We start from the raw sequence: 54,001 nt of genomic DNA on the forward strand, positions 1-54,001 counted from the left end.
CCGCGCCGTGGCGGTCAAGGCGCCGGGTTTCGGTGACCGGCGCAAGGAGATGCTCCAGGACATCGCCATCCTCACCGGCGGCCTGGTGATTTCCAGCGAACTGGGCATTCGCCTCGAACAGGTCGAATTGAGTCAGCTCGGCCGCGCCCGGCGAGTGGTGGTCGACAAGGAGAGCACCACCCTGATCGGCGGGGCCGGCGAACGCGAGGCGATCGAGCGGCGCCTGCAGCAGATCCGCAAGCAGATCGAGATGGCCAGCAGCGATTACGACAAGGAGAAACTCCAGGAGCGCCTGGCCAAGCTCTCCGGTGGGGTGGCGGTGATCCGCGTGGGGGCGCCCACCGAGGCGGAAATGAAAACCCGCAAGGATGCCCTCGATGACGCCATTTCGGCGACCAAGGCGGCGATTGCCGAGGGCATAGTGCCCGGTGGCGGCCTGGCGTTATTGCGTGCGGTGCCGCTGCTCGCCGTCGAGGAAGCGAAAAGCGAGGGTGACGAGCGCACCGGGCTGCAGATCCTGCGCCGTGCCCTGGAGGCGCCGGCGCGCATCATCGCCGAGAACTCGGCGGTGGATGCCGGGGTGGTGGTGGCGCGCATGCTCGCGGAAAAGGCCAATGTCGGCTTCGACGCCGCGACCAACAGCTACGTCGACATGTACCAGGCCGGCATCATCGATCCGACCAAGGTGGTGCGGGTAGCCCTGGAAAACGCCGTGTCGGTGGCCAGTGTGCTGTTGTTGACCGAGGCGACCATGACCGAAATTCCTGAGAAGGAAAGCCCGGCGGAACCGCCATTTCCGGCCTGAACCGGCGCTATCCGTGTGATCCTGGCCAGACCAGCGCAAAGCTGCTCTCGCTGGTGGGGCGCACCGTGCAGGCGAATTGCGCCGACTCGCGTTGCAGGGTGTCCTGCAACCATTGGCGGTCCGCACCCTTGGCCCGGTGGATACTCAACTGACGCTGACAGGTGGGCAACATTTCCAGCGCCAGCAGGCGGCCGTCGCTGGCCAGATCGGCAAAATACAGCAGGCCCAGATGGCTGCGGTAGGCCGCATGGCCATCGATGCCTTCATAGTCATTCAGCAGATCGCCGCAGCCATAGAGAATCAGACGCTGACGGTAGACTTCCAGGCCCTTGATATGGTGCGAGGAGTGGCCGTGTACCAGGTCTACGCCGGCCTCGTCGATCAAGCCATGGGCGAAGCGCTGCTGCTCCGGCGCCACGGCGAAACCCCAGTTGCCGCCCCAGTGCAGGGAGACCAGTACCCGGTCGCCGGGCTGCTTGAACGTCCGAATATGCTGGGCGATGCGCTGCACGCTACGCGGCGAGAGGTCGTCGAGGCGTGCGACCCCGGGGCGCTGCGCGCTGGCCGCCCAATCCGGCGGCACCCCGCAGTCGCCGGTGGCGTAGGCGAATACCAGCAGACGCCCGTCGTCGGCCAGCGGGACTATCGCAGGCGTCAGGGCGGCGTTGCGATCCAGGCCGGCGCCGACATGCCGCAGGCCATGGCCATCGAGGCTGGCCAGGGTCTCGGCCAGGCCGGCTTCGCCCCAGTCCAGCACATGATTGTTGGCCAGCACGCAGCAGTCGATCCCGGCCACTTCGAGTACTGGCAGATTGGCTGGATTCATCCGGTAGTTGATGCCTTTGGGCAGCGGCCAGCCGTTGCGGGTCACTGCGGTTTCCAGGTTGACCAGGCGCACGTCAGGCCGGCGTTGCCTGAGCGCCTCCAGCGCCATGCCCCAGACATAGGCGAAATCCACCGGCCGGGCGATCGCACCGTTGCGCCGTTCGGCCAGGCGCACATAGTCGCCGGCATCCTTGACATAAGCCTCATACAGGCGCGGATCGCCGGGGTGCGGCAGGATCTGGTCGATGCCGCGGGCACACATCAGATCACCCGTGAGAAACAGCCGCGCCGCTACGGGATTGCCAGGCATACGGGCCTCCGGTTCCGAGAACTCTTGTCAGCGTGAGCTGAGCGTTTTGCCCGGACCTTGATCTGGATCAGGCTGCAGCCATCTGGGCGGGTGGCACAGTGCGAGCATCTGCCCAGGCGCACTGCTATTAGCAAGGGAGATCGAGCCATGTCGCGCGAACTACCACGCCTCGCCAACCCTGGGGCACTGCTCACCGACCTCTATCAGTTGACCATGCTGCAGGCCTATTTCGAGCGCGACATGCTCGAGACCGCGGTGTTCGAATTCTTCGCCCGCAAACTGCCGGCCGGTCGTAACTTCTACCTGGCCGCCGGCCTGGAACAGGCGCTGGATTACCTCGAGCAACTACGCTTCAGCCAGGCCGAACTGGATTGGCTGGGCGGGCAGGGGTTGTTCAAGCCGGCCTTTCTCGACTACCTGGCCCTGTTGCGCTTCAGTGGCGATGTGCATGCCATGGCCGAAGGCACGCCGTTCTTCGCCAATCAGCCGATCCTGCGTATCACCGCACCGCTGCCCCAGGCGCAGCTGGTGGAGACGCGCCTGATCAACCTGCTGCATTTCCAGAGCCTGATCGCGAGCAAGGCCGCGCGCGTGGTGTTGGCGGCGCCGGGCAAGCGCCTGGTGGATTTCGGCCTGCGCCGCTGCCACGGCGCCGAGGCGGGGGTCTATGCGGCCAGGGCCAGTTACCTGGCCGGTTTCGATGCCAGCGCCACGGTACTGGCGGGCGCGCAATTCGGCATCCCGCTGGCCGGGACCATGGCCCACTCGTTTATCCAGGCGCACAGCGACGAAGTCGCGGCCTTCGAGCATTTCGCCCACAGCCTGCCGGACACCGTGGTGCTGCTGATCGATACCTACGACACCGAGGCCGCGGCGCAGAAGGTGGTCGAGCTGGCGCCACGCCTGGCCGCTGCCGGCATTCGCATCCAGGGCGTGCGCCTCGACAGCGGCGACCTCGGCGCGCATGCGCGCAAGGTGCGCGTGATCCTCGACCGTGGCGGCCTGAGCGCCGTCACCATCTTCGCCAGCGGCAATATCGACGAGTACCTGATCCAGCGCCTGCGGCAGGAGGGGGCGCCGATCGATGGCTTCGGTGTCGGCACTCACCTGGGCACCTCGAGCGATGTGCCGGCGCTGGACTGTGCCTACAAACTGCAGGAATACGCCGGTACCCCGCGGCGCAAGCGCTCCGAGGGCAAGGCCACCTGGCCCGGGCGCAAACAGCTGTACCGCCGTTACGACGCCGAGGGTCGCTGCTGCGGCGACACCCTGACCCTGGCCGACGATTGCGCCGAAGGCTTGCCGCTGATCCAGCCGGTGATGCGTCAGGGCCGGCGCCTGCAGCCATCGCCGCCGTTGGCCCAGGTGCGGGCCTACACCCGCCAGCAACTCGAGCGCCTGCCGCTGGCGCTGCGCAGCCTGGAGCCGGCGCCGGACTATCCGCTGGAGATCGCCCCGGCCCTGCGCGCGCTGGCCGATAGCGCCGATCGCCTGAGCGGGATGCCTTGACCTGATTTTATGGGCCATGACGTTTTTTGTAGGAGATCCCCCGTCGTCCAGGCGCCTTGCTGTCGCGCAGCAAACTGGGGGCAATTGCGTCTATCGGCTTGTGGGTACCTGTAGGAGCGGGCCATGCCCGCGATGTGTTTCGCGGGCATGGAACTGGGCGTCCCCCCAGCTCCTACAGGTCTTTGTGCAGATTAAATTTCTATATATAAAACAATTAGTTATTTCTTGTTTAATGAGGCCGGCCGGGAGGCGTTCACGCCGCGTCCGCGCGAATCTCCACCCCGGCCGCACGCATCGCCCTCAGCGCCTTGTCCAGCGAACCCTGGGTGTCGAGGCCGCGACAGGCGTCCAGCAGCACCACGACCTCGAACCCTTCACGGCGACCGTCCAGCGCCGAGTAGTGCACGCAATAATCGGTCGCCAAACCCGCGAGGAACAACCGGCGCAGCCCGCGTTCGCGCAGGTAGCCGGCCAGGCCGGTGGGGGTGCGGCGGTCGTTCTCGTAGAACGCCGAGTAGGAGTCGACCTCGGGCCGATAGCCCTTGCGCAGGATCAGCTCGGCATGGGCGATGGCCAGTTCGGGGTGCAACTCGGCGCCGCGGCTGCCCTGCACGCAATGGTCCGGCCAGAGGGTCTGGGCGCCGTAGGGCAACTGGATGGTGTCGAACGGGCGATGGCCGGGATGCTGGCTGGCGAAGCTGCTGTGACCCGGTGGGTGCCAGTCCTGGGTCAGCAGCACATGGGCGAAGGCGCTTGCCAGGCGGTTGACCTTGGCCACCACCTCGTCGCCCCCCGGGACGGCCAGGGCACCGCCGGCACAGAAGTCATTCTGCACATCGACCACCAGCAGCAGATCCTGGACGCCGGGATTGAGTCGGCTTGTCATCGCGCTTCCTCCCTGGTTTTCAGGCCATATTGCTCGGCCAGGATGGCCGCCAGTGCCGCGCTGCTGTCGATGATCTGCAGCCGCCGGGCCGCCAGCTCGGGGGGCAGGCGAAACGGCGGAACGCTGTCGCAGATGACGATGGACTCCAGCAAGGGACTGTCGAGCAGCGCGCTGCCGCCGGTGAACAGGCCGTGCACCGCGGCGGCGAAGATCCGCCTGGCACCGGCGACCTGACAGGCCTGGGCGGCGCGCAGCAGGGTGCCCCCGGTACTGATCAGGTCATCGACGATGACCGTGGTCTTGCCCTGAACCTCGCCGACCAGCAGGGCGCCGGTGACCACATCGTTGCTGCGGAATTTCTCCATGTAGGCGCTGCCCACCGGCCGCCCAATGCGCCGTTGCAGGGCCTGGCGGAATTGCTCGGCGCGCTTGGCTCCGCCGGCATCGGGGGACACCGCCACCACCTCCTCGTCGGCGCGCAGGCGCTCGGCGAAGTGCTCGGCGAACAGTTCGGCGCCCTGCAGGTGCCGGGTGGGGATGCGGAAGGCGTTGTCGAAGGCGGCGTCGTTATGCACCTCCAGGGTCAGCAGGCGGTCGACGCCACAGGCTTCGAACAGGCTGGCGACATAGCGGCTGATGATCGGGTCCTGGGGCTGGGTGCGGCGCTCCTTGCGCGCATAACAGAGGTAGGGCGCGACCACCTGCACCTGGCGGGCGCCAGCGTCCTTCAACGCGCCGCAGAAGAACAGCAGCCGGCAGAGCTTGTCGTTGACGCTGTGCTCGGCATCGCCGTAGAGCGAGTGGAACACCAGCACCCGACGACCGTCGACCGCTTGCAGGGGCCGGCTCTTGTGCTCGCCATCCTCGAACGGGCGTTCTTCATGGGCCGCCAGCGGGCAACCGAGGCGCCGCGCCACGCGGGCGGCATAGTCCTGGCTGCCGTGCAGGGCGAACAGCAGGGGAGACTCTCTAGCCATGGCCGTGTGCTCCTCAAGGTCTTCTAATTTCAGCATTGTCCCTGTGGGCGGCGCGTCAAGCGTTGACCGTCGCCGCGCAGATAGGCCTTGGCCTGCTGCAGCAGCGCCTGCGCCTGCGCGGCTTTTGCCGCCCGCGTCTGCGCCTCGGGCAGGCGTACGGCGCTGCAGGCCAGGGTGAAACAGCGGGTGGCCGCGCGCAGCGAGAGAAACAGCGGCAACGGCCGGCAGTCCTCGACCAGGGCACTGTGCGCCAGGTAGCTGTGCAACAGCCTGTCGGCATGTCCGCCAAGGCCATGCTGGCGCAGATCCATAAGCACGAACGCGAGGTCGTAGAGCACGTCGATGCAGGCGATCTGCTCGCTGAATTCGATGCCGTCGAACAGGGTCGGTCGTCCCTCGTACAGGCAGATATTGGCCAGGCGCAGATCGCCGTGGCAGCGCCGCACCCGGCCCTCGCGCCGACGTTGCTCCAGCAGTCCGGCGAGTTCGTCGAGGGCGGCCCGTGAGGCATGGTGCAGGGCGTGCACGGCGACCGGGTCGAGCAGCGTCAGGTAGTGGCACAGCTCGCGGTGATTGTCCTCGATGGCCTGGCGGATGCCGGCCGCGCCGCCGAAGGCCTGGGTCAGTTCGGCGCTGGCATGGAAACGGGCGATCTCCGCGCCCAGACGATCCATCAGGTCCAGGGTCAGGCGCCCGTCCAGCGCCATGCGCTCGAACAGCGCATCCTGGGCAAAGCGCTGCATCACCACCACCCAGTCGAGCACCTGGCCGCCGCCATTGAAGCTCAGGCTGCCGTCGGCGGCGCGGTTGACCGAACGCACTTCCAGGTAGAGTTCCGGTGCGGTGCGCCGGTTGAGGCGCAGTTCGGCCTGGCAGGCCCGTTCACGGCTGTCCAGGCTGAGAAAGTCGAGGGCGGCGTAGGCGATGGCGCGCTTGAGTTTGTAGGCGCGCTGGCCGTGCAGAAAGATCAACGAGCCATGGGTCTCGATCAGCTCCACCAGGTTACCGGGCGCACCGTAGCTCTCGGCACGGGAGAGAAAAGCGATGACTTCCTGCTGCACGTTCATCGGCACCTCGAGGTGATCGACCCAGCGCCGCGGCGCAATGCAACAAGCCACAAGCGCTATGTCAATCGGGCAAACGCCCCTGAATCAGGTCAACAGCATGCGCGCCCTGGCTGGCGGTCGATATTGATATCGATCAAGCCTCCGATTCGCCAGCGCACTGGCTTGATGTAAATCAACACGCACGCCAGGCCCGCGGCGCAGCGTGTAAGGCATCCGCTGGTTGCGCTATGCCGTGCCCGCGGCAACGCACAGAACCAGCCTCACGGAGGTGCCCCATGGGTCAATATCAACGCCTGTTCCTCATCGCCGACCGCGACATGCGCCATTCGCCGGGCCTGCAGCGCGCCGCCGCACTGGCCTCCGCCAGCGGTGCCGCGCTGCACATCGCCGCCTTCGTCGAGCCGTTTGCGACCCTCGCGCTGCTGGACAAGAGCATCCAGGAGAAAACCCGCGAGAGTTATCTGCAGGAACACCGCGAATGGCTCAAGGACGAGGCTGAACTGCTGCGCGGCAAAGGCATCCAGGTCACCACCGAAGCGGTCTGGACCAACCATCCGCTGGAGGAAATTCTCCGCCACGCGGCCGAGATCCAGGCGGACCTGCTGATCAAGGATCTGCAGCATGAGCCGGCGCTCAAGCGAGCATTCATCACCCCGCTGGACTGGCACCTGCTCCGCGAATCGCCGATACCGGTGCACCTGGTCAGCACACTCGGCAACCCACTGCCGCGCCGCGTGGTCGCGGCAGTCGACCCGGCGAACCCGCAAGCCCAGGAAAGCGGCCTCAACCAGCGCATCATCGAAACGGCCAATGGCCTGGCCCTGCAATGCGATGCCGAGTTGCATCTGTTGCATAGCTATGACCCGACCCTGGCCTATCTGACCAACGCGGTGGCGGGCAGCGTGTCCAGCGGCGGCGACCTGGTCGAGGAACTGCGCAGCAAACTGCAAACCGGGTTCAACGCGCTGGCCGACGATTACGGCGTACCGACCGAGCGCCGCCATTTCATTCTCGGCTCGCCGATCAGCGCCATCGCCGACTTCGCCAGGTTGAACCAGACCGATGTGCTGGTGATGGGCAGCGTCCAGCGCAAGGGCCTGGACAAGCTGATCGGCAGCACCACCGAACATGTTCTCTACCAGGTGCCGTGCAGCATCCTGACGGTCAGGGCGTAGCAACGCAACGGATTGGCTGGCAGAGCGGTAGCGCTCAAAAAGAGGCCCCTGCGCGTTGCCGCCCGGGGCCTCGGTGATTTACTGCACTCAGCTGACTTTGATGTTGATGTGTTTTTCCGGTTTGATCGCTTCGGGCTTCTTCGGCAGGCTGATGGTCAGCACGCCTTTGCTGAAGCTGGCCTCGATCTTGTCGGCATCGACGCCCTTGGGCAGGTTGAAGATCCGTTCGAAGGAGCCGTAGTGACGTTCGGATAGGTAGTAGTCCTTCTTCTTCTCCTCGGTTTCTTCCTTCTTCTCGCCCTTGATCACCAGGTTGCCGTTGGACAACTTGATCTCGATGTTCTTCTCATCCATGCCGGGCAGTTCGGCGCTGATCTCGAAGCTCTTTTCCTTCTCGGCGATATCCACGGCGGGGATGCCGTGGCCCATCAGCTCACGGCGAAAGAACGGCTCGACGTCGAACATCCGGCGGCCGAAAGGCATCTGCAACGGGCTGCGGGAAAAGTCCTCGAACAGGTGATCGATCTGCTCGCGCAGATTGGCCAGCGGGTGCCAGGGCGTTGCCGACGCCACGCGTTTACTCGACGGTTCTTCGGTTTTTATCGGCATCTTCTTTGCGGAACTGGTCATTTTCATTCCTCCAGGCAGATTGTCCGGGACTGGACAAATCGATTCTGCGAGCGTCTCCAGGCGGCCACTTTGATCTTGATCAAGGCGATTCCATTGCTTGCGGGCACTGCATCCCGATTCATTGATCTTGATCAAACACGTTGCACGGTCTGCGGCCTAGCCTGACTTCAGGTAGTCGGCGAGGAGATCGACATGCGCGTGGTTCCGAGCATTTGCACGTTCTGCGGGGTGGGTTGCGGCCTGGGTCTGCGCGTCGAGGATGGCCGGGTGATCGGCGTCGAACCCCAACCCGGCCACCCGGTCAGCCAGGGTCAACTCTGCTCCAAGGGCTGGGCCACCAGCTTCGCCATAGAGCCGTACAAGCGCTTGACCGAGCCGATGATCAAGGAGCATGGAGGTTTCCGTCCTGCCAGTTGGGACGAGGCGCTGGGGCGGATCGCCGAGGAGTTCCGCGCCGCCCTGGATCAGCAGGGGCCGGGCGGCGCTGGCGTGATCAGTTGCGCCCGCGCGACCAACGAGGATAACTACGCCGCGCAGAAGTTCGCCCGCGCGGTGCTCAAGACCCACAACATCGATCACTGTGCGCGCATCTGCCACAGCCCCTCGGTGGCCGGCCTGGCGCGCACCCTCGGCTCGGGGGCGATGACCAACAGCATTGCCGATATCGACGTAGCCGACCTGATCCTGGTGATCGGCGCCGATGTCACCGAGAACCACGCGATGATCGGTGCGCGCATGCTGCGGGCCCAGGCCCGTGGCGCCACCCTGGTGGTGGTCGACCCGCGCAAGACCCGGCTGGCCCGCCTGGCCGATATTCACCTGCAAGTGCGCCTGGGCAGCAATATCGCCCTGCTCAACGGCCTGCTGCAGATCATTTTCGCCAATGGCTGGGAGAACCGCGCCTTCCTCGAGGCCCGCTGCGAGGACATCCAGCCGCTGCGCCAGTACCTGGCCGGGCTGACCCCGGAGCAGACCAGCGCCGCCACCGGCGTGGCGCTGGCCGACCTGCAACGCCTGGCCTTGCTCTACAGCCACGCCAAGGCGGCGTTCACCGCCTATGGCATGGGCATCACCCAGTTCCAGAGCGGCACCAACAACGTCATCGCGGTCTCCAATCTGGCCCTGGTCTGCGGGCAGATCGGCCGTCCCGGCACCGGCATCAATCCGCTGCGCGGGCAGAACAACGTGCAGGGCGCCTGCGACATGGGCTGCCTGCCGAATGTCTATCCCGGCTACCAGGAGGTCGCCGACCCGGCGGTGCAGGCCAAATTCGCCGCGGCCTGGGCCAGCGAACTGGCGCAGGCGCCCGGTTTGACCTCGCAGGGCATGCTCAAGGCGGCGCAGGCCGGTGAGCTGCGCGCGCTGCTGATCATGGGCGAGGATCCGCTGCTGACCGATCCGGACCAGAATCAGGTGGCCCGCGCTTTCGCGGCCCTGGATTTCCTGGTGGTGGTCGAGCTCAGCCTGACCGAGACGGCCAAGTGCGCCGATGTGCTGTTGCCGGCCGCCGCGTTCGCCGAGAAGGACGGCACCTTCACCAACTGCGAACGCCGCGTGCAGCGCATCCGCCAGGCCATAGCCGCGCCAGGGCTGGCCCGTAGCGATTGGCAGATACTCGCCGAACTGGCCCAGCGCATGGGCTATCCGGGCATGGCCTGGGCCGATGCCGAGGAGGTGTTCGACGAGATGGCCGGGCTGACGCCGATCTATTCCGGCATGACCTATGCGGCCCTGGACGCCCAGCATGGCCTGCAATGGCCCTGCGATGCCGCGCATCCGCAGGGTACGGTGATTCTCCACGAGCAGTCCTTCCCCCTTGGGCGCGGGCGCCTGTTGCCGGTGACCCAGGTGGCGCCGGACGAATGCCCGGACGTCGAGTATCCGTTTGCCTTCACCACCCACCGTCTGCACTTTCACTACGGTGGCGGCTCGATGACCCGCAAGTCGCCGCTGCTCGAGCGCGAAACGCCGGCCGGGCTGCTGTTCATGCACCCGGCCGATGCGCTGAAGCTGGGGCTGCACGATCACCAGGGGCTGCGGGTGAGTTCGCGCCGCGGCTATCTGGAAACCCGTGTGCAGCTCAGCGATGACGTGCCCCCGGGCACTCTGGCCATGCCCTATCACTTCCAGGAAGCGCCCTGCAACCGCCTGACCAACAGCGCCCAGGATCCGATCAGCAAGATGCCCGAGCTGAAAGCCTGCGCGGTGAGGGTCGAGCCACTACCGCCCGGCCAGGCGCCCAGCGCCCAGGCCGGTAGCCGCGAGGTCGAGCATGCACGCCTATAAGCTGGATCAACCGGAGCGCCTGCGCGCTCATCTGGCCCTGCAGCATCGGCTGTATGAAGTGCGCGACGATGGCCAGGGCGGGCAACACTGGCAAGTGGTCAGCGCCCAGGATTTCAGCGCCTTCGAACCCGCGGCCGAGCCACCGCCATTTTCCGCCAAGAGTTTTTTCTTCGCCGAGCGCGAGTTGCTGTTTCGCTTCGACGGCGGGCAGTTCTACTCGGCGTTGCCGGCTGTGGTGCCCCAGGTGCTGTTCGGCCTGCATGCCTGCGACCTGCAGGCCGTGGCCTACCAGGATCGTTTCTACGCCGCAGACCCGCATTACCAGGCGCGCCGGCGCGCCACCCTGCTGGTGGGCGTCGATTGCCTGCACAGCTGCACCGGCGGTTTCTGCAGCATCGTCGACAGCGGCCCGGCGGTACGCGAGCAGAGCGCCGACCTGATCCTGTTGCCGCGCCAGGACGCAGCGGCCGACTGGCTGCTGCTGGTCGCCAGTGAGGCAGGTCACGCCGCCTTGCGCGGCCTGCGCTTGCCTGTGGCCGCCGATGATTGGCAAGCCGAGCGCAGCGCCAATCAGGCCTGCGTGGCGGCTGAGCAGGAGCCGCAGCAGGAAATAGTCGACGGCATCGTGTCGCTCAACGACGGGCGGATCGCCGCCGCTACCTGGGAGGCGCTGGGGCTGCGCTGCCTGGGCTGCTCCGGCTGCACGACGGTATGCCCGACCTGTTCCTGCTACGCCCCCCGGGATCGCCTCGGCGCGCCGGACAGCATGCAGCGCGAGCGGGTCTGGGACTCCTGCCTGTACCAGGGCTTCCAGAAAGAGGCGAGTGGGCACAACCCCAGCGCCACTTCGGGGCAACGGGTGCAGCGCTTCTGGTCGCACAAGTTCGGTGATGGTTTCAAGGCTCAATTCGAGGCCTATGGCTGTGTCGGTTGCGGACGCTGTGACCGTGTCTGCCCGGGCGGCATAGGGGTACATGGGGTAATGCAGCGGGTAGCACAATCATGATCGATCTGACGCCACGCAAACTGCTGCTGCTCGACCACTACGCGGACGGTGACGAGGCGCGCCACTTCAGCCTGCGCATCGACAAGCCGTTGGCCGGCGATCTGGCGGTGATTCCCGGGCAATTCTTCATGCTCGCGGTGCCGGGCTTCGGCGAAGCGCCGTTCACCTACCTCAGCCTGCCGGACCAGCAAGGCCACTTCAACGCCCTGGTGCGGCGCATGGGCGCGCTCACCCAGGCCTTGTTCGAGCAACCAATGGGCGCCGTGCTGGGTTATCGCGGTCCCTTCGGCAAGGGCTGGCCGCTGTTCTTCTGCGCGCGCCAGGTACTGGTGGTGGCGGGGGGCTGCGGCCTGGTGCCCTTGGCCGGGGTGATCGAGGAAGCCAGTCGGCACCGCCTGCCGGTGCACTTGAGCGTCGTCTATGGCGCGCGCAACCGCGCCGCCCAGGTACTGGGGCGCGAGCGCGGGCGCTGGCGGCAGAGCCTGCGCTTCATCGAAACCTGCGACGAGGCCGAACCGCCCCAGCGCCAGGGCTCGCCGCTGGATCACTTCGACGAACTGTTTGCCGCCGAGCCGCCTGAAGCGGTGCTCTGCTGCGGTCCCGAGGCGCTGATGCTGGCGACCGCCGAGGCGTGCCTGCAACGCGGGGTCGCCGCCGACAAGATCTGGCTCTCGCTGGAGCGGCGCATGCACTGCGCCGACGGCCTGTGCGGGCATTGCTACCTGGGCACCAGTTACGTGTGCAAGGACGGCCCGACCTACCGTTATGACCGTTATCTGCACTTTCAGGCCGGTGGTTATCGGACATTCATTGCGCAGGATCAGCGGCTCTGCTGAGTCGTCACCCGGGGGAAAGCCCATGCGAGCGGCCATCATCGAAAAAACCGCAGCGGAACTGCGGGTCAAGCCCAACTGGGATGACAGCCCCGATGCGCGCAAGGCCTTTTCCTGGCAGGCTCAGGCCGAGGAATTGGCCGGCCTGCCCGATGGCGGTCTGAATCTGGCCTACGAGGCCGTCGACCGGCATGCCCAGGGCCGGCGCAGGAGCCATGTCGCGCTGCGCATCCTCGAGCGCAATGGCGGTCATTGTTCGATCAGCTACGCGCAGTTGAGCGGCCTGAGCAACCGTTTCGCCAATGTCCTGCAGGGGCTTGGCATCGGCGCCGGGGCACGCCTGTTCGTGCTCTGCGAGCGCGGCCTGGAGCTCTACCTGGGGGTGCTGGGCGGCTTGAAGAACGGCTGCGTGGTGTCGCCGCTATTCTGCGCCTTCGGCCCGGAACCGCTGGAAACCCGCTTGCGTCTGGGCGCGGGCAGCGTGCTGCTGACCAGCGAGACCCTCTACCGGCGCAAGATCGCCGCCATCCGTGACCGCCTGCCGGCGCTCGAGCATGTGCTGCTGTATGACGCCAACGGTGCCGTCAGTACGCCGCCGGAGGGTACCCTGAGCCTGCACAAGCTGCTGGCCCAGGCGGCGGAAGACTTCACGATTGCCCCGACCACTGCCGACAGCCCGGCCTTGCTGCACTTCACCAGCGGCACCACCGGCACGCCCAAGGGCGCCTTGCATGTGCATGGCGCGGTGCTGACCCATTACGTCAGCGGCAAGTACGCCCTCGACCTGCACCCCAATGACATCTATTGGTGCAGCGCCGACCCCGGCTGGGTCACCGGCACCTCCTACGGCATTCTCGCGCCGCTGCTGCTGGGCGTGACCAGCGTGGTCGACAGCGGCGAATTCGATGCCGAGCGCTGGTACAGCATCCTCGAAAAAGAACAGGTCAGCGTCTGGTACACCGCGCCCACGGCCATTCGCCTGCTGATGAAGGCCGGCCCGGAGCTGGCCCAGCGGCATAATTTTGCCCGGCTGCGCTTTATCGCCAGTGTCGGCGAGCCGCTCAACCCGGAGGCGGTGTGGTGGGGCAAGGAGGTGCTCGGCCGGCCGATCCACGACAACTGGTGGCAGACCGAGACCGGCGGCATCATGATCGCCAACACCCTGGCCATGCCGATCAAGCCCGGTTCCATGGGCAAGCCGCTGCCGGGCGTCGAGGCGGCCATCGTCAGCCGCGGCGAGGACGGCAGCCTGCAGTTGCTGGCGGACGAGCAGATCGGCGAACTGGCGCTGAAACAACCCTGGCCGGCGCTGTTTCGCACCTACCTGGGCCAGGAAGAGCGCTACCGCCGCTGCTTCGTCGGCGACTGGTACCTGAGTGGCGACCTGGCCCGCCGCGATGCTGACGGCTACTACTGGTTCGTCGGCCGCAACGACGACGTGATCAAGTCGGCGGGCCACCTGATCGGCCCGTTCGAGGTGGAAAGTGCGCTGATGGAGCACCCGGCCGTGGCCGAGGCCGCGGTGATCGGCATCCCCGATGCGTTGCTCGGCGAACTGGTCAAGGCCTTTGTTTCGCTGAAGAGCGGCTTCGTCGCCAGTCAGGCGCTGCACGACGATCTGCTCGGCCATGCACGCAAGCGTCTCGGCGCCGCGGTGGCGCCCAAGGCGCTGGCGTTCTTGCCGAGCCTGCCGCACACCCGCAGCGGTAAGCTCATGCGCCGCCTGCTCAAGGCCCGCGAGCTGGGCCTGCCCGAGGGCGACACCTCGACCCTGGAGAACCCGACATGAGCGCGCCCGTGCCGTATCCGCGCGACTTCGCCCTGGCTCTGCTGCGCGACATGCTGCGCATCCGCCGTCTGGAGGAACGCGCCGCCGAGCTGTATGGCCAGGGCAAGATCCGTGGTTTCCTGCACCTGTATATCGGCGAGGAGGCGGTGGCGGTCGGCGCCCTGCATGCCCTGACGCCCGACGATGCGGTGCTCGCCACCTACCGCGAGCATGGCCATGCGCTGATCCAGGGCGTGCCGATGACGGCGATCATGGCCGAGATGTACGGCAAACAGGAAGGCTGCTCGCGCGGGCGCGGCGGCTCGATGCACCTGTTCGACGCCAGGACGCGCTTCTTCGGCGGCAACGCCATCGTCGCCGGCGGTCTGCCGCTGGCAGCCGGCCTGGCCCTGGCCGAACGCATGCAGGGCGGCACGCGGCTCGCCGCCTGCTTCTTCGGCGAAGGCGCGATGGCCGAAGGCGCCTTCCACGAGGCGCTCAACCTGGCCGTGCTCTGGCAACTGCCGGTGCTGTTCTGCTGCGAGAACAACCTCTACGCCATGGGCACCGCCCTGGCACGTTCGCAGTCGCAGACCGACCTGTGCGCCAAGGCTGGCGCCTACAAGATCGCCACCCAGACGGTGGACGGCATGGACGTGGTCGCCGTGCACCAGGCTACCTGCACGGCGGTCGAGCAGGTGCGCGCGGGGCTGGGGCCGTATTTCCTCGAATACCAGACCTATCGCTTCCGTGCCCACTCGATGTTCGACCCCGAGCTGTACCGCGACAAGGCCGAAGTCGAGCAGTGGAAGGCGCGCGGGCCGATCCTCGCCTACAAGGCCCGGCTGATGGCCGAGGGGTTGCTCGACGAGGCGGGACTGGCGGCACTCGAGGCCGAGGTGGAACAGGAGGTGGAAGCCGCGGTGGCCTATGCCGAGGCCGGCAGCCCGGAGCCGCTGGAAGACCTGTGCCGCGATGTCTACACGCCGGCGCCCGTGCCGACAGCAAACCCGGAGGCTGCGCCATGAGCCTGCGCACGAGCTACCGCGAGGCGCTGCGCGAAGCCCTGCGCGAGGCGTTGCAGCGTGACCCGCGGGTGTTTCTGATGGGCGAGGACGTCGGCCGCTACGGCGGCACCTATGCCGTGTCCAAGGGTTTGCTCGAGGAGTTCGGCGAGGAACGTATCCGCGACACGCCCTTGTCCGAGCTGGGCTTCGTCGGCGCCGGCATCGGTGCGGCACTGGGCGGCATGCGGCCGATCGTCGAGGTGATGACGGTGAACTTCAGCCTGCTCGCCCTCGACCCGATCATCAACACCGCCGCGACCCTGCGCCATATGTCCGGCGGCCAGTTCTCGGTACCGCTGGTGCTGCGCATGGCCACCGGCGCCGGACGCCAGCTGGCGGCCCAGCACTCGCACAGCCTGGAGGGCTGGTACACGCATATCCCCGGCCTGAAGATCCTCGCCCCGGCGACTCTCGAGGACGCCCGCGGCATGCTCTGGCCGGCGCTGCAGGATCCCGATCCGGTGCTGATCTTCGAGCATGCCCAGCTCTACAACCTCGAAGGCGAGCTGAATCAGGCCGAACCTGTGGACATCAGCTCGGCGCGGGTGCGCCGCGAGGGCAGCGACCTGACCCTGATCGCCTACGGCGGCACCCTCGGCAAAGCCCTGGCGGCGGCCGAGCAACTGGCCGGGGAGGGAATCGCCGCCGAGGTCATCGACCTGCGCGTGCTGCGCCCGCTGGACGACGCAACCATTCTCGCCTCGCTGCGCAAGACCCGCCGCGTGCTGGTGGTCGACGAAGGCTGGCGCAGCGGCAGCCTGGCCGCCGAGATCATCGCGCGGATCGTCGAACAGGCGTTCTACGAGCTGGACGCGGCGCCGATGCGGGTGTGCAGCGCCGAGGTGCCGATCCCCTACGCCAGACACCTGGAACAAGCCGCGTTGCCGCAGGTGCCGGCGATAGTCGCGGCGGCCCATGAGCTGTGCGGCTAGCTGGCTAAGGTTCATAGGAGCGGGGGCTGTAGGAACCAGGGGGACGCCTAGTCCTTGCTGGCGATGATCATGGCGGCGTTTGGCTTGTGTCATGGGGGATGCGGTGCGCACAGCGCACCCTACGTGGATTGCACGGGAGCTACACATGATCGACTTCAAACTGCCATCCCTCGGCGCCGACATGGACGAGGGCACGCTGCTGGAATGGCGGATCAAGCCCGGCGATGCGGTCAGGCGCGGCCAGGTGATTGCCGTGGTCGATACCGCCAAGGCTGCGGTCGAGGTGGAGTGCTGGCAAGAGGGTGACGTCTTCGAGCTGCTGATCGAGCCTGGCGCCAAGGTGCCGGTGGGCACGCCGATCGCCAGCTTGCTGGAAGCCGGGGAAAGCGCCGCAACCGCGCGCCGCCAGGTGCCGCGCAAGCCGGTTGTCGAACCCGTGGCGCCCGCGCCCGGCAGGCCGCTCGAGACCGTGGCGCCGGCCAGCCGGCCACGGGTTTCCCCGGCGGCGCGCAAGCGTGCCGGCGAACTGGGCCTCGACCCGGCGGCACTGACGGGGACGGGGCCCCATGGCGTGATCACCCTGGAAGACGTCGAAGCCGCCGGCCGGGCGCCGGCGCCAACCGAACGCGGCCCGACCGATCGCCAGGCCGCCATGCGCCAGGCCGCCATGCGCCAGGCCATCGGCGCGGCCATGAGCCGGTCCAAACGCGAGATCCCGCATTACTACCTCAGTCAAACCATCGCCCTGGGTCCGGCCATGGCCTGGCTGCAGACGCGCAATGCCGGGAGCACCCCGGAGCAGCGCCTGCTGCCCAGTGTGCTGCTGCTCAAGGCGGTGGCTCTGGCGCTGCGCGAGTACCCGCAGCTCAATGGCTTCTGGCGCGAGGGCGCCTTCCAGCCGGCCGCCGACATCCACCTCGGCGTAGCCATCGCCCTGCGCCAGGGCGGCCTGATCGCGCCGGCGCTGCACGCGGTCGCCGACAAGCCGCTGGGCCAATTGATGGGCGAACTCGCCGACCTGGTGCAGCGCGCCCGCAGCGGCTCGTTGCGCAGTTCCGAGCTGAGCGACGCCAGCCTCACCGTCACCCAGCTCGGCGATCAGGGCGTGGACACGGTGTTCGGCGTGATCTACCCGCCGCAGGTGGCCCTGGTCGGCTTCGGCAGCATCGCCGAGCGGCCCTGGGTCGAGAGCGGCCAGCTCTGCGTGGTGCCTTGCGTGGTCGCCAGCCTGGCCGCCGATCACCGGGTCAGCGACGGGCACTATGGCGCGCGCTTTCTCGGCGAAGTGCGGCGTCTTCTGCAAAACCCGGACAGTCTCTGAGGAACATGACAATGGATCGCCAACAGTTGCGTCAGCAGGTGCTCGAAGAGTTGCAGCACATCGCGCCGGAGCTCGAGCCAGATACATTGCGCAGCGACCGCCGGCTGCGCGACGAGGTCGACCTCGACTCGATGGACTGGCTGCGCTTTCTCGGCGCCTTGCACCGGCGCCTGGGCGTGAATATCCCCGAGGCCGACTACCACAGACTGGACAGCCTCGATGCCCTGATCGCCTACCTGGAGCAACGACTGGCCCCTTCGTCGCCCTGACGGCAGGCTCAAGCGCCGTGGTCAGGGGCAGTCTGTTCTCGAACAGCCGCCACATCCTACAAAAGCGCTGTTCTTGAGCCCGCTGCTTCAGTCGCGCTGCCAGTGGATGCTGACGTGGGTCTGGTCGTCGTCGTAATGGTATTGGGTCTGGCCCTTGTAGGCCGAATCCAGGGCGTGACCGATGCGATTGGCCAGGTGGATTCCGGTGGTGGTCACTTGCACGACTTCATCCAGGGTCGTGACTTCGAGCAGGCGTTCCATGGCGTGCTCGGCCTTTTCCAGTGTCTCGGTGTTGTGGATCAGGTTGAGGATTTCGTCGTGGTGGGCCTTCAGAAACTCCCCTGACAAGGTCAGGGTGCCCGCTGGCACTTTGTCTTCAATGCGCCGGCAAGCCGGACAGACAACCTCCGTGACATCGGCAGGGAGGCTGGCTTGTGGGGTTTGCCAGGCCCAGCTGCCGGCTTGATAAAGCGCACTGCATCTGGGGCAGACCGCGGTGCCAGCACTGCGCGGGCTGAGGGTTGGATCGTGGCGGTTGGGGCTGAACAGTTTGTTTTTCTGACTCTGCTGATACTTGTCCATGACAGGCTCCGCGACGCGAAAACAGTGGATTGAGGGCTGGCTTGGAGACCAGGCTCAACAAGCCGCCACCTGTTATCTGTTTGCACTGATTTGCGCCAAGGCATCTTGATGTACATCAACGCGAGTCGCGGACGGCCTGAGAGCACCAGCAGCGCTGACAGGCGGTGAGTTGCCCGGTTGTCGGCGGGCACCCGCTCAGCCGCCGTGGCGCAGCACCTCGATGCGAAACGCCGGCTCGTACGGCGGCACGTTGCATTCGATGATGTCGCCGGGGGCGATCTGCAGGCGCACGCCGACTATATCGGCATGCACCGGCTGGGTGCAGACGCAGCGATCGACCAGCACCGCCGTGCGTACCCGCTGGGCACCGAGACGCGCCAGGTAGGCACAGGTGCGCAACAGCGAGTGACCTTCATAGAGCACGTCATCGACCACCAGCAGGGTGGTACCGGACAGGTCCAGCGCGGCCAGTTCGGGGCTCTCGGTCAGGGCCGTTTGCGCATGCAGCAGGCGGAGGTCATCGGCGTAGCGTTTGACCTTGAGCGCATACAGGGGCAATTCGGCTTGCCCGCTGAGCTGCGCCAGCTGCCGTTGCAGCAGGCGCGCCAGGGGCTCGCCACGGCGCAGGATACCCACCAGCGCACTTTGCCCGGGCGGCAGCAGCACCGCGGCCTGGAGGGCCATGTTGTGGACAACGGTCTCGAGTTCTGTGCTGTCGTACAGGCACAGCCTTTGCCCGGCGGATTTTCTCTGCATTGAGTTTGCCTCCATCTGAACGCTAGGCCGGCAGTGGGCGCAGCGCCGGGAACTCTTCGGGGGTCAGGGTTTCCTTTTCCAGCAGCAACCGGGCGCCTTGCTCCAGCTCGGCGCGGCGACTCAGCAGCAGGGCCTTGGCCCGCATATAGGCGCCATCGATCAGGGCCCTGACGCTGAGGTCGACCTCGCGCGCGGTCTGTTCCGAGTAGTCCTTCTCGCGCAGGCCGATCGTCTGCTCGCCCAGGTAGCTGGCGCTTTGCCGTTCCAGCACGGCCTGACCGAGTTCGGCGGTCATGCCGAAGCGGGTGACGATCTGCCGGGCGATGTCGGTGACCTTGGCCAGGTCGTCGGCGGCGCCGGTGGAAATCTCGTTGAAGATCAGCTCTTCCGCGGCGCGCCCGGCGAGCAGCACGATCATGCGGTTTTTCAGTTCCTCCAGGGTGATCAGGAAGCGATCCTCGGTTGGCCGCTGCAGGGTATAGCCGAGCGCGCCGACCGAGCGCGGGATGATCGATACCTTGTGCACCGGATCCATGCCGGCCAGGCTGGCCGCGGCCAGGGCATGACCCATCTCGTGGTGGGCCACCACCTCGCGTTCGTGGGGCTGGAGCAGGCGCCCGCGCCGTTCGCTGCCGATCACGATGCGTTCCACCGCGGCGGTGAAGTCGGCCATGCTCACCGCATCGGCGCCGCGCCGGGTGGCGAGTATGGCCGCCTCGTTGACCAGGTTGGCCAGGTCGGCGCCGGAAAAGCCGGTGGTGATGCCCGCGATACGCTCCAGGTCGAGGTCGGCAGTGGCCTGGATGCGCTTGGCATGCACCTTGAGAATCGCCACCCGGCCGTGCCGATCGGGGCGGTCGATGACGATCTGGCGGTCGAAGCGGCCGGCGCGCAGCAGGGCCGGGTCGAGGATCTCCGGCCGGTTGGTGGCGGCCAGCAGGACCACGCCTTCGCGCGGGTCGAAACCGTCCAGTTCGGCCAACAACTGGTTGAGGGTCTGCTCCTTCTCGTCGTTGCCGCCAAAGGCGCCGACCCCGCGTGCCTTGCCCAGGGCGTCCAGTTCGTCGATGAAGATGATGCAGGGCGCGGCCTTGCGCGCCTGCTCGAACAGGTCGCGCACCCGTGCGGCGCCGACGCCGACGAACATCTCGACGAACTCCGAGCCGGAGATGGAGAAGAACGGCACGTTGGCCTCGCCGGCCACCGCCTTGGCCACCAGGGTCTTGCCGGTACCGGGCGGGCCGACCAGCAGGATGCCCTTGGGAATCCGCGCGCCGAGGCGGCTGTACCTGGGCTGGTCCTTGAGGAAGGAGACCACCTCGAGCAGTTCGGCCTTGGCTTCGTCGATGCCGGCCACATCGTCGAAGGTCACCCCGGTATCGCGCTGGACGAACACCTTGGCCTTGGACTTGCCGACGTTGACCATGCCGCCGAAGCCCTGTTTCTCGGCCAGACGGCGGAACAGGAACGACCAGAGGGCGAAGATCAGGATAAAGGGCAGCAGCCAGCTCAGCAGAGTGCTGATCGGCCCGCCCTGGCGGGTACCACTGAAGGTCACCTGCGACTGCGCCAGGGCCTCGGCCAGTTCGGGTTCAACCCTGATGGTGCTGAACTGTGTACGGTTATTGATCGGCTCCTTGAGCTTGCCGCTGATCTGCTGCTGCTCGATACGCAGATCGCTCAGCTTTTCTTCCCTGAGCAGGCGCATGAACTCGCTGTAGGGCAGGGGCTCGACCGTGCTGCGTGTCCCCCACCAGTCCTGAAACACCAGGAGCAGGCTGAAGGCGACGAGGAAGAACCAGAGGTTCCATTGCTGCTGCTTTTCCATGTGGCCTGTCCTCAGGGGAAGGGTTCGAGGTTATGCCTGGCGGGTGGACGCGGTATTGATAGCCGTCAACCCACGAACGCTCGGGACTAAACTAAAAAAAGGATAGAGCAGGTTGGAGGTGAACCATGGCTATCCGCGACGGTTTTAGCGGAACCATTGGCGATACGCCGCTGATTCGCCTCGGCAAGCTGAGCGCCGAGACCGGTTGCGAGATCCTGGCCAAGGCCGAGTTCCTCAACCCCGGCGGTTCGGTGAAAGACCGCACGGCCCTGGGCATCATCGAAGACGCCGAGCGCAGCGGCCGCCTGGGACCGGGCGGGACCGTGGTCGAAGGCACCGCCGGCAACACCGGCATCGGTCTGGCGCATATCTGTGCGGCGCGCGGGTACCGCTGCATCATCGTGATCCCGGATAACCAGTCGCGGGAGAAGTTCGAGCTGCTGCGCCAGCTGGGCGCCGAGGTGCGTCCGGTACCGCCCAAGCCGTACAACGACCCGGACAATTACCAGAAGATCGCCGGGCGTCTGGCCGCCACCTTGCCCGGGGCGATCTGGGCCAACCAGTTCGACAATACCTCCAATCGCGACGTGCACTACCGCACCACCGGGCCGGAGATCTGGCGCGACAGCGAGGGCAGGGTGGATGCCTTCGTCTGCGCGGTCGGTACCGGCGGCACCCTGGCCGGCGTGGCGCGTTATCTCAAGGAGCGCAAGCCGGCGGTGCGCATCGTCCTCGCCGACCCCATGGGCAGCTCCCTCTATCACTGGGTGCTGGACGGCGAGTTGCGTGCCGAGGGCAAGTCGATCACCGAAGGTATCGGCACCAGCCGGGTCACCGCCAATCTGCAGGACACGCCGATTGACTCAGCGCTGCAGGTAGACGATCAGCAGTGCGTGGACATGCTCTATCGCCTGCTGCGCGAGGAAGGCTTGTTCGTCGGTGGGTCGAGCGGCATCAACCTGGTTGCCGCGCAGCAACTGGCCCGGGAGCTGGGCCCGGGGCACTGCGTGGTGACCCTGTTGTGCGACCGCGGCGGGCTCTATGCCGGGCGCCTGTTCAATCCGGTCTGGCTGCGCGAGGCCGGGCTGCAGCCGCCGGCCTGAGCGTGCTTGGGCTTCAGTCCGCTGGCGTGAGCAGCGGTTTCAGCAGGGCGCGCATGCTGCGCCAGTGTGTGCCCTGCCAGTACAGGCGGCCGCAGCCGTGGCAGTGCATGAACTGCGAATAGCTGTAGCCGATGCGGCTGGGCAGGCGCTCGCGGGCTTCTTGCGCATCGATGCCGTGCAACGGCAGGTTGCAATGCAGGCAACGGCTGAACGGCTTGATGCTGGCCGTCAGATCGAGCCGCTGGCACAGCTCGCGCAACTGCTCGGCGGGCTTGCGCGCATGCACGTAGCAGCCATGACTGACCAACCGGCGCTTGAGCAATTCGCGGTCGCGGGTCAGCACGATGCGCTGCTCGCGGGCGGCGATTTCGGCGATCTGCAGATCGTCGAAATGGTTGTCGTAGAGCGTGTCGAAACCGGCCATGCGCAGCAGGTGAGCCAGACCGCCGAGGTGGGCATCGGCGATGAAACGCAAGACCCGCAACGGGCGGTTTCGCACCTTGAGCAGGGAGCTGATGTCCAGGCGTTCGAACTTGGGGTAGACCGCCACCCGGTCGCCGTCCGCCAATAACCGCTCGAAGCCCACCGACTCGCCGTTGACCAGCAGCAGTTCGACCTCGGTGTGGGGCACGCCAAGAGCCTCGACCATATGCTTGGTGGTGGCCGCGCGGGCGCATATGCAGTCGAACTCCCGCCGTCGGCGCTCGGCCGGCAGAAAGTCGTTGAGCTCCTCGTAGAAGCGGAAAGTGGCGCGGACCATGATTCAAGCATAGTTCTCATTGGGCGCGGAAATTCTTGAATTGCCAGGGGTCGTCGAGGTCGAGGTCCTCGGGAAACAGGTCGCTGCGGTGTTCAAGTGGGGTCCAGTCGCTGTACACCCCGCCAACTTCGCCGAGATAGGGCCGGCACAGTTGGAGAATCGCCGTGTGGGGCATTTCGTCCGGCTCGACGATGCCGCGTCTGGGGTGCCGCATGGCCCAGATCACCCCGGCCATCACCGCGCTGGTGACCTGCAGGCTGGTGGCGTTGTTCTCCGGGCACAGCGTCCGGGCCTGCTGGATGCTCAGGCGCGAGCCGTACCAGTAAGCGCCGCGCGGGTGGCCCATGAGCAGCACGCCGAGGGCATCCACGCCGTCCACTATGTCTTCCTCGAGCAGCCGCTGGCGTCGCTGTGGTCGCCAGTTGCGGCCGGCCAGTTCGTGCAGCGAGAGCACCGCCGCGTCGCACGGATGATAGGCATAGAGCACCGTGGGGCGGTACTCGGGCGCGAGCGGATCGCCGAGGGTGAAATAGTCGGCGATGGAGATGGATTCGCCATGGGTGACGAGAAAGCCCAGTTGTGCCCCAGCCAGCGGCGTCCAGCTGCGTACCCGGGTGGCCGCGCCGGGGCGGCTCAGGTAGAGGGCGGCCTGACAGCCGAAGGCATGCCGCGCGGCGTCTGCGGGGAGATAGCGCTCATGGCTGCCCCAGCCCAGTTCGGCCGGTTGGCAGGCCTCGCTGAGAAACCCGGGTACCGACCAGGTGTTGACGAACTCGCCGGCAGCCTTGGGTTCGGGGCCGTACTGCGAGTCGCGTTCGGCGATATGGATGCTGCACACGCCCAGCCGTTGCGCCAGCCGCGCCCAGTCCTCGCGTGAGGTCGGTGGTGCGGCACCCAGGCCGCGGTCGGTGGCCAGCTCGAGCAACGCCTGCTTGAGCAGATGGGAAATCAGGCCGGGGTTGGCGCCATGGGTCAGCACCGCCGTGGGCTGTTTGCCGCGCCTGCCGCGCAGGGCCAGCACGGCTTCGCGCAGGGCGTAGTTGGAGCGTTGCGAGAGCGACAGCGACGGGGCGTCATAACCGCCGGCCCAGGGTTCGATGCAGGTGTCCAAGTACAGCGCGCCCCGCTCGCGGCACAGCTCGATCAGCGCCAGGCTGGAGACATTCACCGAGAGGTTGAGGAGAAAGTCGCCCGCCGCGAGTCGTGGCTCGAGTACCTGTCGATAGTTGTCCCGGGTCAACTCGTAATGCACCAGGGTGATCCCGTGCTCACGGGCCAGCGGCAGCCCCCAGTGATCGGCGCTGATGATCAGCAGTTGCTCGGGCCTGAGGTCGATATGGCGCAGCAGGAGCGGCAGTACCCCCTGGCCGATGCAGCCGAAGCCGAGCATGACCAGGCGGCCGGCGAAGCGCTGTTTGGCGGCAGACGTGAGCATGTCCGGCTCTCCAGGGGTTGCCGCGCCTGGGCGCGACCAGAATAGGTTAAGTCTGGCCGTTCAACGTGCTGACGCAAGGGGCAGGCCTGTAACTGCAGCTCAGGGACGACGCCGGCATGATGTGGATCAAGGTTTCCGCCGCGCCTGGTCAGAACAGTGCGCTGGCGATAGTGAAGTAGATCAGCACCGAGAACAGATCCTGGATCACCGTAGCCAAGGGCCCACTGCCGAATGCCGGGTCGAGGGAAAAGCTGTTCAACAACCAGGGCAAGGCCATGGCTGTCAGGGTTGCCGTGGCGCAACTGACGAACACCGAGAGTCCCACGCACAAGGCAATTTCAGGGCTGCCCCAGCGCCACCACACCAACGGCCCGGCGACCAGGGCCAGCGCCAAGCCGATCGCCAGGCCCACCAGCAGTTCTCGGCCAAGCATCTGGCGCATCCCGACCCCGACTGAAAGACCGCGTACGACCACGGTTTCAGTCTGGGTACCGACCGCATCGGCGAGATAGACAATTCCCGGGATGAAGAAGGCCAGAATGATCTTGCTCTGCAATTGCGCCTCGAACTGCCCGACGAAGTCCGCCGCCAGCAGCGCCCCGGCCAGCCCCACCAATAACCATGGGATGCGATGACGAAAGCGCCGGCGCACCGGTTCCTCACTGCTGCTGCGCGCGGCCTCGGCGCCCTTGGTAAAGCCCCCGAGACGCGACAGATCCTCCTCATGTTCCGAGAGCAGAACCGCCAGCAGGCGGTGGGGTGGAATCACCCCGACCAGGCAGCCTTGCGCATCGACCACGGACAAGGCCGACTCCTCGTGGTTTACGGCACGCCAGGCGGCGATTTCCTGATCCACCCCCGGCGCGACTATGGGCGCCTGAGAGTCCATCAGCTCAGCCAGGGTGATGTCCGCGGGTGCACTGAGCAGGTCCTCGATCCTCACCAGCCCGAGAAAGAGCCGATCTTCGCAGACCATGACGTGGCTTGCGCACTCGTAACGCTGGCCGAGCATTTCCAGGCGCGCCATATCGACCCTGCAGTTCGGGGTAAACACCGGGACTCGTGCAGTGGCGTGCTGCGCCGCTGTTTCGAAGCTGATGTGGTCATTGCTGAGAATTGTGTCATGCGACATGGCGATCTCCTGACGCGGCGCAACACCGCCTGGGCCTGTCTGGCCGGTGGGGCAGGGGTGTCTGGACTATAGCTCTGGCCAGCGCACAGGGCGCGACGCCTCGGCCGAAGCGCAAAAGTTCGACCCACCCCAGGCGTAGGCAGCCGTGACGGCGCAGCGCAACCGGATCGGTTTGATATAGATCAACGTCACAGGCGATCAGGCCGCGCAGGCTGAGGCATGTTTATTTGCATCGTCCGACATGGATATTCGCGCACCAGAGACAGGACAGGTGTCAATCGGGCAGGGCGGTGGCAACCGGAGCTTCTGGAGGTTCCCATGAGTCAGTATCAACGACTGCTGCTGATAGCCGACCCGGGCATGCGCCAGTCCCCCGCCCTGCAACGGGCGGTGGCGCTGGTGGAAGCGTGCGGTGGCTCCTTGCACATCGCGGCGATCAGCGGGCCGTTTGCCACCTTGTGGTTGCTGGACAAGAGCACCGAAGCGCAGGTGCGTGAGGATTTCCTCAGGCAGCAGCAGGCGCACCTCAAGGCTGAAGTCGACCGCCTCAGCGCCAAGGGTATTGCGGTGACGAGCGAAGCCGTTTGGACCGATACACCTATCGAGGAAATTCTCCGGCATATACACCACGCCCAGGCGGACCTGATCATCAAGGACACCCGCCATGAGCCGATCTTGCAGCGTGCCTTCATCACCCCGCTGGACTGGCGGTTACTGCGCGAATGCCCGGTGCCCCTGCATTTTGTCAGTGCCGCCGAGCACCCGCTGCCACGCAGAATTGTCGCGGCAGTCGATCTGTCCCAAGCGGAAAACCGGGTCAGCGACATGAACGAACGTATTCTCGCCGCTGCCAGTGAATTAGCCCTGCAATGCAATGCCGAGCTGCATCTATTGCACGTCTATGAGCAATCGCCTGCCTACCTGGCCTATGCCGCGGCCCCGGTCAGTTGGACGCCTGAGTTTCTCGAAGAGTTGACCAGTTTGATGCACACGACCTTCGATCAGTTCGCCGAGCAACATGCTGTGCCGCCGCAGCGTCGCCACGTTGTCCAGGGCTCTCCGATCAGGGTCATCAGCGACTTTGCCACGCGCGAGCACATGGATGCAGTGGTCATGGGCACGCTGGACCGCAAGGGGCTGGAAAAAGTCCTGGGCAGTACCACCGAGCAGACCCTGTACCAGATTCCCAGCAGCATCCTGGTGATCAGGCCAGTCTGATCCAGACTCGGCTGGTGACAAGCCGTTGCGTAAACATGGGCGGGGTGGTGGAAACCTGCGGGCTTGAGCTGTCGCAGCGTCTCCGGTTAGCGCTGCCCGCGCCTGTGTTCGGCCGGTGCGCATTGCCTGAGCACCGGTGTGATATCCGCACTCAAGGCGCCGATGTTTCCTGCCACTTGAACCTTGAAAGGCGCGCCAGTTCTGCAATGTTGAGTAGTTGCGGATAATGCTGCCCGCGGATTATCCAGGTCGGGTAACGGTTGATTTTTGCTTCGATGCAGACCCGTGCGATCAGTCCGCGGCGTCCGTCCGGTGTGCACTCGACATAGGGCAGGCGCTCGGCCGAGGTGCCGAACAGGCGTTTCTGTTCCTGACAGGTCGGGCACCAGAAGGTGCCATAGAACGTGGCGCCGCTACGCTGCAGATGGGTGGCCAGCGCCTGCAACTGTGGGGCTTCGCGCGGGGCCAGTAGATCGCTGTAATACAACTGCAGCCCGCCCAGGGTGATCACGGTTGCCACGGTGCAATAGGTCAGCCAGTGCCGCCACTCGGTACCGGGTGCCGATTTGGGCCGTTTCAGACTCACTCGAATGAAGATTGCCGCCAGCAGTGCCAGCGACAACAAGCACCAGGCGCAGAAGGCTTCAAGCCTGAGCCAGGCGACCAGGGTCATGTACAGGCTGACGGCCAACCCGAACCAGGCCAGCAGCCAGAGTCGCCGCCAACGCACCAGCCTGGCCGGCAGACGCCAGGCGTTACCCGCCAATAGCCCATAAAGGACGAAGCCCCACAGCGCCAATGGCAGCCCCAGCAGGCGCGACCAGCGACTGTGCTGAATCAGATCGCAGGCCGACTCTTCCGAGCAGAATGCGGGTGTGCCACCGCGCAGGGCGACATAGGTCAGATAGCCGGTCAGCAGCATGCCGCACAGCGCCAGCACCAGTACCGGCCACTCGGGGGAATGCTGAGCGCTACGCTCTGTGCCGGAATGCGCGAGTGCCTTGTGAGGTCGAACCCTCTGGCTTTTATTCATAGGCCAGACCCTTTTCCAAGTGATGCTCGAGAAAACAACGTGTTCGCTGAACCTGCGACTTCCATGCTGATCGATGCTGCTCAATCTACGTCTAAACGCTAGCAGTAAAACTGCCGTTGCGGATGGCGGACGCTTCGGCAACAACCCTGAGGGAAATCGGCCTAGGCCAAAGCCGCTGACTGCGGATCAGAACGAGTCGATGATGCACCCGAGCACGGCCATCGCCTGTTCGCTCTGGGCGCTCCCGGGGTGGCCATAGTTCAGGCGCGCACAGTGGCCGAAGCGTCGGGTGGCCGAGAAGATCGGCCCCGGGGCCAGGCTGATGCCCTGGGCCAGGGCCAGCTGCAGCGAAGCGACCTGCCGGGGAACTCGAACCAGAGAAAATAGCCGCCGCCGGGGCGGGTCACCCGGATGCTGGCGGGGAAATGCCGGGCGGCGGAGGCGAGCATCAAGGCCTGCTGGGTTTCCAGGGCGTGGCGCAGCTTGCGCAGGTGGCGGTCGTAGCCGCCGTGCTGCAGGCAGTCGGCCTGGGCGGCTTGGGCCGGTACCGAGGGCGAGGTGGTGGTCATCAGCCTGAGCCGGCTGATCTGCTCGGCATAGCGACCACCCGCCCGCCACCCAACCGACCCGACTCCCAGGTCGCGATCCCGCTGGCTACCCTGACCGCGGCGTCTCAGCCACTGCTACGCCGCCTATTGCCGCCCGTTCATCCGCGCCACAGCGAGAGTTTGGGCCATGTGCCGCGGCAGCAAATTTGAATTCGCTCCGCACCAGGCCCGGCGTTTCAAGGATGGGTTCGGCATCTCCCGCGTCAAGGCGGGTGGTCACGCCAAGGTGATGACTCAGATGATGTTCGCGGTGCTGGCGCTCACCGTCGATTAACCAGCGCGAAGCTGGCGGAATCTATCCGCACAATTTTCGCTGATACTTCGCAAGAGCCTCTGCAATAAGATCAATTCCCGCGGTATTCGCAGCCGCTGGTGCAGGTTTCGTGAATGCGGATACGGGACAGTTCAGGAAGGAGTGGCTTGAGTTGCTGCCAGATCCACTTGGCGATGACTTCGCTGGTCGGATTTTCCAAACCAGGTATTTCGTTCAGGTAGTTATGATCGAGCTGTTCGTAGAGTGGTTTGAAGATCGCTTTGATCTCGGAGAAGTCGCGAATCCAGCCAGTGTAGGGGTCGACTTCGCCTTCAATATAGACGGCAACGCGGAAAGAATGGCCATGCAGGCGCCCACATTTATGCCCTTCGGGCACATGGGGAAGGCGGTGGGCAGCTTCGAAAATAAACTCTTTGAACAGTTCCACGGGTTGTCTCTCTAAAATGCGCGGCTGAAAGCGCCGCTCAGATAAGGCGTGATATTACCAGTTCTGGTTGTGGGTTAAGCGGAAAGGGCTGGATAAATGCACTGCCCGTGTTCAAATGGCGATTGTCGAGTGGTCAGCCACGCAGCTAGGTGTTCAACGGCTCGTTAAGTCCCAGGGGGGAGAACCATTTGCGCTAATGCGGCAGCTATGGACCGATGCGAACTGTGGCTGCGACCGCCATGTCTGGGGTAGCCGATGAAGCGTCGCTACGCGCGCGATCGGGAAGGTCGAGATCAATGTCCATTGCGGCGATTGATTTCAAGGAGCAGCCCGGCGGGCAGCCAGCGAGATGGCGGGATGCTTTGCTTTTCGGCGTCGTTAGCGAGGGGACAAGGACATCATGGCACCGATTGCAGAAAACACCGGGCTTGGCGACATGACGTCCTTTGGCGGTTACTTGAGGCTAAGTACCCATTCGGCAAGGATTTTGGCTTCTTCGTCGGTGACGGGGTTGGCCGGCATCGGCATCGGCCCCCAGGCACCGACGGTACCGTTCTTGATGCGACCTGCCAGCAGGTCGACGGCACCTTCGGTCCCGGCATACTTGGCGGCTACTTCCTTCAGCGCTGGGCCAACCATTTTCATGTCGAGGTTGTGGCAGGCGGCGCAGGGCTTGCTCTTGAACAGCGCCTCAGCGGCTGCGGGGTCGGCCGCCAGTGCGGATTGCATGCTCAGGGCTACACCCAGGGTCAACAGCGGAGTCAGAAACTTCTTCATAGTATTTCCTCAAGGCGAGTGACGCAGGCGATATGCAACCTGCATCGATTTGGCTGGGTAAGCGTTGTACCTGGCCCGTGATGGTAAAGCGTTGTGGAGCCAACTTTGGCCCAAATCGGCTCATGGCTGCAAGCATTGGCGTGACGCCAGTTTGCTCAAACGGGGCGAAGCATAGCTTGGGGACAGTTTTAATCGCTTGATTCCAATCAACTAATGCGACTACCCAGAATGCTTGCGCAGCGTAACGACGCAATGCAGCTTATCGTCGCCAACCGCGGCCGCACAGGGGCGATCCTGGAACTGGCTGCGGCCAACTGTCGCAGGCGCCCTGAAAACTCCTTCCAGCTCATCGCCGGCATGCTTGACGGTAATCAAGTCCAGGCGCCAGAACACTTGAGCCTGTTGTCTTGTCGCGGGTAGCGTGTGGGCATGATCAATCACCCCGGTGAGGTACTCTTTGTGAATGCGCCCGTGAATCCAAACGAAGCCACAGCCGTGCATGCCACGCCCTTCTACCAAACCCTGGGTAACGAAGAGGTGCTGTTCGAGAAGGCCTGGCAGCACGGCATGCCGGTGTTGATCAAAGGCCCGACCGGCTGCGGCAAGACTCGCTTCGTGCAGTACATGGCGCACCGTCTGCGCTTGCCGCTGTATACCGTGGCCTGTCATGACGACCTGTCGGCCGCCGACCTGGTCGGTCGCCACCTGATTGGCGCGCAGGGCACCTGGTGGCAGGACGGTCCCTTGACCCGCGCGGTGCGTGAAGGCGGTATCTGTTACCTGGACGAAGTGGTCGAGGCGCGTCAGGACACCGCGGTGGTGCTGCATCCGCTTGCCGATGACCGCCGCGAGTTGTACCTGGAACGCACGGGCGAGGTGCTGCGTGCGCCGCCCGGATTCATGCTGGTGGTGTCCTATAACCCCGGCTACCAGAATCTGCTCAAGGGGATGAAACCGAGCACCCGTCAGCGTTTCGTCGCCCTGCGTTTCGACTACCCGCCGGTGGCTGAGGAAGAGCGCATAGTCGCCAACGAAGCGCGGGTCGATATCGGCCTGGCGGCGCAGGTGGTCAAGTTGGGACAGGCGTTGCGCCGTTTGGAGCAACATGACCTGGAGGAGGTGGCTTCGACCCGCTTGCTGATTTTCACCGCACGCATGATCGGTGCCGGAATGAGCCCGCGCGAAGCTTGTCTGGCCTGCCTGGCCGAGCCGCTGTCGGACGATCCGCAAACGGTTGCGGCGCTGATGGATGTGGTCGATGTCCACTTCACTTGAGCTGGCGCTGCGTCCCGGCGCGAGCCCGGCACGGCATTTGCCGGGCGATCTGGCGATGTGGTTTTTCATTCTCGCCGAGCTGACGGTTTTCGCCCTGCTGATTCTCGCGTTCGCGGTGACCCAGGCCCTGCAGCCGCAGCTGTTCCATGACAGTCGCCAACTGCTCGACAGCTCCACCGGCCTGGCGCTGACCCTGAGCCTGCTCACCTCCGGCCTATTTGCCGCCCTGGCGCAGGAACAGGTGCGCCAGGCACGGGCGCGGCGCGCAGCCTGGCTGTTGCTGGCGGCTTTGCTTAGCGCCAGCGTCTATGTCGGTTTGAAACTTGGCGAGTACGCGCACTTGTCCAGCCTGGGGCTGGGCATGGAGCACAACACCTTCTTCACCTTGTACTGGATTCTCACCGGCTTTCACTTTCTCCACGTACTGCTCGGCATGCTGATTCTTGGCTGGCTGGCCGAGCGTTGTCGGCGTCGTGTCTATGGCCCGACGAACTGCAGTGCGCTGGAGTCCGGCGTGCTCTATTGGCATATGGTCGATCTGGTGTGGGTGCTGCTGTTCCCGCTGGTCTATGTCCTGAATTGACCGAGGAGGTTGGCATGTCCGCTTCGAGAACCCTGATTTTGTGCTGGCTGGGCCTGGCGGTGCTGTCCGTGGCCAGTGTGCAACTGGGTAATAGCGGAGCGACCCTGGTGCTGGTGGCCAGCGTGCTATTGGCGGCCCTGGGCAAGGCCTGGTTGATCACCGACGGTTTCATGGAGCTGCGCCATGCCCCGCGGTTGTGGCGCGGGCTTTTGCTCGGCTGGCCTCTGGCGATGGGGCTGGGCGTGCTGCTGACCTTGCTGCTCTCGTCCCAGCCTGCATAAGCCGAACAGCTGCAATCCGGGGCATGTCCCCGGATTGCAGCGGCGCTTACCCAAAAGGCTGCGGGTCGCGGTGATCCTGAGCGTGCACCCCGCCAGGCGCTCAACGCGTCCCGCTCCGTCGACTCACTCGACCTTGAGCACCAGCTTGCCGAAGTTCTCGCCGCTGAACAGCTTGAGCAGGGTTTCCGGGAAGGTCGCAAGGCCACCGACGATGTCTTCCTTGGATTTCAGCTTGCCACTGGCCAGCCAGCCGCCCATTTCCTGGGCCGCCTCGGCGAAGCGCGGGGCGTAGGTCATCACCACCATGCCTTCCATGCGCGCGCTGTTGACCAGCAGGTTCAGGTAATTGGCCGGGCCCTTGACCGCTTCCTTGTTGTTGTACTGGCTGATCGCACCGCAGATGATCACCCGTGCCCTGAAGGCCAGGCGGGTGAGCACGGCATCGAGGATGTCGCCGCCGACGTTGTCGAAATACACGTCCACGCCCTTCGGACATTCGCGCTTCAGACCGGCGATCACGTCTTCGCTCTTGTAGTCGATGGCGCCGTCGAAGCCCAGTTCGTCGATCAGCAACTTGCACTTGTCTGCGCCGCCGGCGATGCCGACCACGCGGCAGCCCTTGAGCTTGGCAATCTGCCCGGCCACGCTGCCGACCGCACCGGCGGCGCCGGAAATCACCACGGTTTCGCCGGCCTTGGGCGCGCCTACATCGAGCAGGGCGAAGTAGGCGGTCATCCCGGTCATGCCCAGGGCCGAGAGGTACAGCGGCAGCGGCGCGCGCTTGGGGTCGACCTTGTAGAAGCCCTTGGGCTCGCCGAGGAAGTAGTCCTGCACGCCGAGGGCGCCGTTGAGATGGTCGCCGACGGCGAAATCCGGGTGCTGCGAGGCGATCACCTGGCCGACGCCGAGGGCGCGCATCACTTCGCCGATGCCGACCGGCGCGATATAGGACCTGGCATCGTTCATCCAGCCGCGCATGGCCGGGTCGAGGGACAGATAGAGGTTCTTCACCAGGATCTGCCCGGGGCCGGGTTCGCCGACCGGGCTTTCCACGTAGCTGAAGGTGTCGCGGCTGGGCAAGCCGACAGGGCGTTGGGCGAGGAGGAATTGACGGTTGAGCAGGGCGGTCATGATCGGTACTCATTGAACGGAAAGACTTGTGATAGCCCCTGATGGATCTATGGGCAAGGTTTGTCCTGCGGCCGAATAGGCCTTTATCCATTCGGCTGATAGCGGCGCCGGGGGCTAAATCACTACCGTGCATGGAGCCATAACCGCTGGCCTGATAGTGCTGCAGTGCCAGGCTCGGCTCTGGCTAGACTCGGCGCAGACTTTCACGCCTTGTGAGGACACGCAGATGAGTTTGAGTTTTTCCGGCCAGGTTGCCCTGGTCACCGGTGGCGCTGCCGGTATCGGTCGTGCGACGGCCCTGGCTTTCGCCAATGAGGGCCTCAAAGTAGTGGTTTCCGATGTCGACGTGGCGGGTGGCGAAGGCACCGTCGAGCTGATCAGTGCGGCGGGCGGCGAAGCGATTTTCGTGCGCTGCGACGTGACCCGCGATGCCGAGGTCAAGGCCTTGATGGACGCCACGGTCGCCACCTACGGCCGCCTGGACTACGCCTTCAACAACGCCGGCATCGAGATCGAGAAGGGCAAGCTGGCCGAGGGTAGCGAGGCCGAGTTCGACGCCCTCATCGGCGTCAACGTCAAGGGCGTGTGGCTGTGCATGAAGCACCAGATCCCGCTGCTGCTGGCCCAGGGCGGCGGCGCCATCGTCAACACCGCCTCGGTCGCCGGCCTCGGCGCGGCGCCGAAGATGAGCATTTACAGCGCCTCCAAGCACGCGGTCATCGGTCTGACCAAGTCGGCGGCGGTGGAGTACGCGAAGAAGAAAATCCGCGTCAACGCGGTGTGCCCGGCGGTGATCGACACCGACATGTTCCGCCGCGCCCACGAGGCCGATCCGAAGAAGGCCGAGTTCGCCGCCGCCATGCACCCGGTCGGGCGCATCGGCAAGGTCGAGGAAATCGCCAGCGCGGTGCTCTACCTGTGCTGCGACGGCGCCGCCTTCACCACCGGCCACGCTCTGGCGGTAGATGGCGGGGCCACGGCGATCTGATCGCGGTTGGCTCGCTGCACGAACAAAGGCGCCCACTCAGGTCCGGGTTCAATGGCGGCCAAGGCTGAGAGGTGCCCTCCCACAAGTGCCGTACGCGCCCAACAGGGCGCGGCCGAGATCCCGATCAATCCTTGCCCCAGTTCAGAATCGCCAGAGTCAGCAGTCCCGCCACTATCCCCCAGAACGCCGACCCGACCGAGAACAGGGTCATGCCTGAGGCGGTGACCAGGAAGGTGATCAGCGCGGCCTCGCGCTCCTTGGGTTCGCTCATGGCCTGGGTCAGGCCGCCGATGATCGAGGCGAACAGCGCCAGGGCGGCGATCGACAGGATCAGCGCCTTGGGCAAAGCGGTGAACAGCGCGGCGAGGGTGGCGCCGAAGATCCCGGCGATGCCGTAGAACAGGCCGCACCAGATGGCCGCGGTATAGCGTTTTTTCGGGTCTTCATGGGCTTCCGGTCCGGCGCAGATCGCCGCACTGATCGCCGCCATGTGGATGCCGTGGCTGCCGAAGGGGGCCAGCAGCATCGAGGCCAGGCCAGTGCTGGTGAGCAGTGGCGAGGCGGGCACCTTGTAGCCGTTGGCGCGCAGCACCGCCATGCCCGGCAGGTTCTGTGAGGCCATGGCGACGATAAACAGCGGAATGCCGATACTGATCGCCGCGGCGAAGGAGAAGCTCGGCGTGGTCCATTCCGGCGTGGCCAGTTGCAGCTGGAAACGCTGGAAATCCAGCAGGCCGGAGATGCCGGCCAGCAGCGTCCCGACGATCAGCGCGGCGAGTACCGCATAGCGCGGCAGCAGGCGTTTGCCCAGCAGGTAGGCGAGCAGCATGGCCACCACCAGCAGCGGTTGCTGCTCGGCGGCCACGCAGATTTCCAGCCCTATCTTGAACAGCACCCCGGCCAGCAAGGCGGCGGTGATGGAGCCGGGAATACGCCGCATGATGTGGTCGAAGCTGCCGGTCAGGCCGATCAGTACGATCAGTGCCGAGGCGAAGATATAGGCGCCAATCGCCTCGCCGTAGGGCACCCCCGGCAGGCTGGTGATCAGCAGCGCCGCGCCCGGGGTCGACCAGGCGATCATGATCGGCGCGCGGTAGCGCAGCGACAGGCCGATGCAGCAGATCGCCATGCCGATCGACAGCGCCCAGATCCATGAGGAAATCTGCCCGCTGCTCAGCCCCGCGGCCTGGCCGGCCTGGAACATCAGCACCAGCGAACTGGTGTAACCGGTGAGCATCGCGATAAAACCGGCGACCACCGCCGAGGTCGAGGTGTCGGCCAACGGGCGCAAGCGTGTCTGGATTGCTTCGGGCACTTACAGGACTCCATTCACATCGGCAAGAATCGGGTATAGCGAGACGACCAAGAGTAGTGCCATGGCGATGTTGAAGCCGCGTAACACCCGTGGATTGCCCAGCCAGTTGCGCAGCAGGCTGCCGGCCATGGTCCAGAGGCCGACGCTGGGGCAGTTGACCAGGGCGAACAGCGCGGCGATCAGCAGGACATTGACCACGAAATTGTCCTGCGGCGTGTAGGTGGTGATCGCTCCGATGGCCATCACCCAGGCCTTGGGGTTGACCCATTGAAACGCCGCGGCCTGGAGGAAACTGAACGGCTTGCTGCGCTCGCCGACTGTGTTGTCGGGCGCACCGGCGTTGGCGATTTTCCAGGCCAGGTAGAGCAGATAAGTCGCGCCCAGGTAGCGCAGCAGGGTGTAGAGCTGGGGAACCTGCTCGAACACCTGGCCAAGGCCCAAACCTACCGCCATCACCAGGACCATGAAGCCCAGGCTGATGCCCAGCATGTGCGGCAGGCTGCGGCGCAGGCCGAAGTTCACCCCGCTGGCGAGCAGCATCATGTTGTTCGGCCCCGGCGTCACCGAAGTGACGAAGGCAAAGGCGATAAAGGCGATCAGCAGTTCGGTGGTCATGGCGGCGGCACTCGGGGTCAGTGCTTGCCAGCCTAAGGGCGCTGGGGCAGGGTGTCGCGGTACAGCGGGGCAGGCAATGGGCGATACAGTTGCGGCGTGTGTGGCAATAAGCGGTACAGTTGCCACGCCGTTGAAAAACTACCTGGTGTCGCTTTCTGTGGGAGGGACTTTAGCCGCGATTGACCTTGAAGGCGCTGAAAGCATTGCGGCTGAAGCCCCTCCCACGGACCACTGAAAGCGACAAGTCATTCGTGTCGCAACACTAGGTTGCCGGCGTGACGCTAACCATCCTGCCGGCGGTCAGTCTTGTTCGCTCGATAGCGTCCCCGGCAGGCTGTGACCCAGCGCCAGGTTGACCTGCAGCCAGCCATCGACCGCAGTCTCGCCGGCTTCGGTGAAGGCGCGCTGCAGCAGTTTGGCCTGCTCGCGACGCAGGGCCAGTTCCAGCTTGGCGCCCTCTGCGGTGAAACCGAGCAGGCGCTTACGTTTGTCGTCTTCGGCGGTCAGGCTCTGTACCAGGTGCATTTCCAGCAACTGGCGCAACGGGGTATTCAACGCCTGTTTGCTCACGCCCAGGTAGCCGAGCAGTTGTTTCATGCTCAGGCCCGGGTACTTGCCGATAAAAAACAGGATGCGGTGATGCACCCGCGACAGGCCGCGGCGCGCGAGCATTTCGTCGGCCTTGGCGGTGAATGCCTGGTAGCCGAAGAAGAAGGCTTCCATGGCGGCCTGCTGAGTGGTTGGGTTTTTAAGGTCAAGCATATTGACGTATCTGCCTGGCTCGTCGTAGTTTCGGTCAAACAGTTTGACTTATTTTTCTCTGCCTTTGCCACCGGTGACCTGCATGGCCTTCTCCGAACGTGTTGCCCGCCTGAAAAGCTCCCTGATCCGTGAAATCCTCGCCGCGGCGCAGCGCCCGGAAGTGATGTCCTTCGCCGGTGGCTTGCCGGCCGAGCCGATGCTGCCCAAGGTCGAGTGGGCGGATATGCCGACCAGCATGGGCCAGTACGGCATGAGCGAAGGCGAGCCGGCATTGCGCGAGGCCATCGCCGAAGAAGCCCGTGCCCTCGGCGTACCCTGCGAGGCCAGCCAGGTGCTGATCGTCAGCGGTTCGCAGCAGACCCTGGACCTGGCCAGCAAGCTGTTCATCGATCCGGGCACCGAAGTGCTGCTCGAGGCGCCGACCTACCTGGCCGCGCTGCAGGCCTTCCAGCTGTTCGGCGCCGCTTGCATCGCCGTGCCGCAGGAGGCCGACGGCCCGCAGATCGACGCCCTGCGCCAGCGCCTGGAGCAGCACAAGCCGGCGTTCGCGTACCTGATCCCGACCTTCCAGAATCCCTCGGCGGTGCGCTACAGCGAGGCCAAGCGCGACGCAGTGGCGGCCTTGCTCGACGAGTTCGGCGTGACCCTGATCGAGGACGAACCCTACCGCGACCTGGTATTCGACGAAGGCAGCGCCACGCCAATCGTCAGCCGCCTGCACAAGGCCAGTTGGATCTATACCGGCACGGTGTCGAAAACCCTGCTACCGGGGCTGCGCGTCGGCTATCTGATCGCGAGCCCGGATCTGTTCCCCTACCTGCTGCGCCTCAAGCAGTCGGCAGATCTGCACACCAATCGCATCGGCCAATGGCAGGCCCTGCAATGGTTGGGCACCCGCCACTACCGCGAGCACCTGGCCGAGTTGCGCGATTTCTACCGCATCCGCCGCGACGCCATGCAGGCGGTGTTGCAGGAGCACTTCAGCGATCTGGCCGATTGGCAGACTCCCCAGGGTGGGCTGTTTTTCTGGCTGACCCTCAAGCAGCCGCTGGACACCCGCACCCTGCTGGCGCCGGCCTTGGCGCAGAACGTCGCCTTCATGCCGGGAGAGCCGTTTTTCATCGATCCGGATCAGCATCCGGGGCATTTGCGGCTTAACTTCAGCCACGTCGCGCCGGAGCGCCTGAACGAAGGTCTCAAGCGCCTGGCCGAGGTGATCCGCCAGGCCCAGGCCGCCCAGGCAGCCTGATCCAGCAGCACACACGAGAGAAAAGCAGAGGAGCGCAGGGCGATGTACAAGGTCTACGGCGATACCCGTTCGGGCAACTGCTACAAGGTCAAGCTGATGCTGCACCTGCTCGGCGCGGCCCATGAATGGGTGCCGGTGGACATCCTCAGGGGCGAGACCCGGAGCGAGGCCTTTCTGACCAAGAACCCCAACGGCAAGATCCCGGTGCTGGAACTGGAAGACGGCACCTGCCTGTGGGAGTCCAATGCGATTCTCAACTTTCTCGCCGACGGCACGGACTTTCTGCCCAGCGAGCCGCGTTTGCGCACCCAGGTGCTGCAGTGGCAGTTCTTCGAGCAATACAGCCACGAGCCCTATATCGCGGTGGCGCGGTTCATCCAGCTCTATCAGGGCTTGCCCGAGACGCGCCGTAAGGAGTACGAGGAGTGCCATGTGCGCGGCTACAAGGCGCTCAAAGTGATGGAGCAACAGTTGCAGCGCACGCCCTACCTGGTCGGCGAGCACTACTCGATCGCCGATATCGCGCTGTACGCCTACACCCATGTGGCGGACGAGGGCGGCTTCGACCTCGACCCCTATCCGGCCGTCCGTAGCTGGCTCGATCGGGTGGCCAGTCACCCCAGGCATGTGGGCATGCCGGGTTAACCAGGCGTCTCGCTCTGCTCGATGCCCCTGGCATGCCTCGCCGGGCTGCTAGAGTTGCAAGCAGGTCGAATACTCGGCTGCTTTGACACCACCACCTTGGCGGCAGCCGTCCGGAGTGACGCTATCCATGATCGAAACCCCCAGCCGCAAACGCCAGTTGGCACTGATCGCGGGCATACTCCTGCTGGCCTGGCTATGGGCCGCGATCAACCCCCTGAGCCGTGAGGACTGGTTGCTGGAAAACCTGCTGGTGTTCTTTTTCGCGGGCCTGTTGCTGGCGACCTATCGGCGCTTTGCCTTCTCCCTGACGGCCTATTGGCTGTTCGCCCTGTTCCTGGGCATGCACCTGTACGGCTCCCATTACACCTACTCGGAAACACCTCTGGGCTACTGGTTTCAGGAAGCCTTTGCGCTGGGCCGCAACCACTACGACCGTCTGGTGCATTTCTCTTTTGGCTTGCTGCTGGTCTACCCGCTGCGCGAGTTGCTGCAACGATCGGCCGGGCTCAGCGGCAGGTGGCTGGCGATCCTCAGCCTCGCGGTGGTGATGGCCATGAGCGCATTCTACGAACAGGTGGAGATGCTCGCGGCCTTGCTGGTCAGTCCGGAACTGGGCTCGGCCTTCCTCGGCACCCAGGGCGACGAATGGGATGCCCAGAAAGATTCCGGGCTGGCCATGCTGGGTGCCTTGAGCATGTTGCTGCTGCTCGCACTGGGCAAATCGCACAACCCGGCCAGCCTCCGCTGAAATCGTCAGCGCTGCAGCCGCTGCTGCATGCCGACCTTGACCATTTCAAAGAACATCAGCAGCGCGGCGCCGCAGGCGAAAGCCACTAGCCATTGCTCGATAGAGGCGGGCTGAAAAGCAAAAACTCGAGCAATCGGCGTGATGGCGGTAACCATCAGCAACATGGCCAGGGTGCAGCCGAGCACCCACAGGCCTACCCGGGATAGCCCCAGTAGCATCGATCTCCAACCGTGTTCGGGTGAGCGATTGGCGAGAATCAGCCCGGTATTGGCCACCACCAGAGTGATGAAGGCCAGGCCACGGGCCACGTCCTGCGCCAGGCCATTGGCCAGTCCGCTGCGATACAGGATCACCACCACTATGCTGACGCCGAGTCCCTGGAGCATGCCCAGCGCGATGTGGCGCATGCTCACCAGGGGTTCGTTCAGCGCGCGTGGCGGCTGGCGCATCGGATCGCCACGGCCGTTTTCGGCCTCGAACACGATCGAGCAGGCCGGGTTGATCAGCAGTTCGAGAAAGGCGATATGAATCGGCGCCAGCAGCAGGGGCAGCCCCAGCAGGACGGGCAGCAGGCTCAAGCCGATGATCGGCATGTGCACGGCGATGGTGTAGATCAGTGCCTGGCGCAGGTTGGCAAAGATCTTCCGGCCGCGCCGGATGGCCGCGACTATGGCGCTGAAATCGTCGTCGAGCAGCACCAGCGCGGCCGCTTCACGCGCCACATCGGTGCCGCGCTTGCCCATGGCGATGCCGATATGGGCGGCCTTCAGCGCTGGCGCATCGTTGACCCCGTCGCCGGTCATTGCCACCACCTCACCACTGGCCTTGAGGCTTTCCACCAGTGCCAGCTTTTGCTGCGGGCTGACCCGGGCAAACACGCTGGTCGAGCGCAGGCAGTCGGTCAGTTGGCTGGCATCCATCGCGGTCAGTTGGCTGCCGCTGCACACCCGCGTGCTGGCGATACCGGCTGCGGCGGCAATCGCCCGGGCCGTGCGCGGATGATCGCCGGTGATCATCACCAAGCGGATACCGGCACGCTGACACTCGGCGATGGCGGCAGGCACGTCGTCGCGCAGCGGGTCGGCCAGCCCGAGCAGGCCGATGAACTGCAAGGCAAAGTCGTGCTGAATGGCTGGCCATTGCAGGCCGGGTGGATGGCGCGCCTTGGCCACACCGAGTACCCGCAGGCCGCGTTCGGCTAGCCGTTCGGCCTGTTGTAGCACCTGCTGGCATTCGCTTGGCGACAGGTGGCAGAGGTCGACAATCGCCTCGGGCGCGCCCTTGGTGGCGACGAATGCCGGTTCGGCGGCATGTTCCTGCCACAGGTGCGACATCGCCAATTGTGCCGGTGACAGTTCGTATTCGCGCACCAGCAGCCAATCCGGGTGCAGGTGTTCGGTGTTGGCCAGGTAGTCATGGGCGAAGCGGTGAAAGGCTTGTTCCATCGGGTCGTGCGGTTCGATTTCGCTGGCCAGCACCGCGTATTCGAGCAGCTCGTGGAACTCCTCCGGAAGCTCGTCGGTGGTCAACGTATTGACCTCGAGCACCTCGCCGGCGACGTACAGGGCCGCCACCTGCATGCGGTTGTGCGTCAGCGTGCCGGTTTTGTCCACGCACAGCACGCTGGTTTGTCCCAGGGTTTCGATGCTGCTCAGGCGCCGCGTGAGGACCTGATGGTGGGCGATTCGGCGCGCGCCGAGCGCCAGAAAGACGATCATGATCACCGGCAGTTCCTGCGGCAGGATGCCCATGGCCAGGGTGATCCCGGCCAATAACGCCTCCAGCCAGCCACCGCGCAACAGTTGATAGAGCAGCGTCAGCAGCACGCACAAGCCGGCCCCGATCAACGCCAGGCGCTTGGTCAGGCGCGCGATCTCTGCCTGCAGCGGGGCCGACTGCAGGGAGATGTCCTGCAATGACTGGCCGATATGACCGATCTGGGTGGCTTTTCCGGTGGCGCTGACCCGCATCAAACCTTGTCCGCGAACTACCAGGGTGCCGGCGTAAACCTCGCTGCCATCGGCAAATTTGGCCACCGCCGCGGATTCGCCGGTGAGCATCGATTCATCCACCGCCAGTTCATGCGCCTGCAGGAGCAGGCCGTCGGCGGGTACGCGATCACCCTCGGCGAGCATCAGTATGTCCTCGCACACCACGTCGCGCCCGGCGATGCGCGTAGGCTTGCCGTCGCGGATAACCAGCGCTCTGGGGCTTGAAAGGTCGCGCAGAGACTCCAGGGCGCGCTCGGTATGGCGCTCCTGGAGCACCGTGATGGCGATAATGATCAGCACGAAACCGAGCAGGATCAACGCCTCACGCGGGTCGCCCATGCTCAGGTAAATCGCCCCGGCACCCAGCAACAGCAGGAACATCGGCTCGCGCAGCACGCTAACGGCGATGCTGAACAGGCTGCGGCGCTGATCGGTGCCCAGCTCGTTGGGACCTTCGGCACTGAGGCGGGCGGCGGCTTGATGCTGGCTCAGGCCGCAAGGCAGTTCAATACTCATCGGTTCCCCTGGATGTGGGTTGTCGCGCCATTCGCTGGACCCGTTCGGCAGCGGATCTGCAGCCCTGCCAAGGTGTTTGCAGATCCAGTGCCACGCGCTGCTGCAGACCATGGGCTATTTGCAATTATGGACAAGCCGCCGAATCGGTGGATAATCCGCAGGTCTCGACTTCTCTGCCGGCCCTCTCGAACACTATGCGCAAACCGCTGCGAATTGCCTTGATCTGGATGCTGATGCTCGCCCTCCCGGCGCAGAGCATGGCGGCGATCGGCATGCAGTTGTGCGCAGTGGTCAATCAGGCTGGGGCGGTCAGTCAGGAAAACCAACAGACGGCCGCGCATCATCCAGGGGCTGTGGCCATGGCTCACCACGGAGCTGTTGCCTCCGACCCTGGCGCCGCTGGCACCACGCAACCGAGCGACAACCGCATGTGCAGCCTGTGTGCCTTCTGCGTCGGTGCGGTTGCGTTGAACAGCGTGGTGGTCGGTAATCCACCGCTGCAAGCAGTCGAGCCGTCTCTGGCCCGCCCGCAGCGTTTGCTCGGCTTCGTTGCCGACACTCCCGAACGTCCTCCTCGTTTTCTTCTCGCCTAAGCCAAACCGCGCCTGCAGTCCCGAGCGGCGCATTTAGCTCATTCACGGTCTTTGCCTGTCATCTGCAGGCGTGCCGTTCTCTGCGAGAACATCCGATTATGCGTTTTCTATTTGCCGTTCGGCCGAGGCTTGTGTGCCTGGCCTTGCTGGCTGTGCCCGCGGGCGTCTGGGCCGAGTTGGCCAACCCGCTGGATGCCGAGGCCGCCACGCCGGCCCTGAACTATCAATCACCGCTGAGCACCTATCAGGGGCTGGCCGACGAACCGCCGCAGGATTGGCGCGAGGCCAATGATCTGGTCGGTCGCATCGGCGGCTGGCGCACCTATGCGCAGGAGCCCTGGGAACAGCCGGCTGCTGCGGATGCGCCGAGCGAGCCCAGTCCACCCAGCCAGAATGGCGATCACTGAGGATGCGTATGAACGGATTTATACGGGTGCGTCAGCTGGGGCTGTGCGCCGGGTTACTGCTGCTGGCCGGCTGCGCCAGTTTTTCCCGGGATGGCGGTTTTGCCGTGGTCGAACAGGCCGCCGAGCAGCAGCTGGACAAGCAATTGAGCTGGAGCAAGACCCCCGAAGAGCGGACAGTCGTGGCCGAGCGGGTCACCGAGTTGCTGGCCCAGCCGCTGTCGGCGGATGCTGCGGTGCAGGTTGCCCTGCTCAACAACCGGGGGTTGCAGGCTAGCTTCGATCAGTTGGGTATCAGCGAGGCCGAGCGGGTCCAGGCCGGACGCATCCCCAATCCGGGGTTCTCCTTCGGCCGCCTGGAAAAGGGCAGCGAGGTGGAGTACGAGCGTGGCCTGCACGTCAATCTGGCGCGGCTGATCGCCATGCCGATGACCTCCGGCATCGAGGCCAAGCGCTTCGAGCAGGTGCAGCGGCAGACCAGCCTGGCGGTGTTCGAACTGGCCAGCCAGACGCGCAAGGCCTGGTACCGCGCGGTGGCGGCCGAGGAGAGCCTGGGCTTCATGCGCCAGGTGATGGACTCGGCTGAAATCGGCGCCGAGCTGGCCCGACGGCTGGCGGCGGTGGGCAACTACAGCAAGCTGCAACAGGCCCAGGAGCAGAGCTTCTATGCCGAGACCGGCTTGGCCCTGATCCGCGCCGAGCAGGCGCGGGTGCAGAGCCGCGAGCAGTTGACCCGGCTGCTGGGCCTGTGGGGCGAGCAGATCGCCTACCGCCTGCCCGAGCGCCTGCCCGAGTTGCCGGCCCAGGTCGAGCAACTGCCGGATGTCGAGCACCAAGCCATGGCCCAGCGCCTGGATATCCAGGCCATGCGCCTGGATGCCGAGCGTCTGGCGCGCAACCTGGGGCTGAGCAAGACCACGCGCTTTATCAACGTGCTCGAGTTGGGTGCGATCAGCAACAAGTCCAATGAGGAGCCGACCCAGCGCGGCTATGAGATCAGCGTCGAGTTGCCATTGTTCGACTGGAGCGGCGCGCGGGTGGCCAAGGCCGAAGCGCAATACCGGCAAATGCTCAACCGTGCGGCCGAGACCGCGATCAATGCCCGCTCGCAGGTGCGCGAGGCCTATCTGGGCTATCGCTCGGGCTACGACATCGCCCGCCATTACCGCGACGAGGTGTTGCCGCTGCGGCAGCGCATCGCCGAGGAGAACATCCTGCGCTACAACGGCATGTTCATCAGCACCTTCGAGCTGCTGGCCGATGCGCGTAAACAGATTCTCGCGGTCGACGGTTACCTGCAGGCCCAGCGCGACTTCTGGATCGCCAAGGCCGACCTGGACATGAGCATGCTCGGTGCAGCGAACCTCTCCACCAGCGCGGGCGCCGCCATGAGCGCCGCCGCCGATGAGCCCGCCGGGCACTGATCAAGGATTACTGAAAATGGTTTCTCGACGTGATTTTTTCCTCGGCGCCGGCGCGATCACCGCGGCGGTCGCCACCTCGGCGGTCAGCCGGGTGTCCCTGGCCGGGCTGCCGGAAGCGGTGATCCAGACCAAGGCCGACACCATGCCGCCGCTGCAACCGCAAAACGGGCGGCCCTACAACCCGGTAGTCACCCTCAACGGCTGGACCCTGCCGTGGCGTATGAACAACGAGGTCAAGGAGTTCCACCTGGTCGCCGAACCGGTGGTGCGCGAGCTGGCACCGGGCTACAAGGCCCATCTGTGGGGCTACAATGGTCAGTCGCCGGGGCCGACCATCGAGGTGGTCGAGGGCGATCGGGTGCGCATCTTCGTCACCAACAAGTTGCCCGAGCACACCAGCGTGCATTGGCACGGCCAGCGCCTGCCCAATGGCATGGACGGCGTCTCGGGGCTGACCCAACCAGCCATTCCGGCAGGCAAGACCTTCGTCTACGAATTCGTCGCGCGGCGCCCCGGCACCTTCATGTACCACCCGCATGCCGACGAAATGACCCAGATGGCCATGGGCATGATGGGCTTCTGGGTCACCCATCCCAAGGACAGTCATCCGCTGATCAGCGAAGTGGACCGCGATTTCTGCTTCCTGCTCAACGCCTATGACATCGAGCCCGGGGCGGCCACGCCGAAGATCATGACCATGCTCGACTTCAACCTGTGGACCTTCAACAGCCGCATCTTTCCCGGCATCGACCCGCTGGTGGTGCGCAAGGACGACAAGGTGCGCATCCGTGTCGGCAACCTGACCATGACCAATCATCCGATTCACCTGCACGGCCATGAGTTCGAAGTCACCGGCACCGACGGCGGGCCGACGGCCAAGGGCTCGCGTTGGCCGGAGGTGACCACCGATGTGGCGGTGGGGCAGATGCGCCAGGTCGAGTTTCTCGCCGACGAGGAGGGCGACTGGGCGCTCCACTGCCACAAGAGCCACCACACCATGAATTCCATGGGCCACGATATCCCGACCCTGGTCGGCGTCGATCATCGCGACATGACGCGCAAGATCGCCAAACTGATCCCCGATTACATGGTCATGGGCGAACGCGGCATGGCCGATATGGCGGAAATGCAGATGCCATTGCCGGACAACACCGCACCGATGATGACCGGCGACGGCCCCTTCGGCTCGGTGGAGATGGGCGGCATGTTCACCATGCTCAAGGTACGCAAGGAGCAGCAGCCTGGCGACTACCGCGATCCGGGCTGGTTCAAGCACCCGGCCGGCAGCGTGGCTTACGAATGGCGCGGCGAATTGGCCACGCCTGCCCGCTCGGGCGAAGCCGGCGGCCAATCCATGCCATTGCAACAGCCGCCCAGCGAGACGGTCGAAGTACAGGTGCGTAAACCCAGCGGTCATGCCGGGCACTGATTTGCAGAAATCCGCAGGAGCGGCCGGGGGCGTTCTGATTTATCCGCGAAGCTTTTCTGCGAACGCAGTTCGCGGAAGACTCGGCGTCCCCACCGCCCCTACACATAAAGAAGTCGCTGTTTTCATTGAAACTGAGGAGATACAAATGGATCAACAGATAAAACCTGCCGCCCTGGTGTTGGGCTTGTGCGCCCTGTTCGCCGGCAATTCGGTGCTGGCCCATGGCGGCATGGCCGCAGACGCGCATGGCGCCGCTGCGCAAGTGGTCAAGGAACAAAAGGAGTGGGGCATCGCAGGCGACCGCGATCAGGTCGACCGCACCATCGAGATCCGCATGACCGACAAGATGCGCTTCACCCCGGACAAGCTGCAGGTAAAGGTCGGCGAGACCATTCGCTTCGTCCATCACAACGACGGCCAGATGCTGCATGAGTTCGTGCTCGGCACCAAGCCCGAGCTGGACAAGCATGCCGCGCTGATGGCCAAGTTTCCCGGCATGGAACATGACGAACCCTATATGGCCCACGTCGCGCCGAGCAAAAACGGCGAGATCATCTGGACCTTCAACCAGGCCGGCGAATTCGACTTCGCCTGCCTGATTGTCGGTCATTACCAGGCCGGCATGGTCGGCGAGATCAGCGTAGTGGGCGAGGCGGATGCCATGCCGATTGTGGCGAGAGAGCCGTCCGTCAGCCCGACAGATTCTTCGACCCGCGTAGCGCGGATCCAACCACGTGAAGGAGATACCCTATGAAAACCCTGCTTATCGCCACCTTGCTCGGCAGCGCCTTGGCCTTCCCCGTATATGCCGCCCAGGCCGCCGCCCCGGCTGAAGCCAGTGCGGAGGTCGCCGCCCCCCTGAGTCAGGGCGAAGTGCGCAAGATTGACCTGGCCGGGCAAAAGATCACCCTGCGCCACGGCCCGATCGACAGCGTCGGCATGCCGCCGATGACCATGGTTTTCGGCGTGCGCGATGCGGCTCTGCTGGAAGGCATCAAGACCGGCGACAAGGTGCGCTTCCAGGTCGAACAGCAAGGCAGCCGCTATGTCGTGACTGAACTGCAGGCGGCCGAGTAATGGCGGCAGGAGCCAGCGTGCTGGCTCCTGCAAGCCTGGCCGAGAATACGGAGCGCCGACGTCCTGCTTCGCGGGTACGCCCAACACTGTAGAGGGAGTGCTCAGGCGGCCTGTTAATCTACGCCTGACTCCGTGCCCGCTCAGGAGAACCCCATGAATATCGTCAACGCCCGGCTGCGTGGTCGCAGCGGCCTGTTTCGCATCGAGCTGGCGCAGGCACGTATCGCCGGCATAGTCGCGCAGGCGCAGGAATTGACCGCTACGGCAGACCAACTGGATGCCGCCGGCAACCTGGTGGTGCCGCCCTTCGTCGAGCCGCATATCCACCTGGACGCGGCCCTCACCGCCGGCGAGCCGGGCTGGAACCTCACAGGCACTCTGTTCGAGGGCATCGAACTCTGGGCCGAGCGCAAGGCGCTGGTCACCCACGAAGACAGCAAGACCCGCGCGCGCAAGGCCATCGACATGCTGGTCGAGCACGGCATCCAGCACGTGCGCAGCCATGTCGACGTCACCGATCCGGGCCTGGGCGCGCTCAAGGCGCTACTCGAGGTGCGCGAGGAAACCCGCCACCTGATCGACCTGCAGATCGTCGCCTTCCCCCAGGAAGGCATCGAGTCCTACGCCAATGGTCGCGCGCTGATGGAACAGGCGGTGGTGCTGGGCGCCGACGTGGTCGGCGGCATTCCGCATTTCGAGAACACCCGCGAGCAGGGCGTCAGCTCGATCAAATTCCTCATGGACCTGGCCGAGCGCACGGGCTGCCTGGTGGATGTGCATTGCGACGAGACCGACGACCCGCACTCGCGTTTTCTCGAGGTGCTGGCCGAGGAGGCGCGGGTGCACGGCATGGGCGCCCGGGTCACGGCCAGCCACACCACCGCCATGGGATCCTACGACAACGCCTACTGCTCCAAGCTGTTCCGCCTGCTCAAGCAGGCGCAGATCAACTTCGTCTCCTGCCCGACCGAGAGCATCCACCTGCAGGGCCGTTTCGATGCCTACCCCAAGCGCCGCGGGCTGACCCGGGTGGCCGAGCTCGACCGCGCCGGGCTGAATGTCTGCTTCGGCCAGGACTCCATCGTCGACCCCTGGTACCCGCTGGGCAACGGCAACATCCTGCGCATCCTCGAGGCCGGGCTGCACATCTGTCACATGCTCGGTTTCGAGGATCTGCAGCGCTCGCTCGATCTGGTCACCGACAACGCCGCGAAAACCCTCAACCTGGGCGAGGGCTATGGTATCGAGGTGGGGCGCCCGGCCAACCTGCTGATCCTCGAAGCCGCCAGCGATTACGAGATGCTGCGCAGCCAGGGTCACGCCCTGGTCTCGATCCGCGCCGGCCAGGTGCTGATGCGCCGCACACCGGCCCGGGTGGTGCGCGCCCCGCAGGATGGGCCACAACCTACAAGAGCTCCGTAGCGGGGGGGCTCAGGCTGCAGAGAAGCGCTCGTTGAGGTAGGCGATGATCGCCTTGGACTCGTACAGCCAGGTGCTCTGGCCGTTTTCCTCGATGCGCAGGCACGGTACCTGGATCTTGCCGCCTTGCTCCAGCAGGGTCTGGCGGTGCTGATCGTCGTTCTTGGCGTCGCGCAGGGTGACCGGCACGTTGAGCTTGTGCAGGGTGCGGCGGGTTTTCACGCAGAACGGGCAGGCATGGAACTGGTACAGCGTCAGGCCGCTGGCGACCTGGGCGACCGCGGCTTGCGCGGCAGGCGCACGCTTGAGCTTGCGCGGGCGGGTGATGAAGTCGAGAAACACGATCAACTGGCCGAGACCGATTCTGAGTGCCTTGATAAGCATTGCGTGACAACCCTGGGTAGAAAATGGCGGGGCAGAGCTTACCCGAGTTTGCCGGCGCCGGCCTGCGCGTTGGTCGCATGGCCGGGGCTTTTCGCCAGTCAGGGACGACTTTGGGCATAATTGCGTACATACCCGCATGGCCGAACCACACCCCCATGAACCCGAGCGCCCAATGAAACCCGAAGACCTGCAACTGCTGGTGACCCGCGAAATGCCGTTCGGCAAATATAAGGGCCGCTTGATCGCCGACCTGCCGGGGCGCTACCTCAACTGGTTCGCCCGCGAGGGCTTCCCCGCAGGCGAGATCGGCCGGCTGCTCGAACTGATGCAGGAAATCGATCACAACGGCCTGTCGTCCTTGCTCGACCCATTGCGCAGCAAAACTCGTGGCTAGCGCGTCATGATTGGACACCTTGCGGGCCACTCGACTACCTTGAGGGTTCATCCTCCAACGGCGAGACTCGACCATGGCCTTGAAACACGCAGCATCGGGAGAGGTAGTCAATCTGCTGTCTGCCGCAGAGTCGCCTGATTTCATCTCCCAGGCAATTGTCAGCGCCCCGCGCATCGAGGTCATGCGGCTGGTGTTGCAGGCCGGTAAAGTCATTCCCGGGCACGCCGTGGCCGGCCCGCTCACCTTGCATTGCCTGCAAGGCTGCGTTGACGTGCAGGCTCAGGGCGCATGGCGTGAAATGCGTGACAACGATCTGATGTACCTGGCCGAAGAGGCAGAACATGCCCTGCAGGCCAAGACCGACTCGATCATGCTGGTCACGCTCTTTCGCCCGTCTCATGCATCCTCCGGCAACTGATTATCCGTGCCGAGCCTCCGTTCGGTCGACAGTCGTACCGGCGTTCCGTCGATAGGCGCCTAAGCAACTATTCACTGATCTGTGTCAGCCCCCATTCCAGAGCTGTTGAGTAGCCTTGGCGCAGCGCTCGCATTGCAGTCGGGCGGCACGCTGGGAGCTGGGGGAAATGAGTTATCTGGTTTGGCAGGACGATCTGAATACAGGCATTCAAGTCATCGACGACCAGCACAAGCGCATCGTCGACATGATCAATTCGCTGCACCGGGCGAAGGCGGGCGGGGGCAGTGGCGGTGAGGTGGCGGAGGTGCTCAACGGCCTGGTGGATTACACCCTGTCGCATTTCGCCTTCGAGGAATCGCTGCTGGAGGAGGCCGGTTACGAGTTCACCCGGCCGCACAAGCGCGTGCACGAAATCTTCATCGGCCGGGTCAAAGACTTCAATCTGCGCTTCCAGGCCGGTGAGGACATCACCGATGAACTGCTCGGCTTGCTCTCGCGCTGGTTGTTCAACCATATCCGCAGCGACGACGCCGGCTACGTGCCGGCGATCAAGGACAGCATGAATAGCCTGGTCAGCAATCAACAAGCGGGCGGCTGGTTTTCGCGCTCGATGAAGAAGTTCTTCAACTGAGCGGCTGTCCAGGCTGACGGCTTGGCCGGGTGCTGCGGCTCGATCCTGCGGGCCGAACCCGGCAGCCTTTGCGTTGCGCACAAACCACCATTGCCCTGGCGCTCGCCCGTCATGCGCTGGCCGGGCAAGGCCGTCAGCGCGTTGCTGAGTGTGCCTCCCTTTAGCGCGCATCGTTTACAGTGAACGACAAGCCTGGGACGCTGATGCCTGGGTGGCGAATAGAGGCTGGCGACGACAGATGTATCACGGGGAAAGATTCAACGCCTGGACCCACCTGGTAGGTGCAGTGCTGGCGTGCATCGGGGCGCTCTGGTTGCTGGTGCTGGCGACTCTGGAGGGCGAGCCGATGAAGATCGTCAGCGTCGCCATCTACGGCCTCACCTTGCTGCTGCTCTACAGCGTCTCGACGATCTATCACAGCGTGCAGGGACGGGCGAAGGTGATCATGCGCAAGATCGATCACCTGTCGATTTACCTGCTGATTGCCGGCAGCTATACGCCCTTCTGTCTGGTGACCTTGCGCGGCACCTGGGGTTGGTCGCTGTTCGCGGTGGTCTGGGTGCTGGCGTTGATTGGCATGCTACAAGAGATCAAACCGCGCTCCGAGGCGCGGGTATTGTCGATCGTGATCTATGCGCTGATGGGCTGGATCGTCCTGCTGGCAGTCAAGCCGCTACTCGCCGCCTTGGGCGTCGCGGGTTTCAGCTGGTTGGCCGCGGGCGGAGTGTTCTACACGGTCGGGATCATCTTTTTCGCCTACGACAGCCGCTTCCGTCATTGGCATGGCATCTGGCACCTGTTCGTCATGGCCGGCAGCCTGCTGCATTTCGTCGCGATCCTGTTCTACGTGCTCTGACTCAGCCGGCCGATGACCGCGCAGGCACCGGGAGTGCCCGCGCTGATTATCCGCCGAACGACGCAGATCAGGCCTTGGCGGTGTCGAACAGTGCCACGCCTTGATCCAGGCACTGGTCGACCAGCCATTTGCCATGCGCGATGGATGCACGCTGGGCGCTTTCCAGTTCGGCGAGAAAGGCCTGCTCGAGGGGCAGCGGCAGCCGTCGGGTCGTGCGGCCGTCCGGGGCGGTGATACGGCAGCCGCCGGCCCAGGGTATTGGAATGCCAGGGTGCTCCACGACGTCGGCGATGATGGTGTGATCGCGGTGGGTGCATTGCATCGTGCTCATGGGATCAACCTCGATGTTGGAAAGCCTTTGTCAGATCCGCGCGGCTGACATCGAGCCGGGCAAAAGGGTCTGCTGGGCGGTTTGGCTATCTGTACTGAATATCGGCACTGCGCGTTCCTCGCTCTTTTTCCTACTCCCGATGGTATAGCACATGGTGCGGTGACCCCGCCTGGCTCCGGCGAGGCCTTTGACTCGGCGTGCAGGCGTCAAGTTCTGGACGAGCGGCAGGCAGATGCGCGCAACGCCCGGCAACGTGTTGGCGGTCGGCGGTTTTGTCACAAGTTGTCTTTTGCTCCTGCAATTGTTTCTGCTTCGCGCTACTCTGCATTCGACGGCTTCGCGCCATTCGCTCTGAATGGCCCATCGTCGACCAGCCCTGTCTTCAGGTCTGGCTTATGACACGTCAAGCAGCTCCTTGCTTGAATCTCGGGCGACATGGTTACAGGTGTCGCAATACCGTCGCGGTTATGGCGGTTGCAATGGGAAAGCAGTTAGTCCTTCCATCGCTGAGGAGATCACTTCATGAGCACAGTCTTGCACGATGATGTCAGTAACGGAGTTTTGCGGCGGATGAAAGAAGGCGGTTTCGACTTCACCAGCTTCCATCCCATCGAGTTCTACGCCATTTTCCCGGACGAGGAGCGGGCACGCATGGCGACCAGAAACTTTCGTGGCGAGTCCTTGCACGCCCTGGTGACCGAACGTGATGACGGCGCCTGGCACCTGCAGGTAAGCAAAGTGATGTATGCGACCTATCACGGCATTGGCGATTTCGAACACGACCTGGAGTCGGTCGTGGCTCCGCTCGGCGGCAAACTGGATGGTTGGGGCGTGACGCAAGAGGTCAAAGGCCTGCAACCTTGATCAACTCTGGCAATGAGCATCGGCCGGTCTCCGGCTGGTCGGTGCCACTATCTTTTCCCGGCATTGCCCAACCCTCTCGAACCCATCGCAGCCGTTGTGGCTGAAGGCCTGCCGTCAGCGAGCGCCGGGCTGTGCGCCACTTCGGCTTTGCTGCTTGGATGAAGGGCGGGCCATGCCGTTCAACCCGGCGCTGACCTGTTCGGGCTGGGTCAGGCGGGCACAGCAAGCCTGCGCCCTTGCCCTATTTGCGGTTGTTGCCGGTCAGACGCGGAACTGATCCATCAGCTTTTGTTGCTGGTTGGCCAGGCTGTTGAGGTTCTGGCTGACCTGGGCCGACTCGTCGGCTTGTCCGGCCATGGTTTCGGTGACGTCGCGAATCGAGGCGACGTTGCGGTTGATCTCTTCGGCCACCGAACTCTGCTGCTCGGCAGCGCTGGCGATTTGCAGGTTCATGTCGGTGATCACGCTCACCGCCTGGCTGATCCGCTGCAGTACGGCCACCGCTTGCCCGACCTGGTCGACACTGCCCTGGGCCTGGCGGTGGCTGCTGTGCATGCTGCTGACCACCTCGCGGGTGCCCTTTTGCAGGCCTTCGATGACCTGGCGGATTTCCTCGACCGAATCCTGGGTGCGTTTGGCCAGGTTGCGCACTTCATCGGCGACTACCGCGAAGCCGCGTCCGGCCTCGCCGGCACGGGCCGCTTCGATGGCGGCGTTGAGTGCCAGCAGGTTGGTCTGCTCGGCAATCGAGCGGATCACTTCGAGCACCGAGCCGATCTGTTCGCTGCTGTTGGCCAGGCTTTCGACCTCCTGCATGGCGACGTTCATCTCGTTGGTCAGCAGTTCGATGGTCGCTGTGGTCTTGCCGATCACCCCGAGGCCTTCGCGGCTGGCCTGGTCGGCGCTGCGCGCGGCGTCGGCGGCTTGCGCGGCGTTGTGCGCGACGTCATGGGCGGTGGCGCTCATTTCCTGGAAGGCGGTGGCCACCTGGTCGACCTCGCGGAACTGCTGCTGCATGCCGGCACTGGTCTGGCTGGCGATGGCGGCGGACTGGTCGGCAGTGCCGCGGGCGTCCTGCACGCTGCGTTTGACCTCGGCGATGACCGGCTGCAGCTTGTCGAGAAAGCGATTGAACCAGCCCGCCAGCTCGCCCAGTTCGTCCTGTCCGGGGTAGTCGAGGCGGCGGGTCAGATCACCTTCGCCGCTGGCGATGCCTTTGAGCATGGCGGCGACAGCGAGGATCGGCCTGGTTACGCCGCGGGCGGTCAGCCACATCAGCAGCAGGCCGAGGAGCATGGCCAGCAAGCCGATGCTCAGCGCCACTGCGCTGTCGTCGGTGCGTTGCTGATCCAGTTGCCGTTCCAGTTGCAGGGCCGGTGCGAGCAGTTCCTGCTCGGGCACTTCGAGCAATACGCTCCAGGGCTTGGCCTCGGGAATCGGCTTGAACGGCGTCAGCACGCGGAGCATCTCGCCGTGCTGCAATTCGGTGGCTTGGCCGCTGGCGATAAAGGACCGCAACTCGCCGGCGTGCTCGCTGTAAGCCTTCTCGACCGGGCTGCTGAGCAGGCTGGCAGCGCGGCTGTGGCCGGCCAGCAATGCGGCCGGGCTGAAGATGCTGATATGGCCGGCACCGCCATAGAGGTCGCGATTGGCTTGCAGACTCAGCTGTTGCAGGCTGTCCAGGCTGATATCGAGACCGACCACGCCGATCACCTTGCCGTTCAGCTCGAGCGGGAAGGCGATGCTGGTCATCAGCACCTGCTGGCCGCCGACCTCGTCGTAGTAGGGTTCCAGCACACAGGTCGTGCCACTGTCGCGTGGGCAGGTGTACCAGGCGTTGTAGGGATCGCCGCTGGGGCCGGTCTTGGTGTCGCTGAGCATGTCCTCGTTCATCGACTCCGACGTCAGCTCACCGGGCTGGGGTTGTGCCCAGTACAGCGAGAAGCGTCCCTGGTCGTTGCTGCCGAGTTCGGCCTGCTCGGCGAACAGTTCGTCCTTGCCGTCCAGCGCATTGGGCTCGAACACCAGGTACAGGCCGAGCAACGAGGGGTTGGCCTCCAGGCTGCTGCGTACCTGGCG

The 54,001-nt window shown here is 64.9% G+C and carries 55 protein-coding genes and 2 pseudogenes (2 of these 57 only partly in view); 33 read left to right on the forward strand and 24 right to left on the reverse strand.

The features are described 5' to 3' along the window. Nucleotides 1–805 carry the final stretch of a chaperonin GroEL gene (groL, locus tag BM315_RS07195; RefSeq protein WP_090499303.1) on the forward strand. It extends 812 nt beyond the left edge of the window, so only the last 805 of its 1,617 coding nucleotides appear in the window; its start codon lies off the left edge, out of view; the stop codon is at nt 803–805. A 7-nt stretch (nt 806–812) separates the two neighbouring features. On the opposite strand, the gene BM315_RS07200 is transcribed toward groL, so the two are convergent. Next, nucleotides 813–1,940 (reverse strand): CapA family protein, encoded by a 1,128-nt coding sequence (locus BM315_RS07200; protein WP_090499305.1) that lies wholly within the window; start codon nt 1,938–1,940, stop codon nt 813–815. A 147-nt stretch (nt 1,941–2,087) separates the two neighbouring features. On the opposite strand from BM315_RS07200, the gene BM315_RS07205 reads away from it, so the two are divergent. Beyond that, nucleotides 2,088–3,449, forward strand: a complete 1,362-nt coding sequence (locus BM315_RS07205) for a nicotinate phosphoribosyltransferase (RefSeq protein ID WP_090499307.1) — start codon at nt 2,088–2,090, stop codon at nt 3,447–3,449. Between the two features lie 253 nt (nt 3,450–3,702). Here the strand turns inward: BM315_RS07205 and pncA are convergent, their stop codons facing one another. The 3 genes from pncA to BM315_RS07220 are packed head-to-tail and all read right to left on the reverse strand — an operon-like array spanning nt 3,703 to nt 6,379. Then, nucleotides 3,703–4,335, reverse strand: a complete 633-nt coding sequence (gene pncA / locus BM315_RS07210) for a bifunctional nicotinamidase/pyrazinamidase (RefSeq protein ID WP_090499309.1) — start codon at nt 4,333–4,335, stop codon at nt 3,703–3,705. Next, nucleotides 4,332–5,312: a ribose-phosphate diphosphokinase gene (locus BM315_RS07215; protein ID WP_090499311.1), complete on the reverse strand. Its 981-nt coding sequence runs from the start codon at nt 5,310–5,312 to the stop codon at nt 4,332–4,334. Before BM315_RS07215 ends, pncA begins: the two co-directional genes overlap by 4 nt. Nucleotides 5,313–5,341: 29 nt before the next feature. Then, complete coding sequence (locus BM315_RS07220; protein WP_090499313.1) at nt 5,342–6,379, reverse strand: phosphotransferase; 1,038 nt, start codon at nt 6,377–6,379, stop codon at nt 5,342–5,344. A gap of 275 nt (nt 6,380–6,654) precedes the next feature. On the opposite strand from BM315_RS07220, the gene BM315_RS07225 reads away from it, so the two are divergent. After that, nucleotides 6,655–7,554, forward strand: a complete 900-nt coding sequence (locus BM315_RS07225) for a universal stress protein (protein WP_090499315.1) — start codon at nt 6,655–6,657, stop codon at nt 7,552–7,554. Nucleotides 7,555–7,641: 87 nt separating this feature from the next. On the opposite strand, the gene BM315_RS07230 is transcribed toward BM315_RS07225, so the two are convergent. Beyond that, on the reverse strand, nt 7,642–8,184 hold the full coding sequence (locus BM315_RS07230; RefSeq protein WP_090499317.1) for an Hsp20/alpha crystallin family protein: 543 nt from the start codon (nt 8,182–8,184) through the stop codon (nt 7,642–7,644). A 192-nt stretch (nt 8,185–8,376) separates the two neighbouring features. On the opposite strand from BM315_RS07230, the gene fdhF reads away from it, so the two are divergent. From fdhF to BM315_RS07270, 8 genes are all read left to right on the forward strand, one after another. Beyond that, the gene (fdhF, locus tag BM315_RS07235) at nt 8,377–10,470 is read left to right on the forward strand and encodes a formate dehydrogenase subunit alpha (RefSeq protein ID WP_090499319.1); all 2,094 of its coding nucleotides are present in this window, start codon (nt 8,377–8,379) and stop codon (nt 10,468–10,470) included. Further along, nucleotides 10,457–11,476, forward strand: a complete 1,020-nt coding sequence (locus tag BM315_RS07240) for a 4Fe-4S dicluster domain-containing protein (RefSeq protein ID WP_090499321.1) — start codon at nt 10,457–10,459, stop codon at nt 11,474–11,476. The genes fdhF and BM315_RS07240 overlap by 14 nt, the downstream gene beginning before the upstream one ends. After that, complete coding sequence (locus tag BM315_RS07245; RefSeq protein WP_090499323.1) at nt 11,473–12,312, forward strand: FAD/NAD(P)-binding protein; 840 nt, start codon at nt 11,473–11,475, stop codon at nt 12,310–12,312. The genes BM315_RS07240 and BM315_RS07245 overlap by 4 nt, the downstream gene beginning before the upstream one ends. A gap of 22 nt (nt 12,313–12,334) precedes the next feature. Then, a complete protein-coding gene (gene acsA, locus BM315_RS07250; protein WP_090499325.1) occupies nt 12,335–14,098 on the forward strand; it encodes an acetate--CoA ligase in 1,764 nt (587 codons plus the stop codon). Further along, nucleotides 14,095–15,105, forward strand: a complete 1,011-nt coding sequence (pdhA, locus tag BM315_RS07255) for a pyruvate dehydrogenase (acetyl-transferring) E1 component subunit alpha (RefSeq protein ID WP_090499327.1) — start codon at nt 14,095–14,097, stop codon at nt 15,103–15,105. The genes acsA and pdhA overlap by 4 nt, the downstream gene beginning before the upstream one ends. Then, entirely contained in the window at nt 15,102–16,076 is a 975-nt protein-coding gene (locus BM315_RS07260) for an alpha-ketoacid dehydrogenase subunit beta (RefSeq protein ID WP_090499329.1), read from the forward strand. Before pdhA ends, BM315_RS07260 begins: the two co-directional genes overlap by 4 nt. Nucleotides 16,077–16,221: 145 nt before the next feature. After that, nucleotides 16,222–17,397 carry a dihydrolipoamide acetyltransferase family protein gene (locus BM315_RS07265; RefSeq protein WP_090499331.1) on the forward strand — a complete coding sequence of 392 codons (1,176 nt, stop codon included), beginning with the start codon at nt 16,222–16,224 and terminating at the stop codon, nt 17,395–17,397. 11 nt (nt 17,398–17,408) lie between these two features. After that, nucleotides 17,409–17,666: an acyl carrier protein gene (locus tag BM315_RS07270; RefSeq protein WP_090499333.1), complete on the forward strand. Its 258-nt coding sequence runs from the start codon at nt 17,409–17,411 to the stop codon at nt 17,664–17,666. Nucleotides 17,667–17,753: 87 nt separating this feature from the next. Here BM315_RS07270 and BM315_RS07275 read toward each other — a convergent pair whose 3' ends face one another. From BM315_RS07275 to ftsH, 3 genes are all read right to left on the reverse strand, one after another. Next, nucleotides 17,754–18,248, reverse strand: a complete 495-nt coding sequence (locus BM315_RS07275; RefSeq protein ID WP_090499334.1) for a BCAM0308 family protein — start codon at nt 18,246–18,248, stop codon at nt 17,754–17,756. 195 nt (nt 18,249–18,443) lie between these two features. After that, a complete protein-coding gene (locus BM315_RS07280) occupies nt 18,444–19,004 on the reverse strand; it encodes a phosphoribosyltransferase family protein (protein ID WP_090499337.1) in 561 nt (186 codons plus the stop codon). A 22-nt stretch (nt 19,005–19,026) separates the two neighbouring features. Next, nucleotides 19,027–20,832: an ATP-dependent zinc metalloprotease FtsH gene (gene ftsH / locus BM315_RS07285; protein ID WP_090499339.1), complete on the reverse strand. Its 1,806-nt coding sequence runs from the start codon at nt 20,830–20,832 to the stop codon at nt 19,027–19,029. A 125-nt stretch (nt 20,833–20,957) separates the two neighbouring features. On the opposite strand from ftsH, the gene BM315_RS07290 reads away from it, so the two are divergent. After that, on the forward strand, nt 20,958–21,935 hold the full coding sequence (locus BM315_RS07290) for a cysteine synthase A (RefSeq protein ID WP_090499341.1): 978 nt from the start codon (nt 20,958–20,960) through the stop codon (nt 21,933–21,935). Nucleotides 21,936–21,948: 13 nt separating this feature from the next. On the opposite strand, the gene BM315_RS07295 is transcribed toward BM315_RS07290, so the two are convergent. The 3 genes from BM315_RS07295 to BM315_RS07305 form a co-directional block, all read right to left on the reverse strand. After that, nucleotides 21,949–22,695: a Mut7-C RNAse domain-containing protein gene (locus tag BM315_RS07295; RefSeq protein WP_090499343.1), complete on the reverse strand. Its 747-nt coding sequence runs from the start codon at nt 22,693–22,695 to the stop codon at nt 21,949–21,951. A 16-nt stretch (nt 22,696–22,711) separates the two neighbouring features. Further along, nucleotides 22,712–24,130: a homospermidine synthase gene (locus tag BM315_RS07300; RefSeq protein WP_090499345.1), complete on the reverse strand. Its 1,419-nt coding sequence runs from the start codon at nt 24,128–24,130 to the stop codon at nt 22,712–22,714. 148 nt (nt 24,131–24,278) lie between these two features. After that, nucleotides 24,279–25,262 carry a magnesium transporter gene (locus BM315_RS07305; protein WP_090499347.1) on the reverse strand — a complete coding sequence of 328 codons (984 nt, stop codon included), beginning with the start codon at nt 25,260–25,262 and terminating at the stop codon, nt 24,279–24,281. Nucleotides 25,263–25,580: 318 nt separating this feature from the next. Here BM315_RS07305 and BM315_RS07310 point away from each other — a divergent pair, with 318 nt between their 5' ends. Next, nucleotides 25,581–26,480, forward strand: coding sequence for a universal stress protein (locus tag BM315_RS07310; RefSeq protein ID WP_170862172.1), 900 nt, complete (start codon nt 25,581–25,583; stop codon nt 26,478–26,480). A 151-nt stretch (nt 26,481–26,631) separates the two neighbouring features. Here the strand turns inward: BM315_RS07310 and BM315_RS07315 are convergent, their stop codons facing one another. Next, nucleotides 26,632–27,513: a vitamin K epoxide reductase family protein gene (locus tag BM315_RS07315; protein ID WP_212632939.1), complete on the reverse strand. Its 882-nt coding sequence runs from the start codon at nt 27,511–27,513 to the stop codon at nt 26,632–26,634. A gap of 186 nt (nt 27,514–27,699) precedes the next feature. Continuing rightward, nucleotides 27,700–28,136: pseudogene (locus tag BM315_RS07320) on the reverse strand (PLP-dependent aminotransferase family protein); the annotation flags it as partial. Between the two features lie 112 nt (nt 28,137–28,248). Here BM315_RS07320 and BM315_RS24635 point away from each other — a divergent pair. Further along, on the forward strand, nt 28,249–28,395 hold the full coding sequence (locus tag BM315_RS24635; RefSeq protein ID WP_170862173.1) for a hypothetical protein: 147 nt from the start codon (nt 28,249–28,251) through the stop codon (nt 28,393–28,395). 70 nt (nt 28,396–28,465) lie between these two features. Here BM315_RS24635 and queD read toward each other — a convergent pair whose 3' ends face one another. Together queD and BM315_RS07330 are read right to left on the reverse strand one after the other, a co-directional pair. Beyond that, the gene (queD, locus tag BM315_RS07325; protein ID WP_090499352.1) at nt 28,466–28,822 is read right to left on the reverse strand and encodes a 6-carboxytetrahydropterin synthase QueD; all 357 of its coding nucleotides are present in this window, start codon (nt 28,820–28,822) and stop codon (nt 28,466–28,468) included. 453 nt (nt 28,823–29,275) lie between these two features. Next, entirely contained in the window at nt 29,276–29,599 is a 324-nt protein-coding gene (locus BM315_RS07330; protein WP_090499354.1) for a c-type cytochrome, read from the reverse strand. Between the two features lie 429 nt (nt 29,600–30,028). On the opposite strand from BM315_RS07330, the gene BM315_RS07340 reads away from it, so the two are divergent. The 3 genes from BM315_RS07340 to BM315_RS07350 are packed head-to-tail and all read left to right on the forward strand — an operon-like array spanning nt 30,029 to nt 31,738. Further along, nucleotides 30,029–30,874, forward strand: a complete 846-nt coding sequence (locus BM315_RS07340) for a CbbQ/NirQ/NorQ/GpvN family protein (protein ID WP_425287770.1) — start codon at nt 30,029–30,031, stop codon at nt 30,872–30,874. Then, nucleotides 30,858–31,457 carry a cytochrome c oxidase subunit 3 gene (locus BM315_RS07345; RefSeq protein ID WP_090499358.1) on the forward strand — a complete coding sequence of 200 codons (600 nt, stop codon included), beginning with the start codon at nt 30,858–30,860 and terminating at the stop codon, nt 31,455–31,457. The genes BM315_RS07340 and BM315_RS07345 overlap by 17 nt, the downstream gene beginning before the upstream one ends. A gap of 14 nt (nt 31,458–31,471) precedes the next feature. Further along, nucleotides 31,472–31,738 (forward strand): cytochrome C oxidase subunit IV family protein, encoded by a 267-nt coding sequence (locus tag BM315_RS07350; RefSeq protein WP_090499360.1) that lies wholly within the window; start codon nt 31,472–31,474, stop codon nt 31,736–31,738. 123 nt (nt 31,739–31,861) lie between these two features. Here the strand turns inward: BM315_RS07350 and BM315_RS07355 are convergent, their stop codons facing one another. Next, nucleotides 31,862–32,869: an NADP-dependent oxidoreductase gene (locus BM315_RS07355; protein WP_090499362.1), complete on the reverse strand. Its 1,008-nt coding sequence runs from the start codon at nt 32,867–32,869 to the stop codon at nt 31,862–31,864. 226 nt (nt 32,870–33,095) lie between these two features. Here BM315_RS07355 and BM315_RS07360 point away from each other — a divergent pair, with 226 nt between their 5' ends. Beyond that, nucleotides 33,096–33,857 (forward strand): SDR family oxidoreductase, encoded by a 762-nt coding sequence (locus BM315_RS07360; protein ID WP_090499364.1) that lies wholly within the window; start codon nt 33,096–33,098, stop codon nt 33,855–33,857. Between the two features lie 124 nt (nt 33,858–33,981). On the opposite strand, the gene BM315_RS07365 is transcribed toward BM315_RS07360, so the two are convergent. The 3 genes from BM315_RS07365 to BM315_RS07375 form a co-directional block, all read right to left on the reverse strand. Continuing rightward, nucleotides 33,982–35,172 (reverse strand): benzoate/H(+) symporter BenE family transporter, encoded by a 1,191-nt coding sequence (locus BM315_RS07365; protein WP_090499366.1) that lies wholly within the window; start codon nt 35,170–35,172, stop codon nt 33,982–33,984. Then, the gene (locus BM315_RS07370) at nt 35,173–35,787 is read right to left on the reverse strand and encodes a LysE family translocator (RefSeq protein ID WP_090499368.1); all 615 of its coding nucleotides are present in this window, start codon (nt 35,785–35,787) and stop codon (nt 35,173–35,175) included. Between the two features lie 300 nt (nt 35,788–36,087). Beyond that, entirely contained in the window at nt 36,088–36,549 is a 462-nt protein-coding gene (locus BM315_RS07375) for a MarR family winged helix-turn-helix transcriptional regulator (protein ID WP_090499370.1), read from the reverse strand. A gap of 82 nt (nt 36,550–36,631) precedes the next feature. Here BM315_RS07375 and BM315_RS07380 point away from each other — a divergent pair, with 82 nt between their 5' ends. The 3 genes from BM315_RS07380 (at nt 36,632) to BM315_RS07390 (ending at nt 39,191) form a co-directional block, all read left to right on the forward strand. Further along, nucleotides 36,632–37,798, forward strand: coding sequence for an aminotransferase-like domain-containing protein (locus BM315_RS07380; protein WP_090499372.1), 1,167 nt, complete (start codon nt 36,632–36,634; stop codon nt 37,796–37,798). A gap of 42 nt (nt 37,799–37,840) precedes the next feature. Continuing rightward, nucleotides 37,841–38,443, forward strand: a complete 603-nt coding sequence (locus BM315_RS07385; RefSeq protein WP_090499374.1) for a glutathione S-transferase family protein — start codon at nt 37,841–37,843, stop codon at nt 38,441–38,443. Between the two features lie 127 nt (nt 38,444–38,570). Next, a complete protein-coding gene (locus BM315_RS07390) occupies nt 38,571–39,191 on the forward strand; it encodes a DUF2238 domain-containing protein (protein WP_090499376.1) in 621 nt (206 codons plus the stop codon). Nucleotides 39,192–39,196: 5 nt separating this feature from the next. Here BM315_RS07390 and BM315_RS07395 read toward each other — a convergent pair whose 3' ends face one another. Further along, the gene (locus BM315_RS07395; protein ID WP_090499378.1) at nt 39,197–41,698 is read right to left on the reverse strand and encodes a cation-translocating P-type ATPase; all 2,502 of its coding nucleotides are present in this window, start codon (nt 41,696–41,698) and stop codon (nt 39,197–39,199) included. 146 nt (nt 41,699–41,844) lie between these two features. Here BM315_RS07395 and BM315_RS07400 point away from each other — a divergent pair, with 146 nt between their 5' ends. The 7 genes from BM315_RS07400 (at nt 41,845) to codA (ending at nt 48,047) form a co-directional block, all read left to right on the forward strand. Continuing rightward, nucleotides 41,845–42,291 (forward strand): hypothetical protein, encoded by a 447-nt coding sequence (locus tag BM315_RS07400; RefSeq protein ID WP_244527266.1) that lies wholly within the window; start codon nt 41,845–41,847, stop codon nt 42,289–42,291. Nucleotides 42,292–42,389: 98 nt separating this feature from the next. Further along, entirely contained in the window at nt 42,390–42,698 is a 309-nt protein-coding gene (locus BM315_RS07405; RefSeq protein WP_090499382.1) for a hypothetical protein, read from the forward strand. 8 nt (nt 42,699–42,706) lie between these two features. Next, nucleotides 42,707–44,119, forward strand: coding sequence for a TolC family protein (locus tag BM315_RS07410; RefSeq protein ID WP_212632940.1), 1,413 nt, complete (start codon nt 42,707–42,709; stop codon nt 44,117–44,119). 16 nt (nt 44,120–44,135) lie between these two features. Next, nucleotides 44,136–45,548, forward strand: a complete 1,413-nt coding sequence (locus BM315_RS07415; RefSeq protein WP_090499386.1) for a copper oxidase — start codon at nt 44,136–44,138, stop codon at nt 45,546–45,548. A 145-nt stretch (nt 45,549–45,693) separates the two neighbouring features. Next, nucleotides 45,694–46,302 carry a cupredoxin domain-containing protein gene (locus BM315_RS07420; protein ID WP_244527267.1) on the forward strand — a complete coding sequence of 203 codons (609 nt, stop codon included), beginning with the start codon at nt 45,694–45,696 and terminating at the stop codon, nt 46,300–46,302. Next, nucleotides 46,299–46,625, forward strand: coding sequence for a copper-binding protein (locus BM315_RS07425; RefSeq protein ID WP_090499389.1), 327 nt, complete (start codon nt 46,299–46,301; stop codon nt 46,623–46,625). Before BM315_RS07420 ends, BM315_RS07425 begins: the two co-directional genes overlap by 4 nt. 153 nt (nt 46,626–46,778) lie before the next feature. Beyond that, nucleotides 46,779–48,047, forward strand: coding sequence for a cytosine deaminase (gene codA / locus BM315_RS07430; protein ID WP_090499391.1), 1,269 nt, complete (start codon nt 46,779–46,781; stop codon nt 48,045–48,047). 9 nt (nt 48,048–48,056) lie between these two features. Here the strand turns inward: codA and BM315_RS07435 are convergent, their stop codons facing one another. After that, nucleotides 48,057–48,428 (reverse strand): glutaredoxin family protein, encoded by a 372-nt coding sequence (locus BM315_RS07435; RefSeq protein ID WP_090499393.1) that lies wholly within the window; start codon nt 48,426–48,428, stop codon nt 48,057–48,059. 172 nt (nt 48,429–48,600) lie between these two features. Between BM315_RS07435 and BM315_RS07440 the strand changes: the two genes are divergently transcribed. The 4 genes from BM315_RS07440 to trhA all read left to right on the forward strand — a co-directional run bounded on the left by BM315_RS07440 (nt 48,601) and on the right by trhA (nt 50,727). Next, nucleotides 48,601–48,822 (forward strand): DUF3820 family protein, encoded by a 222-nt coding sequence (locus tag BM315_RS07440; protein ID WP_090499395.1) that lies wholly within the window; start codon nt 48,601–48,603, stop codon nt 48,820–48,822. A 73-nt stretch (nt 48,823–48,895) separates the two neighbouring features. Further along, nucleotides 48,896–49,240, forward strand: a complete 345-nt coding sequence (locus BM315_RS07445; protein ID WP_090499397.1) for a cupin domain-containing protein — start codon at nt 48,896–48,898, stop codon at nt 49,238–49,240. A 166-nt stretch (nt 49,241–49,406) separates the two neighbouring features. Further along, nucleotides 49,407–49,871, forward strand: coding sequence for a bacteriohemerythrin (locus BM315_RS07450; RefSeq protein ID WP_090499399.1), 465 nt, complete (start codon nt 49,407–49,409; stop codon nt 49,869–49,871). Between the two features lie 238 nt (nt 49,872–50,109). Further along, a complete protein-coding gene (gene trhA, locus BM315_RS07455) occupies nt 50,110–50,727 on the forward strand; it encodes a PAQR family membrane homeostasis protein TrhA (RefSeq protein ID WP_090499401.1) in 618 nt (205 codons plus the stop codon). A gap of 67 nt (nt 50,728–50,794) precedes the next feature. Here the strand turns inward: trhA and BM315_RS07460 are convergent, their stop codons facing one another. Then, nucleotides 50,795–51,058 carry a hypothetical protein gene (locus BM315_RS07460; RefSeq protein ID WP_090499403.1) on the reverse strand — a complete coding sequence of 88 codons (264 nt, stop codon included), beginning with the start codon at nt 51,056–51,058 and terminating at the stop codon, nt 50,795–50,797. Between the two features lie 522 nt (nt 51,059–51,580). Here BM315_RS07460 and BM315_RS07465 point away from each other — a divergent pair. Next, a complete protein-coding gene (locus BM315_RS07465) occupies nt 51,581–51,922 on the forward strand; it encodes a ribonuclease E inhibitor RraB (RefSeq protein ID WP_090499405.1) in 342 nt (113 codons plus the stop codon). A 261-nt stretch (nt 51,923–52,183) separates the two neighbouring features. On the opposite strand, the gene BM315_RS25425 is transcribed toward BM315_RS07465, so the two are convergent. After that, entirely contained in the window at nt 52,184–52,939 is a 756-nt protein-coding gene (locus BM315_RS25425) for a methyl-accepting chemotaxis protein (protein ID WP_425287773.1), read from the reverse strand. Nucleotides 52,940–53,041: 102 nt separating this feature from the next. Beyond that, nucleotides 53,042–54,001 (reverse strand): annotated as a pseudogene (locus BM315_RS25430) (methyl-accepting chemotaxis protein); its annotated part runs 390 nt beyond the window's last position; the annotation flags it as partial.

Origin of the sequence: Pseudomonas borbori (assembly GCF_900115555.1) — a bacterium.
In the GTDB taxonomy this organism is placed as follows: Bacteria; Pseudomonadota; Gammaproteobacteria; order Pseudomonadales; family Pseudomonadaceae; genus Aquipseudomonas; species Aquipseudomonas borbori.

What these genes read in the sequence shown, in the direction of transcription:
- BM315_RS07290 (WP_090499341.1), top strand. Translation starts at nt 20,958, where the DNA reads ATGGCTATCCGCGACGGTTTTAGCGGAACCATTGGCGATACGCCGCTG.
- BM315_RS07415 (WP_090499386.1), top strand. Translation starts at nt 44,136, where the DNA reads ATGGTTTCTCGACGTGATTTTTTCCTCGGCGCCGGCGCGATCACCGCG.
- BM315_RS07370 (WP_090499368.1), bottom strand. Translation starts at nt 35,787, where the DNA reads ATGACCACCGAACTGCTGATCGCCTTTATCGCCTTTGCCTTCGTCACT.
- BM315_RS07425 (WP_090499389.1), top strand. Translation starts at nt 46,299, where the DNA reads ATGAAAACCCTGCTTATCGCCACCTTGCTCGGCAGCGCCTTGGCCTTC.
- BM315_RS07390 (WP_090499376.1), top strand. Translation starts at nt 38,571, where the DNA reads ATGATCGAAACCCCCAGCCGCAAACGCCAGTTGGCACTGATCGCGGGC.
- BM315_RS07340 (WP_425287770.1), top strand. Translation starts at nt 30,029, where the DNA reads ATGATCAATCACCCCGGTGAGGTACTCTTTGTGAATGCGCCCGTGAAT.
- BM315_RS07405 (WP_090499382.1), top strand. Translation starts at nt 42,390, where the DNA reads ATGCGTTTTCTATTTGCCGTTCGGCCGAGGCTTGTGTGCCTGGCCTTG.
- BM315_RS07375 (WP_090499370.1), bottom strand. Translation starts at nt 36,549, where the DNA reads ATGCTTGACCTTAAAAACCCAACCACTCAGCAGGCCGCCATGGAAGCC.
- BM315_RS07435 (WP_090499393.1), bottom strand. Translation starts at nt 48,428, where the DNA reads ATGCTTATCAAGGCACTCAGAATCGGTCTCGGCCAGTTGATCGTGTTT.
- BM315_RS07350 (WP_090499360.1), top strand. Translation starts at nt 31,472, where the DNA reads ATGTCCGCTTCGAGAACCCTGATTTTGTGCTGGCTGGGCCTGGCGGTG.
- BM315_RS07345 (WP_090499358.1), top strand. Translation starts at nt 30,858, where the DNA reads ATGTCCACTTCACTTGAGCTGGCGCTGCGTCCCGGCGCGAGCCCGGCA.
- BM315_RS07420 (WP_244527267.1), top strand. Translation starts at nt 45,694, where the DNA reads ATGGATCAACAGATAAAACCTGCCGCCCTGGTGTTGGGCTTGTGCGCC.
- BM315_RS07260 (WP_090499329.1), top strand. Translation starts at nt 15,102, where the DNA reads ATGAGCCTGCGCACGAGCTACCGCGAGGCGCTGCGCGAAGCCCTGCGC.
- acsA (WP_090499325.1), top strand. Translation starts at nt 12,335, where the DNA reads ATGCGAGCGGCCATCATCGAAAAAACCGCAGCGGAACTGCGGGTCAAG.
- BM315_RS07240 (WP_090499321.1), top strand. Translation starts at nt 10,457, where the DNA reads ATGCACGCCTATAAGCTGGATCAACCGGAGCGCCTGCGCGCTCATCTG.
- BM315_RS07385 (WP_090499374.1), top strand. Translation starts at nt 37,841, where the DNA reads ATGTACAAGGTCTACGGCGATACCCGTTCGGGCAACTGCTACAAGGTC.
- BM315_RS07295 (WP_090499343.1), bottom strand. Translation starts at nt 22,695, where the DNA reads ATGGTCCGCGCCACTTTCCGCTTCTACGAGGAGCTCAACGACTTTCTG.
- ftsH (WP_090499339.1), bottom strand. Translation starts at nt 20,832, where the DNA reads ATGGAAAAGCAGCAGCAATGGAACCTCTGGTTCTTCCTCGTCGCCTTC.
- BM315_RS07270 (WP_090499333.1), top strand. Translation starts at nt 17,409, where the DNA reads ATGGATCGCCAACAGTTGCGTCAGCAGGTGCTCGAAGAGTTGCAGCAC.
- BM315_RS07225 (WP_090499315.1), top strand. Translation starts at nt 6,655, where the DNA reads ATGGGTCAATATCAACGCCTGTTCCTCATCGCCGACCGCGACATGCGC.
- BM315_RS07355 (WP_090499362.1), bottom strand. Translation starts at nt 32,869, where the DNA reads ATGACCGCCCTGCTCAACCGTCAATTCCTCCTCGCCCAACGCCCTGTC.
- BM315_RS07440 (WP_090499395.1), top strand. Translation starts at nt 48,601, where the DNA reads ATGAAACCCGAAGACCTGCAACTGCTGGTGACCCGCGAAATGCCGTTC.
- BM315_RS25425 (WP_425287773.1), bottom strand. Translation starts at nt 52,939, where the DNA reads ATGCAGCAGCAGTTCCGCGAGGTCGACCAGGTGGCCACCGCCTTCCAG.
- BM315_RS07245 (WP_090499323.1), top strand. Translation starts at nt 11,473, where the DNA reads ATGATCGATCTGACGCCACGCAAACTGCTGCTGCTCGACCACTACGCG.
- BM315_RS07220 (WP_090499313.1), bottom strand. Translation starts at nt 6,379, where the DNA reads ATGAACGTGCAGCAGGAAGTCATCGCTTTTCTCTCCCGTGCCGAGAGC.
- codA (WP_090499391.1), top strand. Translation starts at nt 46,779, where the DNA reads ATGAATATCGTCAACGCCCGGCTGCGTGGTCGCAGCGGCCTGTTTCGC.
- BM315_RS07330 (WP_090499354.1), bottom strand. Translation starts at nt 29,599, where the DNA reads ATGAAGAAGTTTCTGACTCCGCTGTTGACCCTGGGTGTAGCCCTGAGC.
- BM315_RS07230 (WP_090499317.1), bottom strand. Translation starts at nt 8,184, where the DNA reads ATGACCAGTTCCGCAAAGAAGATGCCGATAAAAACCGAAGAACCGTCG.
- BM315_RS07360 (WP_090499364.1), top strand. Translation starts at nt 33,096, where the DNA reads ATGAGTTTGAGTTTTTCCGGCCAGGTTGCCCTGGTCACCGGTGGCGCT.
- BM315_RS07460 (WP_090499403.1), bottom strand. Translation starts at nt 51,058, where the DNA reads ATGAGCACGATGCAATGCACCCACCGCGATCACACCATCATCGCCGAC.
- BM315_RS07315 (WP_212632939.1), bottom strand. Translation starts at nt 27,513, where the DNA reads ATGAATAAAAGCCAGAGGGTTCGACCTCACAAGGCACTCGCGCATTCC.
- trhA (WP_090499401.1), top strand. Translation starts at nt 50,110, where the DNA reads ATGTATCACGGGGAAAGATTCAACGCCTGGACCCACCTGGTAGGTGCA.
- BM315_RS07275 (WP_090499334.1), bottom strand. Translation starts at nt 18,248, where the DNA reads ATGGACAAGTATCAGCAGAGTCAGAAAAACAAACTGTTCAGCCCCAAC.
- BM315_RS07215 (WP_090499311.1), bottom strand. Translation starts at nt 5,312, where the DNA reads ATGGCTAGAGAGTCTCCCCTGCTGTTCGCCCTGCACGGCAGCCAGGAC.
- BM315_RS07280 (WP_090499337.1), bottom strand. Translation starts at nt 19,004, where the DNA reads ATGCAGAGAAAATCCGCCGGGCAAAGGCTGTGCCTGTACGACAGCACA.
- pncA (WP_090499309.1), bottom strand. Translation starts at nt 4,335, where the DNA reads ATGACAAGCCGACTCAATCCCGGCGTCCAGGATCTGCTGCTGGTGGTC.
- BM315_RS07410 (WP_212632940.1), top strand. Translation starts at nt 42,707, where the DNA reads ATGAACGGATTTATACGGGTGCGTCAGCTGGGGCTGTGCGCCGGGTTA.
- BM315_RS07380 (WP_090499372.1), top strand. Translation starts at nt 36,632, where the DNA reads ATGGCCTTCTCCGAACGTGTTGCCCGCCTGAAAAGCTCCCTGATCCGT.
- BM315_RS24635 (WP_170862173.1), top strand. Translation starts at nt 28,249, where the DNA reads ATGTGCCGCGGCAGCAAATTTGAATTCGCTCCGCACCAGGCCCGGCGT.
- BM315_RS07205 (WP_090499307.1), top strand. Translation starts at nt 2,088, where the DNA reads ATGTCGCGCGAACTACCACGCCTCGCCAACCCTGGGGCACTGCTCACC.
- BM315_RS07450 (WP_090499399.1), top strand. Translation starts at nt 49,407, where the DNA reads ATGAGTTATCTGGTTTGGCAGGACGATCTGAATACAGGCATTCAAGTC.
- BM315_RS07300 (WP_090499345.1), bottom strand. Translation starts at nt 24,130, where the DNA reads ATGCTCACGTCTGCCGCCAAACAGCGCTTCGCCGGCCGCCTGGTCATG.
- BM315_RS07310 (WP_170862172.1), top strand. Translation starts at nt 25,581, where the DNA reads ATGAGTCAGTATCAACGACTGCTGCTGATAGCCGACCCGGGCATGCGC.
- BM315_RS07445 (WP_090499397.1), top strand. Translation starts at nt 48,896, where the DNA reads ATGGCCTTGAAACACGCAGCATCGGGAGAGGTAGTCAATCTGCTGTCT.
- BM315_RS07200 (WP_090499305.1), bottom strand. Translation starts at nt 1,940, where the DNA reads ATGCCTGGCAATCCCGTAGCGGCGCGGCTGTTTCTCACGGGTGATCTG.
- fdhF (WP_090499319.1), top strand. Translation starts at nt 8,377, where the DNA reads ATGCGCGTGGTTCCGAGCATTTGCACGTTCTGCGGGGTGGGTTGCGGC.
- pdhA (WP_090499327.1), top strand. Translation starts at nt 14,095, where the DNA reads ATGAGCGCGCCCGTGCCGTATCCGCGCGACTTCGCCCTGGCTCTGCTG.
- BM315_RS07395 (WP_090499378.1), bottom strand. Translation starts at nt 41,698, where the DNA reads ATGAGTATTGAACTGCCTTGCGGCCTGAGCCAGCATCAAGCCGCCGCC.
- BM315_RS07465 (WP_090499405.1), top strand. Translation starts at nt 51,581, where the DNA reads ATGAGCACAGTCTTGCACGATGATGTCAGTAACGGAGTTTTGCGGCGG.
- BM315_RS07265 (WP_090499331.1), top strand. Translation starts at nt 16,222, where the DNA reads ATGATCGACTTCAAACTGCCATCCCTCGGCGCCGACATGGACGAGGGC.
- BM315_RS07305 (WP_090499347.1), bottom strand. Translation starts at nt 25,262, where the DNA reads ATGTCGCATGACACAATTCTCAGCAATGACCACATCAGCTTCGAAACA.